General features: G+C 46.3%; 43 protein-coding genes and 1 pseudogene. 22 read left to right on the top strand and 22 right to left on the bottom strand.

The window, feature by feature from the left end; translation table 11 throughout:
* The 3 genes from QUA77_RS17230 to QUA77_RS17220 all read left to right on the top strand — a co-directional run.
* On the top strand, nucleotides 1-590 hold a 590-nt coding region (locus QUA77_RS17230), incomplete at its 5' end, for a transposase (RefSeq protein WP_333451423.1).
* 257 nt (nucleotides 591-847) lie between these two features.
* Nucleotides 848-1708, top strand: a complete 861-nt coding sequence (locus QUA77_RS17225; protein ID WP_333451421.1) for an FAD-binding domain-containing protein — start codon at nucleotides 848-850, stop codon at nucleotides 1706-1708.
* A 115-nt stretch (nucleotides 1709-1823) separates the two neighbouring features.
* Nucleotides 1824-2237: a hypothetical protein gene (locus QUA77_RS17220; protein ID WP_333039342.1), complete on the top strand. Its 414-nt coding sequence runs from the start codon at nucleotides 1824-1826 to the stop codon at nucleotides 2235-2237.
* An 81-nt stretch (nucleotides 2238-2318) separates the two neighbouring features.
* Here the strand turns inward: QUA77_RS17220 and QUA77_RS17215 are convergent, their stop codons facing one another.
* Entirely contained in the window at nucleotides 2319-2858 is a 540-nt protein-coding gene (locus tag QUA77_RS17215) for a cyclic nucleotide-binding domain-containing protein (RefSeq protein WP_333039344.1), read from the bottom strand.
* Nucleotides 2859-3066: 208 nt separating this feature from the next.
* Between QUA77_RS17215 and QUA77_RS17210 the strand changes: the two genes are divergently transcribed.
* The 8 genes from QUA77_RS17210 to QUA77_RS17175 all read left to right on the top strand — a co-directional run bounded on the left by QUA77_RS17210 (nucleotide 3067) and on the right by QUA77_RS17175 (nucleotide 15095).
* A complete protein-coding gene (locus QUA77_RS17210) occupies nucleotides 3067-3303 on the top strand; it encodes a hypothetical protein (RefSeq protein WP_333451419.1) in 237 nt (78 codons plus the stop codon).
* Between the two features lie 213 nt (nucleotides 3304-3516).
* A complete protein-coding gene (locus tag QUA77_RS17205; protein WP_333039348.1) occupies nucleotides 3517-4626 on the top strand; it encodes a hypothetical protein in 1110 nt (369 codons plus the stop codon).
* Between the two features lie 232 nt (nucleotides 4627-4858).
* A complete protein-coding gene (locus QUA77_RS17200; protein WP_333039350.1) occupies nucleotides 4859-5134 on the top strand; it encodes a hypothetical protein in 276 nt (91 codons plus the stop codon).
* A complete protein-coding gene (locus QUA77_RS17195; RefSeq protein WP_190657517.1) occupies nucleotides 5127-5468 on the top strand; it encodes a type II toxin-antitoxin system PemK/MazF family toxin in 342 nt (113 codons plus the stop codon). The genes QUA77_RS17200 and QUA77_RS17195 overlap by 8 nt, the downstream gene beginning before the upstream one ends.
* 64 nt (nucleotides 5469-5532) lie before the next feature.
* Nucleotides 5533-8652 carry an AAA family ATPase gene (locus QUA77_RS17190; RefSeq protein WP_333039353.1) on the top strand — a complete coding sequence of 1040 codons (3120 nt, stop codon included), beginning with the start codon at nucleotides 5533-5535 and terminating at the stop codon, nucleotides 8650-8652.
* 377 nt (nucleotides 8653-9029) lie between these two features.
* Entirely contained in the window at nucleotides 9030-12338 is a 3309-nt protein-coding gene (locus tag QUA77_RS17185; RefSeq protein ID WP_333451416.1) for a PAS domain S-box protein, read from the top strand.
* Between the two features lie 159 nt (nucleotides 12339-12497).
* Nucleotides 12498-14372 carry an adenylate/guanylate cyclase domain-containing protein gene (locus QUA77_RS17180; RefSeq protein ID WP_333451414.1) on the top strand — a complete coding sequence of 625 codons (1875 nt, stop codon included), beginning with the start codon at nucleotides 12498-12500 and terminating at the stop codon, nucleotides 14370-14372.
* A gap of 120 nt (nucleotides 14373-14492) precedes the next feature.
* The gene (locus tag QUA77_RS17175) at nucleotides 14493-15095 is read left to right on the top strand and encodes a Uma2 family endonuclease (protein WP_333451412.1); all 603 of its coding nucleotides are present in this window, start codon (nucleotides 14493-14495) and stop codon (nucleotides 15093-15095) included.
* Nucleotides 15096-15104: 9 nt separating this feature from the next.
* Here the strand turns inward: QUA77_RS17175 and QUA77_RS17170 are convergent.
* The 4 genes and pseudogenes from QUA77_RS17170 to QUA77_RS17155 form a co-directional block, all read right to left on the bottom strand.
* Nucleotides 15105-15254, bottom strand: a pseudogene (locus QUA77_RS17170) (YebC/PmpR family DNA-binding transcriptional regulator); the annotation flags it as partial.
* Nucleotides 15255-15436: 182 nt separating this feature from the next.
* On the bottom strand, nucleotides 15437-16753 hold the full coding sequence (locus tag QUA77_RS17165; protein ID WP_333451410.1) for a hypothetical protein: 1317 nt from the start codon (nucleotides 16751-16753) through the stop codon (nucleotides 15437-15439).
* Nucleotides 16754-16909: 156 nt separating this feature from the next.
* Nucleotides 16910-17677 carry a YebC/PmpR family DNA-binding transcriptional regulator gene (locus tag QUA77_RS17160; RefSeq protein ID WP_333451408.1) on the bottom strand — a complete coding sequence of 256 codons (768 nt, stop codon included), beginning with the start codon at nucleotides 17675-17677 and terminating at the stop codon, nucleotides 16910-16912.
* A gap of 145 nt (nucleotides 17678-17822) precedes the next feature.
* Nucleotides 17823-18461, bottom strand: coding sequence for a histidine phosphatase family protein (locus tag QUA77_RS17155; protein WP_333451406.1), 639 nt, complete (start codon nucleotides 18459-18461; stop codon nucleotides 17823-17825).
* 66 nt (nucleotides 18462-18527) lie between these two features.
* Between QUA77_RS17155 and QUA77_RS29345 the strand changes: the two genes are divergently transcribed.
* From QUA77_RS29345 to QUA77_RS17145, 3 genes are all read left to right on the top strand, one after another.
* The gene (locus QUA77_RS29345; protein ID WP_445302084.1) at nucleotides 18528-18638 is read left to right on the top strand and encodes a BrnT family toxin; all 111 of its coding nucleotides are present in this window, start codon (nucleotides 18528-18530) and stop codon (nucleotides 18636-18638) included.
* A 148-nt stretch (nucleotides 18639-18786) separates the two neighbouring features.
* Complete coding sequence (locus QUA77_RS17150; RefSeq protein ID WP_333451404.1) at nucleotides 18787-19155, top strand: hypothetical protein; 369 nt, start codon at nucleotides 18787-18789, stop codon at nucleotides 19153-19155.
* 46 nt (nucleotides 19156-19201) lie between these two features.
* Complete coding sequence (locus QUA77_RS17145; protein ID WP_333039367.1) at nucleotides 19202-19558, top strand: DUF4864 domain-containing protein; 357 nt, start codon at nucleotides 19202-19204, stop codon at nucleotides 19556-19558.
* A gap of 13 nt (nucleotides 19559-19571) precedes the next feature.
* On the opposite strand, the gene QUA77_RS17140 is transcribed toward QUA77_RS17145, so the two are convergent.
* Nucleotides 19572-20267, bottom strand: coding sequence for a class I SAM-dependent methyltransferase (locus QUA77_RS17140; RefSeq protein WP_333451402.1), 696 nt, complete (start codon nucleotides 20265-20267; stop codon nucleotides 19572-19574).
* Nucleotides 20268-20600: 333 nt separating this feature from the next.
* Between QUA77_RS17140 and QUA77_RS17135 the strand changes: the two genes are divergently transcribed.
* On the top strand, nucleotides 20601-22487 hold the full coding sequence (locus QUA77_RS17135) for a polysaccharide biosynthesis/export family protein (protein WP_333451400.1): 1887 nt from the start codon (nucleotides 20601-20603) through the stop codon (nucleotides 22485-22487).
* Nucleotides 22488-22962: 475 nt separating this feature from the next.
* On the opposite strand, the gene larE is transcribed toward QUA77_RS17135, so the two are convergent.
* From larE to fraC, 4 genes are all read right to left on the bottom strand, one after another.
* The gene (gene larE / locus QUA77_RS17130; RefSeq protein ID WP_333451398.1) at nucleotides 22963-23790 is read right to left on the bottom strand and encodes an ATP-dependent sacrificial sulfur transferase LarE; all 828 of its coding nucleotides are present in this window, start codon (nucleotides 23788-23790) and stop codon (nucleotides 22963-22965) included.
* A 357-nt stretch (nucleotides 23791-24147) separates the two neighbouring features.
* Nucleotides 24148-24921, bottom strand: a complete 774-nt coding sequence (locus QUA77_RS17125; protein WP_333039375.1) for an ABC transporter permease — start codon at nucleotides 24919-24921, stop codon at nucleotides 24148-24150.
* A gap of 254 nt (nucleotides 24922-25175) precedes the next feature.
* On the bottom strand, nucleotides 25176-26174 hold the full coding sequence (locus tag QUA77_RS17120) for a DUF5357 family protein (protein ID WP_333039378.1): 999 nt from the start codon (nucleotides 26172-26174) through the stop codon (nucleotides 25176-25178).
* A gap of 5 nt (nucleotides 26175-26179) precedes the next feature.
* Nucleotides 26180-26698: a filament integrity protein FraC gene (gene fraC / locus QUA77_RS17115; protein WP_333451396.1), complete on the bottom strand. Its 519-nt coding sequence runs from the start codon at nucleotides 26696-26698 to the stop codon at nucleotides 26180-26182.
* 227 nt (nucleotides 26699-26925) lie between these two features.
* Here fraC and QUA77_RS17110 point away from each other — a divergent pair, with 227 nt between their 5' ends.
* The 4 genes from QUA77_RS17110 to QUA77_RS17095 all read left to right on the top strand — a co-directional run bounded on the left by QUA77_RS17110 (nucleotide 26926) and on the right by QUA77_RS17095 (nucleotide 31257).
* Entirely contained in the window at nucleotides 26926-28059 is a 1134-nt protein-coding gene (locus tag QUA77_RS17110) for a cob(I)yrinic acid a,c-diamide adenosyltransferase (protein ID WP_333039380.1), read from the top strand.
* 280 nt (nucleotides 28060-28339) lie between these two features.
* On the top strand, nucleotides 28340-28516 hold the full coding sequence (locus QUA77_RS17105; RefSeq protein ID WP_333060313.1) for a hypothetical protein: 177 nt from the start codon (nucleotides 28340-28342) through the stop codon (nucleotides 28514-28516).
* 6 nt (nucleotides 28517-28522) lie between these two features.
* Nucleotides 28523-30505 (top strand): calcium-binding protein, encoded by a 1983-nt coding sequence (locus QUA77_RS17100; protein WP_333451394.1) that lies wholly within the window; start codon nucleotides 28523-28525, stop codon nucleotides 30503-30505.
* A gap of 605 nt (nucleotides 30506-31110) precedes the next feature.
* Complete coding sequence (locus QUA77_RS17095; protein ID WP_333039385.1) at nucleotides 31111-31257, top strand: DUF4926 domain-containing protein; 147 nt, start codon at nucleotides 31111-31113, stop codon at nucleotides 31255-31257.
* A gap of 353 nt (nucleotides 31258-31610) precedes the next feature.
* Here the strand turns inward: QUA77_RS17095 and QUA77_RS17090 are convergent, their stop codons facing one another.
* The 4 genes from QUA77_RS17090 to petN form a co-directional block, all read right to left on the bottom strand.
* The gene (locus QUA77_RS17090) at nucleotides 31611-31799 is read right to left on the bottom strand and encodes a CsbD family protein (RefSeq protein ID WP_333025464.1); all 189 of its coding nucleotides are present in this window, start codon (nucleotides 31797-31799) and stop codon (nucleotides 31611-31613) included.
* Nucleotides 31800-31884: 85 nt separating this feature from the next.
* The gene (locus QUA77_RS17085) at nucleotides 31885-32127 is read right to left on the bottom strand and encodes a DUF167 domain-containing protein (RefSeq protein ID WP_333451392.1); all 243 of its coding nucleotides are present in this window, start codon (nucleotides 32125-32127) and stop codon (nucleotides 31885-31887) included.
* Complete coding sequence (locus QUA77_RS17080) at nucleotides 32124-32723, bottom strand: DJ-1/PfpI family protein (RefSeq protein WP_333451390.1); 600 nt, start codon at nucleotides 32721-32723, stop codon at nucleotides 32124-32126. Before QUA77_RS17080 ends, QUA77_RS17085 begins: the two co-directional genes overlap by 4 nt.
* A gap of 92 nt (nucleotides 32724-32815) precedes the next feature.
* Nucleotides 32816-32905, bottom strand: a complete 90-nt coding sequence (petN, locus tag QUA77_RS17075; RefSeq protein WP_071883976.1) for a cytochrome b6-f complex subunit PetN — start codon at nucleotides 32903-32905, stop codon at nucleotides 32816-32818.
* Nucleotides 32906-32987: 82 nt separating this feature from the next.
* On the opposite strand from petN, the gene QUA77_RS17070 reads away from it, so the two are divergent.
* Nucleotides 32988-33467, top strand: a complete 480-nt coding sequence (locus QUA77_RS17070; RefSeq protein ID WP_333451388.1) for a hypothetical protein — start codon at nucleotides 32988-32990, stop codon at nucleotides 33465-33467.
* A gap of 154 nt (nucleotides 33468-33621) precedes the next feature.
* On the opposite strand, the gene QUA77_RS17065 is transcribed toward QUA77_RS17070, so the two are convergent.
* The 6 genes from QUA77_RS17065 to QUA77_RS17040 form a co-directional block, all read right to left on the bottom strand.
* Nucleotides 33622-34296, bottom strand: a complete 675-nt coding sequence (locus QUA77_RS17065; protein ID WP_333451386.1) for an SDR family oxidoreductase — start codon at nucleotides 34294-34296, stop codon at nucleotides 33622-33624.
* A 174-nt stretch (nucleotides 34297-34470) separates the two neighbouring features.
* On the bottom strand, nucleotides 34471-35082 hold the full coding sequence (locus tag QUA77_RS17060; protein ID WP_333039397.1) for a class I SAM-dependent methyltransferase: 612 nt from the start codon (nucleotides 35080-35082) through the stop codon (nucleotides 34471-34473).
* Nucleotides 35083-35415: 333 nt separating this feature from the next.
* Nucleotides 35416-36459, bottom strand: a complete 1044-nt coding sequence (gene bioB, locus QUA77_RS17055) for a biotin synthase BioB (protein WP_333039399.1) — start codon at nucleotides 36457-36459, stop codon at nucleotides 35416-35418.
* 17 nt (nucleotides 36460-36476) lie between these two features.
* Entirely contained in the window at nucleotides 36477-37781 is a 1305-nt protein-coding gene (gene bioA / locus QUA77_RS17050) for an adenosylmethionine--8-amino-7-oxononanoate transaminase (RefSeq protein ID WP_333451384.1), read from the bottom strand.
* A gap of 214 nt (nucleotides 37782-37995) precedes the next feature.
* On the bottom strand, nucleotides 37996-39408 hold the full coding sequence (locus QUA77_RS17045; protein WP_333451382.1) for an adenylate/guanylate cyclase domain-containing protein: 1413 nt from the start codon (nucleotides 39406-39408) through the stop codon (nucleotides 37996-37998).
* A gap of 251 nt (nucleotides 39409-39659) precedes the next feature.
* Nucleotides 39660-41129, bottom strand: coding sequence for an adenylate/guanylate cyclase domain-containing protein (locus tag QUA77_RS17040; protein WP_333451380.1), 1470 nt, complete (start codon nucleotides 41127-41129; stop codon nucleotides 39660-39662).
* Between the two features lie 304 nt (nucleotides 41130-41433).
* On the opposite strand from QUA77_RS17040, the gene QUA77_RS17035 reads away from it, so the two are divergent.
* Together QUA77_RS17035 and QUA77_RS17030 are read left to right on the top strand one after the other, a co-directional pair.
* Nucleotides 41434-42183, top strand: coding sequence for a class I SAM-dependent methyltransferase (locus tag QUA77_RS17035; protein WP_333451378.1), 750 nt, complete (start codon nucleotides 41434-41436; stop codon nucleotides 42181-42183).
* Between the two features lie 145 nt (nucleotides 42184-42328).
* Nucleotides 42329-43687, top strand: coding sequence for an FAD-binding oxidoreductase (locus QUA77_RS17030; protein ID WP_333451376.1), 1359 nt, complete (start codon nucleotides 42329-42331; stop codon nucleotides 43685-43687).
* Between the two features lie 132 nt (nucleotides 43688-43819).
* On the opposite strand, the gene QUA77_RS17025 is transcribed toward QUA77_RS17030, so the two are convergent.
* Nucleotides 43820-44203, bottom strand: a complete 384-nt coding sequence (locus QUA77_RS17025; protein ID WP_333451375.1) for a hypothetical protein — start codon at nucleotides 44201-44203, stop codon at nucleotides 43820-43822.
* Nucleotides 44204-44576: 373 nt separating this feature from the next.
* Complete coding sequence (locus tag QUA77_RS17020; RefSeq protein WP_333451373.1) at nucleotides 44577-45467, bottom strand: ABC transporter permease; 891 nt, start codon at nucleotides 45465-45467, stop codon at nucleotides 44577-44579.
* Nucleotides 45468-45703: the final 236 nt, after the last annotated feature.

The following is a 45703-nucleotide window of genomic DNA, read 5'->3' as shown; positions in this document are numbered from 1 at the left end:
TACAATCTCAGTTAAAAGGAAGCCGCAAGAGTTCACCTCGCATTCAGCGTTTAACTCGCTGTCGAAACCAAAAAGTCGATAATTACTTGCATCACGCAAGTCGATTGATAGTAGATATTTTAGCTGCCAAACAAATAGGGACGCTAGTAGTTGGCAAGAATGCACAATGGAAAACCGAGATTGGCTTGGGAAAGCAAACAAATCAAAACTTTGTCAGTATTCCTCACGCTCAACTGATTGAAATGTTGGAATACAAGGCTCGATTGGTTGGGATTAAGGTGATCGTGCAAGAGGAATCTTACACCTCTATCTCAAGTTTCCTGAATCTAGATCCGATTCCTGTGTATGGGCATACTGGCGCTGATGATGTCGTATTTAGTGGTAAGCGAATCAAAAGAGGTTTGTACAAGACATCAGTTGCTCAATTAATTAATTCCGATATTAATGCTTCTTACAACATCCTGAGAAAAGCAATCCCAAATGCGTTTAGCAATGGGATAGAGAGCTGCGTAGTTCAGCCGAGGCGGGTCAATCCGCTCAAAGTAAAAGTGAAGGGGGAGGGACTTAACGCCTCCCATGTCATGCAATAAATGACTATACTTTTACTAGCTATGATATCTATCCCTGAGTGTACTGACTTTGATGCTAATTTTGGCTGCGAACCGACGATCAATTGCTGCTGGGGCAAACTGTACGTTAGCACTGAGATATTGCACGCTCATCAATTAGCCTTTATGAACAGGCAAGATGTGAGTTACCAGGAGCGAAGGGTTTAGGGCGATCGACCCCGCAGGCCCGAACAAATAGCTTTAACATTAAGAAACAATAGCAGGTGCTTGAGAAAAGAATGAGTCAGGACATGGAGCGGGAATTTGCCAGCCGCGACGAATTAATAGCCTACGTGCGTCAACAGTTCCCCGAAGCCGCCGCCCGGGACAGCAGCGTACCCCCGATCCTAGGCGGGCGCAAAGCAGCCGAGACAGCCCTGCAACAAATTGACCCCGGCAAGTACGCCTCAACCCGCAATTTCCTCAACGGTGCGGTAACGCGGTTGTCGCCCTATTTGCGCTACGGCGTTTTGAGTCTTGCCGAAGTCCGGGATGCCGTCCTGGAGAAGGTGCGGCATCCAGAAGAGGCAGTGAAACTTGTCAACGAGTTGGGTTGGCGGGATTATTGGCAGCGACTGTACGTCGAATTGGGCAACGGGATTTGGCAAGACCGGGAACCCTACAAAACTGGTTACACTGCTAAAGATTACAGCGAAACTCTGCCACAGGATGTCGTCGAGGGCACGACGGGTTTGGTTTGCATCGACAGTTTCAGTCGCCAGTTGCGAGAAACTGGTTATTTGCACAATCACCAGCGGATGTGGACTGCCGCTTATCTCGTACACTGGCGTCGCGTGCGCTGGCAAGCCGGAGCTCGCTGGTTTTTGCAACATTTGCTAGATGGAGATCCGGCGAGCAATAATCTTTCTTGGCAGTGGGTAGCAAGCACTTTTAGTCACAAACCTTATTTTTTTAATCGGGAAAATTTGGAGCGTTACACTAAGGCGGTTTATTGTCGCGATTGTCCTTTTTATGGGCAATGCGATTTTGAGGGAACTTACGAATATTTGGAAGGGCAGTTGTTTCCTCATGGAGAAAAGGTCGATCGTAGCGGCGGTTCTAAAAGTTGGCAAGGCTCTAAAAAAGGTCGCACAACTTAAAAATTCATTGGTTGACTGTTGACTGTTGACGGTTAACTGTTGTAATTAGTTACCAAATACCTATTCCCAATTCCCCATTCCCAATTCCTTATTCCCAATTCCCCATTCCCAATTTATGAACAATCCGATTATTTGGCTGCACGGTGACTGCTTGAGTCCTGAAGGCCCGGCTTTTAAAGCGCATCCAGAGGCACCGGCAATCTGGGTTTGGGATGATGCGCTGATTGATGAATGGCAGTTAAGTCTCAAACGAATGGTGTTTATTTACGAATGTTTGCTGGAGTTGCCGGTAGTTATTCGGCGGGGCGATGTGGCTGCGGAAATTATCGCTTTTGCGATCGAATCCGGCGCGAATCAAGTGGTGACTGCGGAAAGTCCCAGTCCTCGGTTTCAGGATATTTGCCGGGAAATTAAGCGATCGCACCCAGTAGAAGTTTTGCCACCGGAAGCCTTTGTCCGCTACGATGGTTATATTGATTTGAAGCGTTTTTCTCGCTATTGGCGCGTCGCTGAAAAATATGTTTTCTAATGGGAAATTGGGAATTGGGAAAGGGTAACTAGAAATTGGTGTTAAATCCATTAAATCCTGTACACTGCTCGTTGCCGAACTTCAACTCCCCTTCAAACGCTCCAACAGCCATTGAAATCTCGATTCAGCCAAATCTGGATTTTCGACATTTTGCGGGATGGCGTCCTCGTCGTCGGGCTCTTGATATATTAAACCATCACTATCATCGCCGAAGCGTTTGACTGTACCCCGCAGTCTCGACGACAGAAATTTGGTAATCGCCCGATAAAACCGCAGGGAAAAAAGCACGTCTTGCTCTAGTTTTTCAGTTAGCAGCCGCCGGGGAATTGACAGGATGAGGCACTCTTCAATTGCCGTGACGCTAGCAGAAGGAAGCCTCCCGTCTACAAAAGACATTTCGCCTAACACTTCGCCGGAAATAATTTTTCCAATTTCTTTGCCGCCTAAAGATGATACAGCAACGCTCAAAGTTCCCTCCAGAACTATGTACAAGGCGTCTAAGGGCTTCCCTTCGGTGATCAGAGTTGTGCCGGGGAGGACTTGGGTGCGGGTGCCGTTGGCGAGCATCCAATCGATGTCGCGATCGCTCAATTCGCCTAATATGACTAGAACTTTGCTCATAAAGTCAGGTTGAGATGAGATAATTTGTATTTTTTTACTTGTTTAGTTGCGTACTGTTGTGAGATGGTCAGACCCTGAGCGAAAGCGAAGGCTAAACTTTACAAATAGAACACTAAATTTTACACAATTTTCATAAAATTCAGTAATTTTGACACGATCGACCCACAAATATTTCTCGGATCGGTGGTATTATTCTACATTAATTGTCATGGACTGTGCAGCAGCCGATCGCGTTGTATTAACTGCACTTGCTGTGGACGGCGGGGCTGCCAAAACTGTTTTGAAAGCTTGTTGTCTTCTGGTTTCGAGCTGGTGCGCCCTCAAAAACCGGGTTTTTCCGGCGTGGCTGCCAGTGCAGCGCCCCCAAGTACAGTCTTGTAGAATGCAAGCGAGGCGCGCGATCGACCCCTCAATTAAACAGGAGCAAGGGTGCAATCATCCCTAGGATTGATTTTTTGCTGATCGATCTGTAAATTAAAATTAGCCTCTAAACCAACCGTCCGTTCTTGAATCTAATCAGCTTGAGAGTTGACTATTCAACGGTAAAATGCCAATCTAGGAACAACACAACTCATATTTGTGTCTTTTTTTAGCAAAGCTCTCGACGGTCGCCCTCAAACACTTACACTTTTAACACACCCTTCATTGAGGAGTTTCTATGAATAGTCTATTTTCCAAGTCTACTTTTGCGTTAATAAATCTTGCAGCTTTAGCTGTTTGTTGCAGTACCATGTCAGCGAAAGCTGAAACTGGCAACTTGCCCGATGTCGCTACAACTGCAACAATAGCCGCTCAAAATATTGACCAAATTTCTGAGCCGACGGCAACTTCCGCAGTTAAACCCGACGCAGAAACAACGGCTAGTAATAAAAAAATTGATTCTATCAGTTGGAGCGAACTAACAGAAGCAGCAGAGCCAGCAGCCTCCGAACCGGACGCCAACTTGCAAGTATCTATTGCTGCACCCGAAAAATCGGAAGCAGCAACATCTGAAATTGCTGAGATAGAAACAGCGCCAAATACATCCATTGCTGCTGAGACTGAAAATTCGGAAGAAACCGCTAAAATTGCTGATAATGGTGTCAAAGTGCAGTCAAAAGTCGAGACTGCCAAAAAGAGCGAGCGACCTACCTCAATTGTTGCCGAGAGCAATAATCTTGAAGTAACAGCAACGAAGGAAGAAAAAGAAGTCCAAACAGCACAAGAATTGTTGAGCAATCCTGTCAGCACTTCCGCCTCAGCTTTGACAAACCAACCGAAAGTTGCTGAAAAACCTGCAACTGTCTCCGAAGCAACTGAAAAAGTGGCTCAGGGAACTCAAATCCGACCAGGCCGAGCTACCCGTTCTGGGCCCAGCTACATCGGCATTGGCGGCAATGTAGGTTTTGGCGGAGATTCAGCCTTAGGCGACGGTTCATTTGCGATTATTAGCAAAATCGGTTTGACGAACAATTTGTCGGTGAGACCGACTGTTTTGTTGCGCGACAACTTAACTCTTCTAGTTCCCGTTACCTTCGATTTTGTATCTCAAGAGACCGTCGAAGTCAGCGAGGATTTTGTGATTAGTGCTGCTCCCTATGCAGGTGCTGGCGTGATAGTTACTACCGGGGATGACGGTAATTTTGGCTTCCTGATTTCGGGGGGTGTAGATGTGCCGCTGACGACAAATTTAACAGCAACAGCGGGATTGAATATTGGTTTTGTTGACGGAGCTGACGTGGGATTGTTAGTCGGTGTCGGCTATACGTTCCCGAATCTTGTTAGGTAGTGTTGCTGTTTGAGCAAACGCAGGACAAATAAATATGTGCGGGGTTGGCTGTAGGAATACAGTCAACCCTTTTTGATGATGGAAAATCTGTTAATGCGATCCATGTAGGGTGGGCCATCAGCACAGACCGGTAATGTAGGGTGCGTCATCAACACAGAGCGGCGATATTGATTTTTGTGAAAGATATAATGATGGTGCGATCGCACTTTCTCACCCACCACCCGAAAAAACCGTGACCAAAACAGAAATCTTAGCAGCACTCAAAAATCTGACAGCAGAAGAACGCCTAGAAATCATCGAAGCAGCTTCGCGGATGATGCGCGAAGAAATAGAAGAAAAAGCCCAGCGCAAAGCCGAGAGAAAGCGGAGACTCAGAGCTGCAGCAGAAGCAGCAGTCAAAGATTATATGCCGGGAGGTGCTTTACATGATTTGTGGTCGGCTGATAGCGAACCCTATTTTGAATCCGAGGAAGAATACCTGAACGCAGGGATAAAAACTAATGCGTAGAGGCGAAATCTGGCTGGTTGCGCTTGAACCTACTGTGGGCGCCGAAATCGGCAAAACCCGTCCGGTAGTAATTGTCAGTGATGAAACCGTTGGAATTTTGCTGCTTGAAGTTATTGTTCCCATCACTGACTGGAAAGAGCGATACACCGAGAGAAATTGGATGGTTCGACTAGAACCCAGCGGCGAAAATGGCTTGGCGAAACTCTCCGCCGCCGATACTTTTCAAGTCCGTTCCGTCTCGCAACAAAGATTTGTCCGACAACTCGGAACCCTGTCCGAGACAATTATGGAAGAAATTGCAGAAGCACTGACAATTGTTCTGGATCTGGATTGAATAACTAGGCAACAGCGTACAAATAGTGTTATTTATAGATAGATTGTATGGCGCGATGGCCTAAATGATTCCTATACAACTTACACTCAAAAATTTTCTCAGCTATCGCGAAGCTGCTTTAGACTTTCGCGGCCTGCACACCGCTTGCATTTGCGGGCCTAACGGTGCTGGCAAATCCTCCCTCTTAGAAGCCCTATCCTGGGCACTTTGGGGCTGTTGCCGCAGCGATACGGAAGACGATATCATCCATATCGGCGAAACAGATGTGCGCGTTGATTTCACTTTCTCTACCGGCGGCCAAATCTACCGGGTGATTCGGAACCGCCGGCGCGGACAATCGGGAAGTTTGGAATTTCAAGTCAGCTTGAATTCTGCCGAGAGTGAGGAAAAACTTAATTTTCGCACGCTCACAGACAAAGGTCTGAGAACAACTCAGCAAAAAATCCTCGAACACATCAAACTAGATTACGATACCTTCATCAACTCGGCGTATTTGCGGCAGGGGCGAGCTGATGAATTTATGCTCAAAAAGCCGATCGAACGCAAACAAGTTTTAGCCAACCTGCTCAAACTCGACTCCTACGATACTTTATCCGAACAAGCCAAAGATACGTCCAAACAATTTAAAGCTCAAGTCGAAGTGCTCAAACAGAGTTTGCTAACCGTACAAGAGCAACTGCAACAAAAAGAGAATCTCGCCTCCGAACAAACTCAATTGCAGCAAGCAACCGATTTGCTTCAGCAGCAGCAGCAAGCCGACACAACTGAGTTACGGCAACTGCAACTCCAGCACCACAACCGTCAAACTTGGCAAAAACTCCTCGCCGGCCACCAGCAGCAGCACTACAATATCACTCAAGAATGCCGCCGCTTGCAGCAAGAACTCAGCGCAGCAAAACAGCAGCAAAATGAGCTACAAGCCCTCCTAGGACAAGAAAAGGAAATAACAGCAGGCATCGCGTATTTCCAAAGCTTGCAAGCCACAGAAGAAACTCTGGCTGGCAAATTTAAGGCAAACCAACAAGCCCAAAATCAGCGTCAGCAATTGCAAGAACAGCAACGGCAAGAACTGAGCTTTTTGCAAAGCAAAATTCAGCAGTTGCAAGCTCAATTAGAGGTTTTAGAACAAGATGAAAAAGATGTTCTGGAAATTCTCAAACAGCAGCCGGAGGTTGACAAAGGACTCGCACAGTTGCAAGCAGTTCGATCGCGCCTCAACGAACTAGAGCAACTGCAACTGCAAGTTTCGCCGCTGCTACAACAGCAGCAGCAAAAGCAACAAAAGCTCGATCGCGCCCGCGCCGGTTTAACCGCCCGCTTAGACGAAATCAACCGACAGGTGCAAGTTCAGCAGCAGCAGCGACAGCCGCAATTACAGCAGGAAATCTCGGCTATCGCCAATCAAATTTTGCAGTTGGAAAACAAGCGAGTTTATCAGCAGCGAGTCCGCGAAAAAGGTCAAGAAAGGCACGACTTTCTCGGAAACCTGCAAGCCAAAAGCCGCGACTATCAAACCAGACTCGCCGAGATCGACCAAAAACTGCAACTGCTGCGGAAACATGAAGGAGAAACCAGCGCAGGCGAAGGTAAAGCCTCTAATTTTGCGGAAAACGAGCCATCGAATTCGCCTTTAATGGTGCGAGATACAAATTTTGGCAATTGTCCTTTGTGCGATCGACCTTTAGACGAACACTACTGGAATTTGGTAGTCACAAAACACCACACCCAACAGCAGGAAATCTGGAACCAACTGTGGGTTGTGCGCGAACAGTTGGCCGTCTCCGAGCGCGAAATTCAAGTCCTCAGACATGAATACCGCGAACTAGAAGAGGAATTAGCGCCCTACCAAGAATTACGGGAACGCCGCAGCCATTTGCAAGCACAATTAGATAGCCTGAGCCAAGATGAAAACCGACTGCAAAGTATGCGTCAAGACGCGGCAGAAATAGAGCGGTTGCTACGCACCGGCGAGTATGCAGCCGATGATTTGGGCGAACTTCAGCAAATCGAACAGCAACTGCAACAGCTCAATTACAGCGATCGCAGCCACTCCCTCGCCCGCAGCGATGAAAAGCGCTTGCGGTGGGCGGAAATTAAGCAAGCTCAAATCAAAGATGCTCAGCAGAAACTGAATAAAATTAATGCTCGCCGCCCGGATTTGCAAACTCAATTAGCCACAGTACAGCAACAGTTAGAACAGCAAAAAAATAGCTCGGAAATACAGCAGCAAATTCTGTCTTTAGATAGATACATTGCGGAAGTTGGCTATAATTTGGAACAGCACGAACACGTCCGGAGCGAAATGCGCCGATCGCAGTTTTGGATCGCTCGCGCCGAAAAATTGCGATCGGCAACTGTGCAGTACCCGCAAGTGCAGCAGCGGGTTAATGAAATAGCAAATTCCATCGCAGTGCGCGATCGAGATTTGCAAGCTGTCAGCGCTCAAACTGCCGCGATGAACCAGCAATTGCAAGAACATCCCGATCCCACAGCCCGCATAAGTGCGATCGAACAGCAAATCAGTCGCCGCCGCCAGCAGCTAGACCAACATTTGGGAAGTCTCGGACGCCTCCAGCAGCAGCAGCAAAATTTGGAAAATCTGCAAGTTCAGTTAGTAGCTCAAAAAGAGCAGATGCAAGTTGCAAAACGCCAGCAGCGAGTTTATCAAGAGTTGGGTCAAGCATTTGGTAAAAACGGCATTCAAGCTTTAATGATTGAAAATGTTTTGCCTCAACTCGAAGCTGAAACAAATCAGATATTGTCGAGATTGAGCGCGAATCAATTGCACGTTCAATTTATTACTCAGCGGGCTGCTGCTTCTAAAAAAGCCACTAAATTGATTGACACCTTAGACATTTTAATTGCTGATGCACGCGGTACTCGCGCCTACGAAACTTACTCTGGCGGTGAAGCTTTTCGGATTAATTTTGCGATTCGGCTGGCGCTGGCGAGACTGCTGTCTCAGCGGGCGGGCACGGCTTTGCAAATGTTGATTATTGATGAGGGATTCGGAACTCAGGATGCTGAAGGGTGCGATCGGCTGATTGCTGCAATTAATGCGATCGCCTCCGACTTCGCCTGCATCCTCACCGTTACCCATATGCCCCACCTGAAAGAAGCTTTTCAAGCCAGGATTGAAGTAAGCAAAACCGCTCAGGGTTCTTCCCTCAGCTTGTCAATTTAAAAGGGTTGACGGGCCGGATGGAAGGAGGAGTAGAAAAAAAGTTGAAAATATCAGTATTTTCACCTTCTGTTTTCTTGCCGCATTCGGTATTTTCACCTTCTGTTTTCTGGATAATTACCAAATTCCTTCGGTGGTACTACTTTTAAACCAGGAGGCAACTGTATGCCCGTGCCCCAAACCATAATGGAATCAGTCATTGCCAATCTAAAATCTAAAATCTAAAATGGTATTAGTCGTCTCCCACGTCGGCTTTTTTGGGCTGCTGACTTTGTTAAAAAAGCTAAATTGAAAATAAAATTATACAATAAGAATGGCTCAAGCTATTTATAAATTTTTATTGTTCTGTCCCCTCCCTGGGAATTTGGATATTGCCACAGATGACAACAGACTCTTTCAACCTGTCTCTCCTAGAGCGGGCGATCGCAGCGTCGAGCAACAGCATCCTCATCGCGGATGCTCGCAAGCCTGACATACCTATTATCTACTGCAATCCTGCTTTTGAGAAACTGACCGGTTACAGTTCCGAAGAAGTTATTGGACGCAACTGCCGATTTTTGCAGGGCCCCGATACCGATCAGACCCAATTAAATAAACTCCGCCGCAGCTTGGAAGCGGGAACGGAAATTCAGGTAGTTCTCAAAAATTATCGCAAAGACAAAACTCCTTTTTGGAACGAATTAATGGTTTCCCCCATCCTAGACAATGAGGGAAAATTAACTCATTTTATCGGAGTTCAGAACGATATTAGCAAAAGAGTAGCAGCCGAAACAGCCAGGGAAGAAAGCGAAGAAAGATTGCGCGTGATCGCCAGTACGACTCCCGTTCCCATGTTAATTACACGCCTAGAAGACAGCCTTATTTTGTATGCAAATCCTGCTCTAGGTGAAAGTTTAGGTTTGAGTTACGAACAACTTATCGGACGCAAAAAAATTGCACTTTATGCCAATATCAATGACCGCCGTCAATTGATAGAATTAGTCAAACAAAATGGCTTTAGCGACCGCGAAGAAATCTGCCTCAAGAAAGCAAATGGCAGTTTTTTTTGGGTAAAAATGTCGATGCGAGCGATTAATTTTAATGGCGAAGCCGCAATTTTATCGGCATTTTATGATATTACCGATCGCCTAGAAGCAGAAACAGCACTACGGCAAAGCGAAGCGAGGTTTCAAAAACTCGTTGCCAACGTTCCGGGAATGATTTATCAATTTCAGTTAGCAGCAGACGGCACTATGTCATTCCCCTACGTCAGTTCCGGCTGCCGCGAACTCTGGGAATTAGAACCAGATGTACTGCAAAACTCAGCTATTCCCGCGATCGAAATGATTCATCCAGAGGATGCGCCAAGCTTCCAGGAATCTGTTGCTATCTCAGCTAAAACTTTAGAGCCTTGGCGGTGGGAAGGCAGATTTGTTTTTCCGGGCGATCGGATTAAGTGGGTTAGCGGGGCTTCCCGGCCAGAACCGGGCGAAAAAGGTAACATTATTTGGGACGGGTTGTTGATTGACATTAGCGATCGCAAACTTGCAGAATCAGCACTGCAGCAAAGCGAAGCCAGATTCCAAAAAATGGCCGCCAACGTGCCGGGAATGATTTATCAATACTTGCTGCATCCCGACGGTTCCGATGAATTCATTTATGTCAGTTCAGGCTGTTGGGAACTCTACGAATTAGATCCAGAAAAAGTTCAAGAAAACTCGGATTTAGTATGGTCAACGGTGCATCCAGAAGACCTAAAAGTTCTGTTAGAATCTCTCGCCATTTCCGGCCAAACTTTAAAACCGTGGATATATGAATGGCGGATCGTAACCGCATCTGGAAAACTGAAATGGATTCGCGGTATTGCCCGCCCCGAACTGCAACCGGGGGGCGATATACTGTGGGAAGGGGTGACAATCGACATCAGCGATCGCAAGCTAGCAGAAATGGCCCTCAGCGAATCAAAAATGGCCCTGCAACAAGCCAATCAAGAACTTGAAAAGCGCGTCCTAGAACGCACGGAAGCCTTGGAAACCTCCAAAAAAATGCTGTGGTCGGTAATCAATAACATCCCTCAGTTAATCGCCTGGAAAGATCGAGATTTAGTTTACTTGGGAGGCAACAAAAACTTTGCCAAAGTCGCAGGTTTCAATCACCCGAGTGAAATCGCCGGTCTCACCGACTTCGATATGCCCTGGAAGCCGGAAGAAACAGAATTTTTTCGAGCCTGCGACCGCCGCATCATGGCAACTAACACCCCAGAATATCACATCATAGAATCCAAAATGCAAGCCGACGGCACCCAGTGCTGTCTGGATACAAATAAAATACCTTTACACGACAATTCCGGCAATGTAGTCGGCATTTTGTCTACGTTTGAAGACATCACCGATAGGCTTTCCCTAGCAGCTAAAGTTCGGGCCAGCGAGGAACTATTTCGCACAATTTTTGAAGATGCGCCCATCGCTATCTACTTAGCTAATTTAGATGATAACAAGTTAGTGCGAGTTAATAAAACTTACTACGAAATGCTGGGATATACCGCCGAAGAATTGCTGAGCAAAACATTTATAGAACTTGGGCATCCCGACGATTATCCAAAAAATATCCAAGTTGCTGATTCTCTTGAGCGGGGAGAAATTACTCACTATCAAATCGAACTCCGCCAGATTACCGCTACAGGTAAAATTGTTTGGGTAAATGTGACAGCTACTTTGATTCGAGACGGCGAAGGAAAACCTATTTACAACTTAGGGATGATTGAAAATATAACGAACCGCAAAATTTCCGCCGCCGCACTCCAAGCTTCCGAATCTCAATTAAGAAAACAAGCCGCCCAATTGCAAGAAGCCTACGAACAACTACAAAACGCTCAAATCCAATTAGTTCAATCCGAAAAGATGTCGAGTCTCGGTCAGATGGTGGCTGGGATTGCCCACGAAATCAACAATCCCGCAACTTTTATTAACGGCAATATTTCTCATACATACAACTATTTTCATGATTTAATAGAACTCTTAAGTCTCTACCAGGAATGCTACCCGTCCCCAGTGCCTCAGATTGCTGAAAAAGTTAAGGATTTAGAGTTAGATTTTCTGAAGGAAGATTTGCCAAAAATGCTAAATTCCATGAGAGTAGGAGTAGAAAGAATCAGTAATATTGTGTTATCGCTGCGGAACTTTTCGCGACTGGATGAAGCAGAAATGAAGTTGGTAGACGTTCATGAAGGAATTGACAGTACACTGTTAATATTGCAGCACAGATTTCATCAGGCAAGTATAAAGAGCGGGATTGAAATTATTAAAGAATATGGAAAAATATCCAATATTTACTGTTGTGCGGGTCAGTTAAACCAGGTATTTCTCAATATTATCAGCAATGCGATCGATGCTCTAGAAAACCAACCGGAACCTCGGACGATCGTGATTCGCACCCTCATGAAAAAAGCTGGGTTGAAAAGCCACAGTAAAAACCAGCTCAGTGACTGCGATCGCATTGTAATTTGCATCGCCGACAGTGGCCCGGGAATGAGCGAAGAGGTTCGCAAGCGGCTATTTGACCCGTTCTTCACCACCAAGCCCGTAGGGGCTGGAACCGGCTTAGGATTATCCATCAGCCATCAGATTGTGGTAGAAAAACATAAGGGAAGCCTGCGTTGCATCTCAGCGCCCGGACAGGGAGCGGAATTTTGGATTGAAATCCCCTGCTGAGCGATCGTCCATTAATCTAAAAGTTTAAATATCTAACTTTTAATTCCCAATTGCCGTCGGTGCTTGAGTTATCAGGGTTTTGAATTAACCGCACTCAGAGGCCGGAACAAATCGCACTTAGCGGTGTGCTAATCTGCTGCCCTTATTCGCTAGGCAATTATGCTGAAAAAACTACCTTTATCCTGGTCTCGCTACATTCCAGCCGGGTTGACGCTGGCTTTGGGTGTCGGACTGTCGGTTTTGACATTCGCCTTGGTTTGGGACTGGGAAGACAAGCGCCGCGACTACGAAATGCACCGCCGCATTGACGATATTTCGATCGGCATCGAACGCCAGGTCAACTCCGACTTAGATACTGTTCTCGCCCTCAGCGATTACATGAAAGCCTTCAGCGCCGTCGAGCGTTCCTCTTTTGCCCGGTTTGTCGCCCGTCCCCTATCCGTCCACCCCAGCCTGCAACTCCTGGCTTGGGCCCCCCGCGTTCCCAATTCCGAGCGGCGCAACTACGAAACCAAAGCTAGAACCGAAACAGAGCCCAGCTTCGAGATTACAGAGCGCGGCCCGCGAGGAGAACTCCGCAAGGCCCTCCAGCGTTCCGAATACTTCCCGGCTTTCTACGTCGAACCACCAGCCGGAAACGAGACAGTATTAGGCTTTGACCTCGCCTCCCACCCAGAAATCCGCCTCGCGCTCGATCGAGGGCGCGATACAGGAGAAATGATTGTCACCAACTACATCGGCTTAACTCAGGGCAATTCCCCGGAACAGGGTCTTTTGGCTGTAGTTCCGATTTACGAAAACAGCAGTAAACCGACTACCCTGGAATCCCGTCGCCAACTGCTACAAGGATTTGTTCTGGGCGTATTTCGAGGCAAAGATATTTTCCAAACCTCTTTAAAAGGACGCAATACCGACTACCTCAATATTTATCTCGTTAGCGAGGCTCCAGACAAGCAAGAAGCAGGGTCGCTGTTACCGCAAACGGGGAACCCGGTTCTCAAAAATCTCCCTGCTGAGAGGCGAATTCAGCAATTTGCGGTGCAGTTCCAATCCGCCAGCCAACAAGTGCTTCCAGCATCACCCACTGCGAAACCCTCTCTCCTGCAAAACTGCCCGATTCTTGACAATCCAGGCCCGAACTATACAGCTTGCAGAAGGCGGCTGAAAATTAGCGGCCGCCAGTGGTCTATGTACGTGTCGGCAACGCCGGAAATTCGCAGGCTTCGCAAGCACTGGCGCTCTTGGGGAACTCTGACGATGGGGATGCTGTGGACTCTGATTCCGGTGACATATATGCTGACATCTTTGAGTCGCACCGCGCAAATCGAAAAGCTAGCCGGAGAAAGAATTCGCCAAGCTGAACAGTTGCAGGCTGCTTACCTACAGTTGGAACTCGAACAAGCTAAATCCGAGCAACTGCTGCTAAACGTTTTGCCGGCAGCGATCGCCCTGCGTTTGAAGGACAATGAACACAATATCGCCGAAAGTTTTGCGGAAGTAACTGTGATGTTTGCCGACATTGTGGGGTTTACAGAACTTTCGTCGAGAATTTCAGCGACGGCAGTGGTGGAAGTGCTCAACGATATTTTTTCGGCTTTTGACCACTTGGCCGATCGCCACGGTTTGGAGAAAATTAAGACTATTGGTGACGCTTACATGGTTGTCGGCGGTTTGCCTACAGCCAGAGAGGATCACGCCGAGGCGGTTGCGAACATGGCGATCGATATGCTGCACGAAATTAGGCTCCTGAGTTTAGAACATTCGGAACCTTTTAGCATTCGGATCGGGATTAGCAGTGGCCCTGTCGTTGCCGGCGTTATCGGCTTAAAAAAGTTTATTTACGACCTCTGGGGCGACACAGTAAATATTGCTTCGCGCATGGAATCCCACGGGATTACTGGCTGCATTCAAGTCACCGCCGAAACCTACGAGTTATTAAAAGATAAATATACTTTTCAGAAGCGTGGCGCTATTCAAGTTAAGGGCAAAGGATACATGGTTACTTATTTGCTGACTGGGAAAAAAGATTATTGACCTAACCCAAAAACGGATACAAGCCTCCGAATCCGCGATCGACTAAGACTTGCGATCGCCAAGCTAAAATAGTGTAAGCTCAAGCTATTCTATCACCCCTGCACCAACTGAGGAAAAACCATGACGACGCTGCTAATTCAAACCGAAAGCGTCCCACTGACGGTCAATTTCCCTGCGCTCCAATCGATGACTGTTGAACAGTTTTATGAATTCTGTCTAGTTAATCGCGATTTGAGAATTGAGCGTACAGCCAGTGGGGAAGTTATCATTATGTCACCCGCTTTTTCAGATACAGGGAATCGCAACATTAAAATTGCTCAGCAACTTGCGAACTGGGCAGAAGAAGATGGCACAGGTGAAGCGTTTGACTCCAGTGCAGGCTTTACCTTGCCGAATGGAGCAACCCGATCCCCCGATGCCTCATGGATTAAACTAGAGCGCTGGAATGCCTTAACTGAAGAACAAAAAGCCTCATTCGCACCGATTTGTCCAGACTTTGTGATTGAATTGCGGTCTGCTAGTGACACTCTCAAGGGATTGCAAAACAAGATGCAAGAATATATTGACAATGGTGTATCGCTCGGCTTTTTGCTAGATCGCAAAAATAGAAAAGTCTACATCTACCGTCCCGATCGCGAACCTGAAATCTTAGATAATCCTGAAACAGTCAGCGGCGATCCAGAGTTACCGGGATTTGTCTTGCGGATGGCCAAAATCTGGTGATTTAGATCGTTACACCATACTCAAAGACATCAATTCATCTGTCATTTCAAAATTAGCCGTCACACTTTGCACGTCGTCCAAATCTTCCAGTGCATCCATTAACTTAAGGAGCGATCGAGCTTTTTCAGGAGTGTCTATTTCCACTGTATTGCTGGGAATCCTCGAATCACTAAATCAATTAACTGTTATCGTCCCAGAGTTGTACCCCATTCGCTTGAGCCAGTTTATGAGCATTGGATTTGACATTTCCGGGCGTGAACGCACGGGGGAGTTTGTGATCTAGCTTAGACTTCAGTTTGTGCTTCAGTGGCTTCCGGTACCGCATCCTAGATAGAAGTTGGCTAGGCTTGCTTTTGAGCTTGCTTTCTTTTGCTCAAAACAGCCCGTTGAATTGTCAGCAAAATTTTCCCCTCTTGTTCATTAATTTCACCGTCAGCCTCGATGATGTCAGTGCATCGCTTTAAAAGTGGTTCGGCAAAGTCGAGTTCGAGTTGTTCGAGTAAAATATCCAACTTGGGAGGCAATTTAGACTTATTTTTCACAGCTTCAATCTCAGCTAAAGACTTGGGATTTAAATTCGCTGCTTGTAATTGGGGTAATAACTCATCCCATCGGGTGAATTTTTGGGTGGTATAGACGACATACACCAAAATCCAATCCATCACCGTTTCTTGTGCGATCGCTTTCTCTAAATATTGCTCACTTTCCGCTTGCAAGACTTCTCGTAAATCTTCGAGCTTGGTTTCGATTTTCGAGGAATCGAGATGCGCTTCATAAAACCGACAAGCACCGTATCCCAGCGCGTAAATCATTGTCGCACTGGCGCTAGCATTAATCACCGCACCCGCCAAGGGAATATTGCTGACAAGCGTAACTCCAACTTCGATCGCTAAATTGCTCCCCAAGGATAAACCGAAAATAGCGACAACTTCTTTTTGGCGATCGCTCGATTGCAAATCCTTTCCATAGGCGGCAGCTATTTGATAAACTAACTCCGCGGATAACACCGTCATTGCCGCTAAATCCATGCCAGCCAATGCCAAAGCTGCGCCCGGAACTAAACTGCTAACCAAGCCACTTCCTGCAGCTAGCAAGGCTTTTTCCACCATTAAGCGATGTGCGATTTCTTGAGGTTTCTCGTGAGGATATTGGCGCTGCAACTCTCGAACTTGCGCCTCGGCAGTCACGACATCAACTTTATTGATCGCATTAACTAACCAGTCGATTTTGAAATTTTCAGTCAGTTTTTTTAGGATAGGACTCTGGGAAATAGAACCGAGGGCTGAACCAAAAAAATTGGGAAATTGGAGTGCTGCACTTCCGGCATTCCCTACCGCATTCCCTACCGCACTCGCGGTATTAACAACAATCTCACCTCCAGCACTGCTTGCTGCATTGCCTACCGCACTAGCCGTATTAACAATCGCACTTCCGGCATTGCCTACCGCATTCCCTACCGCACTCGCCGTTGCAGAGACGGCTCCGAAAACGGAACCGAACCAATTGGATTTATCCCCTGATTCAGCCTGCACCTCCGATTTGGATCGCTCCTTGGTTTCTGCTACTTCGGTTACTGAGAGAACTTCTTGTGAGTGGGTGCTGTCTCTTTTGCTTTCGTTGTTATCTAGCATGGCTTTAATTTGGGGTGAGGTTTTCATTGCAGCTTTTTGAGCAATGCGTTGGATTTGACACTCCCCACTCGCGTACAGATAGGGATTCGTTTCCTGGTAATAGTGTAGCGCGATCGTCCCGCTGGCGATTTTTCGTCTTTTGCAGTGCCAGCAGGACGCTCCCCATCCCTCATCTTTCAACCATTAAACCATACTCAAAGACATCAATTCATCTGTCATTTCAAAATTAGCCGTCACACTTTGCACGTCGTCCAAATCTTCCAGTGCATCCATTAACTTAAGGAGCGATCGAGCTTTGTCAGGAGTATCTATTTCCACTGTATTGCTCGGAATCCAGCGATTTTCCGACTGCAAAACTGCAAAGTTTTTTTGTTTCAAAACATCAGACATTTGTTCCAAATTAGCCACGCTTGTAAATACCTCTGCACCTTCAGTATCCTCATCAATTAATATCAAATCATAAGATTCCGCAGCCGCCTCTAGCGACGCTTCAAACAATTGTTCCTCATCAATCGGGCCGCGTACAGTACAAACTCCTTTGTGGTCGAACATCCAGCCCACACAACCTGTTTCGCCCAAGTTGCCGCCATTTTTAGTAAAAGCTTCTCGCAAGTCAGCCGCGGTGCGGTTGCGATTGTCTGTCAGCGCTTCAATCAGAATAGCAACTCCGCCAACGCCGTAACCTTCGTAGCGAATAGCTTCTAAATCCGAACTTCCCCCGGCTAAGCCAGCACCTTTGGCGATCGCCCTTTCTATGTTTTCATTAGGAATACTCGCCGCCTTGGCTTTTTCTATAGCCGTCCGCAGTTGAAAATTCCCAGCGGGATCGGGAACTCCGCTGCGGGCCGCGACAATAATTTCGCGAGATATTCGAGCAAAAACTTTGCCTTTAACGGCATCAACTCTAGCTTTTTGGCGTTTAATATTCGCCCACTTACTGTGTCCAGCCATACCGATTTGAGATTTTCGATTTAAAATGTGCGATCGAGATTAAATAATAACACCGAGATTCTCACTAATCAGATTAACGTAGGGTGCACCTCGGCGCACCTTACACACATAGCATAAAATGCGATTTTTCGCACGAATCTCAACTTTAATTAAACCGGATCACGGTTTCAGAGTCAGTCAGGTGAGAAGTATCGCCATTAAGTGCGATCGACCATTCTCCCTCACCCCGTACCACTTTTACCAAACAGCACAGAGAAGCATTAATTTCCGTTTCCGCACCGCCCGCCAGCCCGATCGCAGTTCCTAAAACCGACGCACCGTGACCTACTAATAACATATCTTGGGGAAACTCTGCCGCGAGGCGTTTAGCAGTTTCCCCCGCCCTTTTAAGACAAGCTTCCCCAGTTTCGGGATAATTAGCAATACCGCCTTTGTAGGAAGCATCAATCCTGGGAAAACGCCTGCACAAAGCTTCGACGGACTCAGTTTCCGGCATTTCTGTCATCCATTCCGGATTCAGCCATTCGCACAGTCCCCACTCTAGTTTAATTGACAAATCGAGAGCTTCGGCCGCGTGATTTGCTGTTTGGACAGTTCGCAGAAAAGGAGAAGCAAAAATATGAGAAATTCCTTCACCTTTGAGGCGATTGGCGAGTTGTTGGGCTTGAATGTGACCGTCTTCGGAAAGGTGGGGATCGTAGCGGCGTTCTGCCGTAAGAAACCAGTCGGGGTTAACGAAGTCGATGCGGTTTCCGTGTCGTGCGATCCAGACTGTTTGTGGCATGAGTTGGTTTGAATTTGGCTTCTTGATGTTGTAATCTTATATCAAAGATGCTGATTTGGGATCTTTATGAAATTCGAGTGGGATGAAAACAAGGCTGCGGTAAATTTGTCCAAGCATGGGATCTCATTTGAGGAAGCCAGAATGGTTTTTGAAGATCCCCTCTACATCGATTTCTAAGCTCCGGATCGGTCTGATGAAAAAGCTCGCTATATTATTGTTCGAGAGTCCTAGCAATGTAATTTATTGATAGTATCGTAGGCAGAAAGAACAGATTTTCTTCCTATGATTAGCGCCAGAAAAGTAACAAGAGTGGAGCGATAAGTTTATGAATAAGGATGAAACAGGGATGGACGATGATCTTCGGTCGGAATATAATTTGAGGAAGTTGCGTGTAAGAAGGGTAGGATATGGAGGAAAGACCTTTGGTGGTGTAAATATTCGTTTAGAACCGGATGTTGCAGAGATGTTTCCCGATTCTGAAGCAGTAAATGAAGCTCTGCGGTTTTTGATTAGAATTACTGGAGAAATTGACACAGCCAACGAGTTTCAACCCCTCAGCGAAGAACAAACGATCGCCCAAAGTCTCGCAGCCTTGCAAGATTACCAGACAAACAAGACGGGCATTGGGCACGATCGGGTTAAGCAATGGGCAAATAGTCTAGGGCTCGATCGCGAATTGCCAGGCCCTGAGTAATTTGGACGCGCCCAGCACTAACAGCACTTTCTTATCAAAATTAATTATGCACATTACTGATAGCGATCGCGCTACCATTCGCTCAGTCGTAGAACAGCAACTGCAAGCATTTCAAAAAGACGATGCTGCTGGGGCTTTTGCCTTCGCCAGTCCCGGAATTCAGCAGCAGTTTCGCACAGCAGAAAACTTTATGCACATGGTAAAAATTGCCTATGAAGCTGTCTACCGTCCGCGCTCGGTATTATTTGAAGACCTCGCCACTGTTGAAGGAATTCCCGCTCAGCCGGTGCTGTTGCTGGACTCGGAAGGCATTCCAATCCGAGCCATTTATCTCATGGAAAAACAGTTTGATAATAGTTGGCGAATTAACGGCTGTTATTTGGTTTCCATAACAGCACAATAAGTTATGCTTACTTTTAGGCAGAGCTTTTTTTGCTAACTCGCAGCATCTTATTCCCGCCTTTTTGAAACTCATAAGGAGCCTCTTGAATTTCTACACTAAAACTTCTCTTTTTCAATTCTGCGATCGTCGGATTTAAGTGATCGGATTCCTCCCCGCTAAAACTCTGCAATAGAGGGAATACCCGGACTTCCTTCGCAACCCGACACATTTCTGTAATAGCTTCCAGATGAAATTCTTCGGAAAGCAGGTGAGAATAAGCAAATAAGAAATGGCTGCACAAAGCTAAATCGAATTGACTGTTCTCGAAAGGCAAAACTGGCAGCTCAGCATTAATATATCGGCCTTGCTGCAAGCCTGATGGAAAATCTTCTAAAAATTCCTGCATCGCCTTCATTCGCACTTCGCCTAGCTGGTACGGCGATTCAAAATTGTTCCACAGGTAGCCGTCTAAATTGGCTTTAACACCGTCAATCACAGTTTGATATGTTTCTTGGATGCGATCGCCAATTTCTACCGCAGTAAACTGATACACTGGATCGCAAGAAATTACCTTTTTACCTTGGCGAGTCATTTCGGCATTGAAACTCGCCGGGCCGCCCGCACAATCAATAATTGCTAGTTTGAGGTCACTTGATGTCAAGCTAAACATTCCTATGTATTCATCCAAGCAGCGTCCCCAGGGAATTACTTTATCCAATTTTAGTGACACTTGTCTTTGTCCTGCAGATAGAATTATTTAACATTTTACCTCAAATCAGGGTGGTTTTTTCCTATCCCCTTTCTTTGGTGGGTTGATTTGTATCGCGAGTTATGTATGAAAAATTTTGCTCAAACAAGAGCGTAATCCTGAGAACAGTTGTCGGGCTTTACACTTTCTTTACAAAAAAGGGGCAAAATAGTTAAGTGCGATCGCACAATTTTTATGCTTCCACCTGTGGATTTTGCAGCGAAGCGAGGCTACACTGGACAGCAGGGAAAATAAACTAAAATCAACTAGCTAAATTGCTCTCGTTCAATGGCAGGCTGCAACCAGGGAAGAAAGATGAAACTTACCGTTCAAACCGCTACAAGTCTGAGTTTGTCAGCACTCCTGGTGCTATTGAGTTCGCTACCCACTATAGCTCAGTTGCCTGCCGTCAGAAATCCTGCGCCCGCTAGGAACCCAAACCAACCGAGAGTACCGCCGCCGCCACCTCCGGGTTCGAGTTTGCCACCGAGCGGCAATCTTGGTTCGCTGACACAAGAAGCAGCTTATACTTTAGGCCCGGGCGATCGCATTGCTTTAGAGATATTCGGCGTCCCTGAATTCAGCAGAGAATATCAAGTGTTAGTTGACGGGACGCTCAATTTGCCAATCATTCGCAGCGTCTCAATTCAAGGGTTGACCCTGCAACAAGCTGCTAACGTGATTACCCAGCGATACGAACCCTTCATCAATGTTCCCGTTGTTACCGTGACTCTGGTCGCCGCTCGCCCCCTAAATATAGGTCTTGCCGGTGAAGTTACTCGCCCGGGTTCCTACAAGATTAATCCCACTAGAGAAGGAACCGGAGGAGGAGTAAAATTCCCGACTTTGATGGAAATGCTGCAACTTGCACAAGGGGTGACATCAGCAGGAGATATGCGAAATGTCCAAATTCGCCGTCCCCGCAGAGGCGGGCCGGCTCAAGTTACTACTGTTGATTTGCAGGATTTTTTAGACACGGGAAATTTGCGTCAAGACGTTACCATTCGAGATGGAGATACAATTTTTGTACCGACAGCAAGTGCTCTCAATACTCAAGAAGTCCGTCAAAGAGCCAGTGCTAATTTTTCCGCTGATATTACTAAACCAATTGGGGTAGTAATTGTCGGGGAAGTAAACCGGCCGGGGCCTTATACTGTATTTGCTTCGGATGTGCGATCGAGCAACCAACAAACAGAGTTGAGTTTTGTATCTATCGACCAACAGCAAGGAGCAGTTGTGGGCTTACCAACAATAACTAGAGCACTGAAAATTGCTGGTGGTATCACTACAGAAGCTGACATTCGCCGCGTGCAAATCCGCCGCCGAGTCAGAGGTGGCAATGAACAAACTATCATGGTAAATCTGTGGGATTTGCTGCAAAAAGGCGACGCAACTCAAGATATCTTGCTGCAAGAAGGAGATAGCGTAATTATCCCGACAGCAGCTACTGTAGACTTAGCTGAAGTTTCTCAAGTGGCAAATAGCAGTTTTTCTCCGAACGCGATTAGCATCAATATTGTAGGAGAAGTAATTAGGCCTGGGGCTTTGCAGGTGCGGCCTAGTACATCCCTGCACCAAGCTTTACTGACTGCAGGCAGTTTCAATCAATTGCGGGCTAAAAAAGACAAGGTAGAACTATTGCGATTGAACCCCAACGGTACTGTTTCTCGCCGCACGATCGAGGTGGATTTTGCTCAAGGGTTGAATCCTAATAATAACCCCACTCTCCGCAACAACGATGTGATTCTGGTAGCGCGATCGGGCTATGCTAGGGTAGCAGATAATATCAACAGTTTCTTGCAGCCAATAACAGGAGTAGCAACTGGGGTTAACACTGTTAGCAGCGTTTTTACTGGGTTTCAAGCAACTATCAACGCTTTTCAAAACTTATTTTTGGGAGGGGATTTCGATCGGCGAAATCAGCTCAGACAGCTTCGCGAACAACGTCAAGACAGACAAGAGCAACGTGAAGACCGGTTGCTAGAAAGAGAGCAACAACGTCAAGATAGATTGCAGCAAGCAGAAGACAGAAGACTGCAACTTGAAGACAGAAGACTGCAGCTTGAAGACAGACAGCGGCAAATAGATCTTGAGAATCGGCAAATTCAAATCCAGGAGCAGCAACTTCTGCTCGAGAATCAGCAGCAGCAAATGCAGCCACAGCAAATGCAGCCACAGCAAATTCAGCCAACTACTCCTTGATAAGACTCGGGGGTTGAAAGTTAGCCACCCTCTTTATGAATCGGCAGTTGAAACCGCTGCATAGAGTCAAACGAAGTCCAAGCAAAGGGGGAGTAAGAAATAAAGGGGGTATTAAAACCGGATTTGCTATTACAGGGCACATCCCAAATCTACGGCAAACATCCTAGGCTTTGCTGATTTACGGTATTAAACGCCAAATATGCCCGTCATATAAACCAGTATCAACAAAGCTTTTGGATTTTAAAGCTATTTTCTTCATACCGTGATTAAGCAACGCCACTTTGAGATTGCTTCACTGAGTTCATTGGGCGACAGAAATACGTTACTTTTGCGTGAGTCCTGTAATCCTAACAATTCGAGCCTTGAAAGGTATAAGTTGGTACATCAAAGGTAAAGGTTCGATTGACATTTTTCCCCTTTGTCCATGTCCCAAACTACATCAATCATGAGAATTTTTTGTATTCGTGAAAATTAATCAACCTTCTGCCTGCAACAACTGTGGCTGCAAAACCTGATTTAATTTGCCGCTGCGAAACCCCTCTAAATCCAAAGTCGCGTACACAAAACCAAACTCCTGAAACACCGCCACCAATGCAGGCAAATCCGTATTTAGCACAAACTCCTGAATCTCCTCTACGGGTAACTCAATGCGTGCCGTATCTCCGTCCGATCGCACTCGCAAATTTTTCAGTCCCAACTGCCGCAAATACCGTTCAGCGCGCCCCACTCTTTGCAACTTTCCCACGGTGATTTCTTCGCCGTAAGGAAAGCGCGAACTCAAACAAGGTTGAGCCGGTTTGTCCCACCAAGGCAAACCCAATTCTTTTGCCAATTGCCGCACTTCAAACTTAGTAATTCCTACTTCGGCTAAAGGCGATCGGGCGCCGCGTTCCTTCGCAGCCTGAATTCCGGGACGATAATCCTTTAAATCGTCAGCATTCACCCCATCAACCACATAAGGATAACCCTTTGCTAGTGCTAGGGGTTTCAAAGTATCGTGCAGTTCGCTTTTGCAGAAATAGCAGCGGTTAACCGGGTTAGAAGTGTAATTGGGATTTGCCATTTCCTGAGTTTCTACTTCGTCGTGGGCAATGCCAATTTCTGCAGCTTGAATCCGCGCATCTTCTAAATCTTCTGGCAGTAAAGACGGGGAAACTGCCGTCACTGCCAAAGCGCGATCGCCCAATACATCAAAAGCGATTTTGGCTATTAAAGTGCTGTCAATTCCACCGGAGTAGGCAATCAAAGCCCGTTCCATTTGTGCGAAAATATCTTTTAATTGTTCGAGTTTTTCCACTAACATAATTTCAATTTTTCTTACTGCTAAGCTATCGTAATCTAATTTACAGGGTGATTTCTCTTCAACATCTTTAGGACTTACGCACGATTGTTTAGAAACCGAGTTTTTTTACGAAAAGACCCGTTGTAGACCGCATATTCGGTAACAAACCCGGTTTCTGGGCCCCGAGGCCTAAGTCCCGATCTTGTGGGGAGGGCAGAAAAGCCCGCCCAAAGGTACTATTTAAATACAGAACAGCTTATTCGGGATCAATTAAAAGTTTGAGTTTTAGTCGAGATTTCTGAGCGATCGCCTCCTTGATATTTTAGCGTGATAATTTGATAGATACACTCAAACTTTTGAAAGTAGGGCAGGCGCGTTTTAAAATTCCCTACGGGAAAATATGGCGATCGCTATTGACAGCAGCAGCACCACATACAGCAAACCGTAGCCAGCATCTGTAATCAAACCTGCTAAGTAAGGAACTTGTCCGTAAACAGCATCGTTTCTCAAATTGAATCTGGCTAAATCCGGCAAAACGAGATAAAGTCCCATCATCAATTGTTCAAGGCCAGGATTTTTAGTTAACTTGCCCAAAGCCACTAAATCCCGCGTCGAATGTCCCATTAAATAAACGCCAAATGTTAGTAAAGTCGCCAGCAGGGAACTGCTAAAAACCCCAAATAAAATCCCGACACCAGCCATCAGACACAGCTCAAACCAGATAAACAGCGAAGCGATTAAAATGCTTCCCAAAGGGAAAGGAATGCGGCTCAAACTCAGAATAGCCAGATAGATAACAGTCATTGCCGCTACAAGCACCGCCAGCACCGCCGACAGCCCTAAGTGCTTGCCCAGAATTAATTCAGCCCGACTTATCGGCTTAGCAACTAACAGGTAAACAGTGCGCTTTTCTATTTCTTTGTTGACCAATCCGGTAGCCACAAAAACTGTGGCAATTAGACCGAGAAGGCTCATAGCAGCCAAACCGACATCTAAGATAATTTTCTTCTCGGTTGTCGCCGCCAATTCCGGTATCAACCGTACCGAGGCACCCATCAACAGAGCAAAAATAATAATTAAGTAAAGGATGCGATCGCGAATTACTTCCCAAAATACATTGGTCGCGACTGTCAAGATTCTTCTCAAGTTCATCTAATTATTAACCCGCTGGAAACTTTCGCAATCAATACTTTAATATAAGGAAGAAGGAAGTTCGGCAAGGAAGCAGTGTAGGGGATTTAAGGGATTTAACGGATTGGATCTTGAAGGAAGAAGTCCGAGGTTCGAGGGAAGATTCTCCCCGATCTCCTACTCTCCCCATCTGCGCCTCTCAGGTTCGGATACTCTCCCCATCTCCCCGTCTTCCCCTTTCTTCTGAAACACTTTCCTAACTGCGTGAGACAGGCTCAAACTTGACTGTCGCCCGCCGTTCCATCTTTTTTCTGTCCGGGTTGAGAGCGTTTGATGGCACCGCAGGTTACAGTCGCCCTATTGCCTATCTCGAACACCTCGCAAGATTTGGTAAACGAATATGTTTCCGGTCTAAAAACCAGCCCCAGCCAAATTGCCTCCATCTCTAACTGATAGCGGGAATCTCCTTGGACGATCGAAGTTTTGACATCCCACTTCGCATCTTCTGCGACTACCCCAGTTGTTTTTAAGGCTTGATTCCGCAGAAAAAACCGCTCGTTGTCCATATCTATTAACATTTGCTCTACCTGCGCCCACGGTTTTGTGCGGGCTTCATTTTGTAGGTATCGCTCCATTGCATTGAGGATAACAACTCCTCGGGAGCGATTAATAGTTGGCTGTTGAAATGTCACCACATAATCGCTTTGCCTCAAATCCTGGGATAAAACGCTCGGGTACTGTCGTATCCAACCTTGAATTAAAAAGTGAAAAACAAACCAACAGGAAAACAGCAGGTGAACTAGAGTAATGATCAAAAACTGAGGGCGCACCAACGACCTGATACCTTCCCGTTTTGACTCGCTATTCCAAACCTCTATTGTAGCAAGAACTACTACTGCTATAATTGGGCCGCATATCCATGCTATTTCCTTCCTATCCGACGGCAATCTTACCAGCAACCACAACCCAATTAAAATGCTTGTCACCCACGGACTCAGACTTACTCCTTTAATCACAAAAGGTTGCTGGCTGGTCAGCAAACCCATTGAAAGTGTAAAAAATAACCAGCTCATATCAAAAAGTAGAGTTCTCGTCCGCCAGTCAGTGACTGCCGCCACTGTCAGCAAAGCTAAAAAGATGCTGAGTAGTAAAGGAGTCTTCCAGTGAACAACTTTAGGCGGAATCATCGCCTTTTGGATTTTTTTATTGGTTTCCCAAAGGTTGTTCGTCAGCTTAGTGAGTTGCTGAGTGACATCAAAAAATTGCTTCATCATAAATTTCAATAGACGCTTTGCAAAAACAACACGGTTAAAATAACGATATTGCTAACAGTGTGGGCGATTAAAATTCCCCCAAACTGGGTAGTTACTTGAAAAGTTTTTTTGGGAGGACGGCGGGTGAGGGTGGGGGGTCCTAAAAACTGAGGTTTGGAAGCTTTTTTATTGCCAGAAACCATGTTTTCTATTAATTCTAATCCCTGCCATTTAGCTAGAAAGGTTACTGCTAATACTGAGAGTGCTATCATAGTTATTGGAGCGTAAACATTATCCGCACGTCCTAATAAAATATAACCGATAAGCTGTTCCCGCAATTCTTTGCTAAGAACGCTTTCAATGCCGAAGAAAACTAACCAGCCTACGCAAGTGCAAGATAGATTGAGGATGGCTGTATATTCAATGCTGGTTTTGGGGCCGAGTTTAAGTAGTTTTTGCAAAAACCACGATTCGATCGCGATCGCCAAAAACATAATTAAAATTTGCACCAAAACAGTCCGAAATGGAAAAACACTCGCAATCATAAGCCTTTAGGTATATCAGTCCGTGTTAAATTTTAATTGTACAGCACAAACGCAATAATCTTAACCGGAGGTTTGAGCACCTAATTGCGTTAGATCGCTGCTTAAAAGATTGGGGGTTAGAAGTTATCGTATAATCTGTTGAGATCCGCCAACAGAATGGAAAAATTAAACATTCAAGGCGCGCGATCGAATACCCACCCCGATACAGACTCAAACAACTGCTGATTATGGTAAGGAATGGCATTGGTATTCGGACAGCCTCATCCCGGTCGGAACGCGCCGCGGGTCAGATTCACGTGTACGACGGCGCGGGTAAAGGCAAGTCTCAGGCAGCTTTGGGAGTAGTGTTGCGGTCGATCGGGCTGGGTATCAATTCTGACTCGCCTACGCGAGTCTTGTTGCTGCGCTTTCTCAAAGGCCCCGGCCGCTCCTACGACGAAGACGGGGCAATAGAAGCCTTGCAACGGGCATTTCCCCACTTGATCGACCAAGTGCGTACCGGCAGAGCCGAATATTTTGGGGCCGAAGCAATCACCCGCTTTGATCGCGCCGAAGCTCAGCGAGGCTGGGATATAGCCAAAGGAGCGATCGCCAGCGAGCTCTATTCCGTCGTGGTACTAGACGAACTCAACCCCGTATTGGACTTGGGTTTGCTGCCAGTTGACGAAGTAGTCCAAACCCTCAAAAACAAACCAGAATATTTAGAAGTCATCGCCACAGGCCGAGCGGCCCCGGAAGCTTTGCTGGAGATTGCCGACTTACACTCAGAAATGAAGCCCCACTATCACCCCGCAGCGGCAGAGCATCATATTTCTGGTATCGAAATATACACTGGAGCGGGTAAAGGCAAGTCTACGAGCGCTTTGGGCAAAGCTTTGCAGGCAATAGGTAGGGGTATCAGTCAAGACCAATCTCACCGGGTGTTAATCGTGCAGTGGCTAAAAGGTGGCACCGGTTATACAGAAGATGCGGCGATCGCAGCTTTGCGCCAAAGCTACCCGCAGCTAGTAGACCACCAGCGGTGCGGCCGAGATGCTATAGTTTGGCGGGGGCAACAGCAAGAGCTAGACTGCATAGAAGCAGAACGCGGCTGGGAAATCGCCAAATGTGCGATCGCCAGCGGCTGGTACAAAACGATTATTCTCGACGAACTCAATCCCACAGTAGACTTAGAACTGCTGCCGGTAGAGCCGATCGTCGAAGCCCTGCTACGCAAGCCGCGGGATACAGAAATTATTATCACCGGGCGCTGCCACAAACCCCACGCTTACTTTGACTTGGCAAGCGTACACTCCGAGGTATACTGTCACAAACACTACGGCGATCGGGGCGTAGAACTAAAGCGGGGCGTAGACTTTTAAAGCCCGGAGCCATACGGAGTTCAATCCGGGCCAGAATTATTAAATGACGGCCCTGCCTGGAAAACCGGAAATTGCCACAAAGCCTTGTTACCAAGTAACAAATCTCCCTATTTCCCTTGTCTTCCCGATCACCCAGATCTGCCTTTTTTAATCTTTAATTTCCTCCCCCGGACGCGATCCCCGACCGCCAATCCAGAATGGAACATTAAGAATATGAGCCGCGTCTTATGGAGCGTGAGCACCTGAGACAGTGCACCAGGATTATTAAAGGGTGAAGACTTTGAAAATAAAAGCTTACAAGCAAAAAATCCGCGAGGGAGAAAGTCTAGACAGGGTTAACGCCAGTAGGCTAGACTTGCGGCTGGCAAACAGGTTAAACTACAGCGGAATCCAAACATTCGGTGTTCTAGGCAGTGTCTGTAGTCGCACCAGCGATGACCAACAAGTAGAGGAGTGAAGCTTTATGACAACGTTAGATGACAATCCTAATCAACTAGATTTAAACCTTCCGGGACTAGGCCCGGATACAGTATTCGCCGGAGCTGGGGCGGATTTCGTTAGAACTTCCACCCTGGGCGGCAGCTTAATATTTGGCCAAGGCGATAACGATACTCTGATTTCAGTTGGCCCGAACGATACCATATACGGCGGCGACGACGAAGATTCAATCAGATCTCAGCGCACTCCGGCTTTGCTGTTTGGCGACGCAGGCTTGGACACCATAGTCGCTGAAGCCCAGGCTACCATGGCCGGCGGTTTGGGAGAAGACTTCCTCCAAGGTACAGTTGAAGCTAACCTGATGTTTGGTAATCAGGGCGCAGATACGATGCTGGGAGGGGCCCAGAGAAGAGACTCCCTCTACGGCGGTAAGGACAATGACGCGATCGGCTTCTTCATCGCAGGCGGTGGTAACAACCTTTCTTTAGATGGTGCCTTGGGTATTGGCTTCGCTGGCAATGAAGGCAGCAACTACTTGCGGGGTGATTTGGGCGACGACTTGGTTGTAGGTATCAATGTAAGAGACACTCTCTTTGGCGGTAGAGGCAACGACACCCTAAGAGGTGTCGCCAGCAACAGCTACCTGTCGGGCGATAATGACGACGACATCTTATTTATTACCAACTCTACGCAAAGCAGCCCCTTTGATCCAAGGCCTATCACGATCGGGATTGAGAGAACCACCTTGATTGGCGGAGGCGGCAACGATTCTCTCTACGGCGCGATCGGCGAGTTTGGCAGTGGCAGAAACTTCTTTGAGGGCGGCGACGGTAACGACACGATCAACGTTTTTGCCACTTCGGATACCGCGTTGGGAGGTGCAGGCGACGACTTCATCGTGTCGGCGACGGTGTCTGCACTTTCGAGTGTAGGTGCCTCCAGTTCATTTGCAGGCTTCGCGGGTCGCAACTTGCTCGACGGCGGAGTGGGCAATGACACGATCGTTGCAGCTTTTGTGACGGATACAATGATCGGCGGTGAAGGCAACGACAGCCTGAGCGGTACCTTTACTAACGCAGCAGGTGGAGATGGCAACGATACTATCGATGCTAGCAAGGCCTTTTTTGTTGGTCAAACTGGTACTGCTTTGATTACTCTCGAAGGCGCGCTGGGCAACGATCTGTTAATTGGCTACACCAATCCTACTACTGGCAGCACCTTCACCGTCACCAACCTCATGAACGGTGGCGAGGGAAGTGACACAATCATCTTTGGCAGCCAGCGCGATCGCGTGATTGGCAACTTTGCGGGTAACGACTTCATCTCCTACGCTAGCGGCGTCACCTTTAGCGGCACAGTCGCCAACTTGATTACCGATACCTTAGGCAGCAACTTCATTATTGGTGGCAACGGCACTGATGTGGTCACTACTGGTAACGGGGATGACATCCTGTTCGGCGACTCATCCAATGCTACCGAGGCCGCCGGAGGAGCCGGGGACGATACCTTAAATGCCGGTGCCGGAAACGACACGCTGCTGGGCGGCTTTGGTAGCGACTATTTGATCGGCGGCGACGGTAACGACTCTCTCGGCGGCGGGCCTGGTGCTGACACCCTGATTGGCGGATCGGGTAATGACAACTTCTACTACAACAACTTCGGCGAGGGCGCCGTGGGTACTAACCCAGACCAAATCGGCGATTTTACGATCGGCCAAGACAAGTTTATCTTCCAAATCAATGGCTCCAACGGCTTCCCCAACTTGAGGGGAGTGCAAAATACGAATCGACTTTCTTCGCAGGCGTTCTTGGCGCTTGAGAGTGGGGTGTACGAGAGCAAGTTTGGTCCAGCCGGGGCGGGTGCATCAGATCCGTTCGTCTTTTATGAAAATTCAACTGGACGACTAGGATATGACTCTAACGGTGTTGGTACTGCTGACGGAGTAGTTACGCTGGCAATTCTGAATAGCAGACCGGGCATTACGGCTGCTGACATTACCCTAATTTAATTTGGGTAAAAGTGGGTGGGGTCGATTCTGAAACATCGCCCTACCAACTCTCAAAACTAATTGTGCTATGTTTCGAGCTGGGGATATCCATCCCTGGCTTTTTTATTGGCATGAGCATGGGGCAATTTTAGATTTTAGATTGATATCAATTCCGGTAGCATCGGAATTGTAAAATCCAGTCAACAGTCACCAATTACGGAGGCTGCAACCGGAATCGATCTAATTCATCTGCGTTAATCTGTGTTTATCTGCCTGTATCTGCGGTGAAAAAAAGAGAATGTATTAACGCAGATGACAAGGAATTGACGCTGATTCACGCAGAGGTCGAGAATAGAGATAGGAATAATTCCGATGCTAACAGATTTGATATGATTGGTAATTTTTATCGAAAATCGCCAATCTAATGAGGCATGGGGCGGGTTCACGGGTGAATTTTGCCACGCGCCAATAATCTTTAGAACTGACGCATCAGAACCAAAGAAACCGGGTTTTTCACTGCTACTTAAAGGCAGGGGTGCAATATTTCGGTAAAAACCCGGTTTCTGCCTCCAGGACTAATCTTGATAAACCCGCGCCCCACCAAGTCAAAAAGTGAGGTGAAAATAATGAAAACAATTAAAGACCTAGATATTGTTGCTTTAACTGAAGATTTAGAAGCAACCCATTTTGAAACAAAACAAATCATTAAATTATATAAAGGACAAGTAGGAACAGTCGTGATGGAATTTGATGGCAGTGCTTTTGAGGTATAATTTTCTCATCGAGAGGGCAGAACTTATGCAAGGGAAACAATTCCAGCCACAAAATTAATGCTTTTGCATTATGAATTACTAGAATCTGTAGGGGCGGTTCGCCCATGAATTTTACCACGCACCAATAATATCAAATCCGTTAGCATCCGAATAGTAAATTCGAGTTCACTGGTGACTGTTGACTGTTCACGGCGTCAACAGTTAACATCATTCCGATGTAACGGGAAATGATATAATGTTGATAAACCCACCCCAAGATATTGGTACAAATAATTTACGATCATTATAAAAAATCCCGCAAACATATCGTTGGCGGGATTTAGTAGGCAGGAAACTTGTAGGGAATACTGTTACTAAGCTCGGTCTACAATCTCTTTTGCTTTATCTTTGAGGTCTTCTTTCAGGTGAATAGCTGATGCTTCATCCTGCTTGGCTTGACCTTCTAATTTATCTTTCTGATTGCCGGTAACTTCGCTAGCAGCTTCTTGGATTTTGCCTTCAATATTCTTCGCTGTTGCTTCGACTCTATTTTCAATGCTCATAATTTTTTATTCTAACTCTACAACTATTAATATATACTTTTAAATTTGAGTCTATATCCCTCTTTAGATAGATTTGTTATTACCTTTATTTCTCTATTAAAGGTTCGATGGGAATTTCCACAAGTTTATTTCTCGAAGAAAAACCGGATTTAACGCCGATCGCAGATTTCGGCACTTTAAACTTTTTCGCCAACAGCATGATTAATTCTTGGTTTGCTTTACCATCAACGGGCGGCGACTTGAGATGTATTGTGAGGCTGCCGTCGGGTTGTTCTGCGATGCTTTGCTGTTTGGAATTCGGTTTAACTTTGACTGTGAAGATAGTCATACTTCGACTTTCTCTGAATGTTCGATCTTCGTTCCCAAAACTTTTAGGAATTCAGCCAGCCAGTTAGGATGTGCTGGCCACGCGGGGGCGGTGACTAAATTGCCATCGACTACGGCTTCGGTAACGGGAACTTCTGTATATTTGCCGCCGGCCCGGAGTACGTCGGGGCTGCAAGCGGGGTATGCGGTGCAGCGTTTGCCTTCGAGTACGCCTGCTGCAGTTAGGACTTGCAAGCCGTGACAAATAGATGCGATCGGCTTTTTGCTGTTGGCAAAGTAGCGGGTAATTTGCAGCACTTGTTCGTTGAGGCGGATGTATTCTGGGGCGCGTCCTCCGGGGATAATCAAAGCGTCGTAGTCTGCCGGGTTGATTTCGTCAAAAGTCGCGTTTAAAGTGAAGTTGTGACCGGGTTTTTCGCTGTAAGTTTGATCGCCTTCAAAGTCGTGAATAGCGGTGCGAATTTTTTGGCCGGCGGCTTTTTCGGGGCAGATGGCGTGGACAGTGTGACCTACCATTTGCAGTGCTTGGAAGGGAACCATTACTTCGTAGTCTTCTACAAAGTCGCCGACTAACATTAAGATTTTTTTGCCTGTCATGTTTCCAACTCCTGTTATTTTGATTGTATTAAATAGGATTTCAAAAAAATGCGGGGCCGTTAAAAAGCTTGCCCCGCAAGCTATTGTGGAATCTAGAAACCGTTGCGTCCCCAAATGACCATTGAAATTGAGAAGGAGAACAGAACTAGCACCGAAACCCAACCGAGTGACAAAATATCCATAGCTATTTATTGAACAAACTGTACAAAGTGACTCCAAACCTTATGATAAGTCAATTTGAGCCATTTTTGAAATGAGGGCGCTGTGAAGGATTCGTCAAATTTTAGTGCGGCTGAACGGGTAGAATCTTTGAAGGCAGGGAGTGTTGCTGCTTTTTCTTGTTTGCTTGGTTTTGGGGCGATCGCCCTTGGTAATAGCTTAATTCTGGCGGATAGGTTGGATTCTCTGGCGAGTTTGCAGGTAAGGGAAATTGACCTAAATTTTGCCTTCAGAGGGGCGATCGCACTTTTGGGCGGTTTTTTGTTCGGCGTGACTTACCGCTATGCGATTCGCCTAGATGTTAACCCGCAGCTTAAATCTGGTGCGGTGTTTGCTTTTGGGTTGGTGCGGGCTTTTGGACAATTGGATGCTGGATTGTTTTTTGAACCCGGGAAGATGCCCGCCCTACAGGATTTATTGCCGTTTGCGGTTCGCGGTGTTGAGAGTGTGATATTGTTTGCGATCGCGGGTTTGGTATTGGATTGGGCGATCGGGCGATCGTGGATTAAGCCTTTCGATTCTTGAGTGCGATCAGGTTTTACTCACATCAGGCACCATTTTTTGGAAGAGGCAAGATGCCTCTTCCACAAGAATTGAATTTTATTGTGGGGTGGGCTTCTAGCCCGCCCAAAAAATAAAATTTAGATGCGAAACAGCTTATTTTGCCCTAAACCCGCCCCTAAAGATTTAATACCTCAAATTCTGGATTGCCGTAAAGCATTTGCCTATCTACCGCCGACAAAACTTTATTGTTAGCAGCATCAGAAACTAAACACTGACAAACTAGCTGCGCTACATCCGCCCGGTGAATAGTTCCAGCAACTCGACAATCTTCTGTTAAAATTCCGTTGCCTGTGGCAGGTTCCGATTTTAGTCCGCCCGGACGAATCACTGTATAAATCATCCCGCTTTCTATCAAATGATTTTCGGCTTTTTCTTTCTCAATTAAGACCGGGCCCAAAGTTTCCAAAACTTGCGGTTGCAAAGCAGCGGCACTGTTACCGCTACCGATGGATGAAACTAAAATAAATTTTTGCACACCTGCTTTGACAGCCGCATCAATCAAGTTTTTGTTGCCCAAGTAATCGGATCTTTCTCCATCTTTTGGCAAGCCGCCAATTGTGCTTATTACGGCATGAATTGGCTCACCGCCAGCCATCGCCGCTTCCATAGCGGCAGCATCCAAAGCATCGCCAGTGACGACTTTGATGCCCATTGCTTCTAATTCGATGCTGGTTGCGGGCGATCGCAAAAGTGCAGTTACTTGCATATTTTGTGCTATCAGACATTTCGCGATTTCTAAGCCGACTCCTCGACTAGCACCCGCTAAAAAAATGTGGGATTTCTCTGTCATATTAAGTAGGATTTAATTGGTGCAGAAAGTGGTTTATTTGACTGTGGATAATTATACTACAATCTTCGGTCAATTGGTGAATGAGTTTTTTTATTTAACCGCAGAGGGCGCAGAGGGCGCAGAGGAAGAGAGAGGAATGATTCGTAATTACCTATTCCCAATTTCCAATTTACGCTAGATTTTTCTGCCCACTATTACTACCCAAGATTGAGCTTCGCGGGGTAAGCCGGGGGGGCGATAGTAGTGATTGACAATTGCAAATCCCGCTTGTTCTAAACAAGGCGCTAAAGTATGATATTCCCATCCGGCAGTATAGCGTTTTCCCGTTGGTCTCTCGTCGTATCCCTCCCAATTTCCCCGGCACATTGACATGACAATTGCACCGTTAACAACTAAGGCTTTGTGCAACTCTTGCAGCACTTTCACCATCTCGTCGCTGGGAACGTGAATCAGGGAAGCATTGGCAAAAATACCGTCAAATTCTGTCTTTGGCAAGTCGAGATTCAGAAAAGATTGCTGCCAAACTTCGCATCCCGATAACTTCTTAGCTATTTCTACAAAAGCTGGAGTTGCATCTAAGCCGACAACTGTGTGTCCTTGGCTCTTGAACGCTACTAAATCTCGTCCTGGCCCGCATCCTATATCGAGAATTTTACCGGGATTGCGGGGCATAGCAGCGGTCAGTGCCTCGCGATTTTGGGATACGTCGTGATGCCAAGTTCCTTCTCGGAAAGATTCGGCAGTTAGCTGGTATTCTGCGATCGTAATTTCTTCGCGTTTGTCCACAATTTCCCCCTCTTGTATTATTTGAGATTTGAGATTTGAGATTTGAGATTTTAGAAGGTAAACCGTAGGGACACTCCAAAAGCCCATTGGTGTCTACTTAAGGCTAAAACCCTTGATAAATATCGGTTTTACCCTAGTCTAGATCCCCCTAAATCCCCCTTAAGAAGGGGGACTTTGATCAAACTCTTGTCCCCCCCTTCTTAAGGGGGGCTAGGGGGGATCGAACCCTAATAGTCAAACAGCAGGATGGTACTAAGTTTGACGTTAAGTTGACACGCTTTGGGCACTGCCGTGTCCTACTCTATTTGATCCGATTGAAAACTGCTATAAGAGTTAAACAACCAGGGTTTTTTGTTCGGATTTGGTAACTGCTGAATCAACTTCTAAGAGAGAACCTTCGGGGGATTCGATCGCAAATCCCGCATCTCGAATCATGTCCCAATCTTGATGGGCAGCTTGTCCGGGAGTTGTCAGATAATCGCCAACAAAGATAGAATTAGCGGGGTAGAGTCCGAGAGGTTGCAGCGATCGCAAATGTACTTCTCGTCCCCCAGCAATCCGAATTTCTTGACTGGGAAGCAAAAATCGGAACAAACAGAGAATTCGCAAACATTGGCGGGGAGTTAACCTGTTCACATCTGCAAATGGCGTCCCGGGAATCGGAATGAAAAAATTAACCGGCACGCTAGTAACGCCCAACTTGCGAAGCGAAAGCGCTAAATCGATCGCATCATCATCCGATTCGCCCATCCCCAAAATTCCGCCGGAACAAGTTGTGATTCCCGCTGCTTTTACGTGTTCGACGGTTTCCACCCGATCGCCAAAAGTGTGAGTCGTGCAAATGTCCGAGTGATATGATTCGGAAGTATTGAGATTGTGATTTACGCGATCGACTCCAGCTTTAGCCAACCGATGAGTTTGTTCCTCGCTCAACAATCCCAAACAAGCGCAGATTTTCAGGTTATGATTTGCCTTCACCGTCTCGACAGCATCCAAAACGCGATCGAAAGTAGATGCGCTGGGTTGGCGGCCCGAAATCACCAAACAAAACGTACCAGCTTTTAAATCTGCTGCGCGTTGGGCCGCATCCAGAATTTTCTCCTTAGCTAAAAGCGGATATTTCTCAATTTCCGCAGTCGAAATTTTTGACTGAGAACAATAATGGCAATCTTCAGGACAAAGACCACTTTGAGCGTTTAACAAATAGTGCAGCCTGACTCGGTTTCCCCAGTAGTGGCGGCGCACCCGATAAGCTGCATTTAGTTGTTCCAGCAAAACCTCATCCGGTGCGCGCAATACGGCTAAAGATTGCTCGCGAGAGATACATTTGCCCGCCAGCGCGTCGTCAGCCAAATCGTTCCAATTGGGTAAATTCATTACTAAAATTAAAGGGGTTACAGAGTATCCAAAACCTGACGAATTATCCGATAAATCGATTCAAGTTCATCAGGAGAAATGCAGTAGGGAGGCATCAAGTAAAGCGTATTTCCCAAGGGGCGGAGCAAAAACCCCGCTTCGAGAAATTTGGCTTTCAATACAGGAGCGATGTCATTAAAATAACCGGAAACGCTTTCGGTTTTCACATCCATTGCTGCGATGGTGCCACAAGTCCGAATCCGTTCGAGTTTAGGATGATTTCTCAGCCATTGATTCAGATATTTGCGGTGCAATTTTTCCATCCCTTGATACACATTTGGGTTTTGCTCCAAAAGCTCCAAGGATGCTACACTCACCGCACAAGCTAAGGGATTTCCGGTGTAAGAATGACCGTGAAAAAAAGCTTTGTCCGATTCATCTCGCCAGAAAGCTTGATAAATATCCTCCGATGCCATTGTGACAGCAAGTGGCAAACAGCCGCCAGACAATCCTTTAGACAAACACAGGATATCCGGTGAAGTTGCAGATTTAACAGAGGCAAACAGTTCGCCCGTGCGGCCAAAACCAGTCATTACTTCATCGTAAATCAACAATACATTAAACTGGCGGGCAAGTTGTGCGAGATCCTGCAAAAACTCAGGGCGGCACATTCGCATTCCCCCGGCACCTTGCACCAAAGGTTCGATAAAAATTCCCGCATAGCCGCCCTGCTTTAACAAAAACTCCAACTTCTCTAAACTCGCCACCTCCTTGCTTTCCACCTCCTCATCGCCGTCAAAAGTCGCCGGAAAAGGAACAACATCCCCAGCAAACATTAAAGGTGCAAAAGATTCCCACCACAGCGAACTTCTGCCAGCAGACATTGCGCCCACAGTATCGCCGTGATAACCTCCCTCAAAACTAATAAAGCTAGTGCGGTTAGTTTCTCCGAGATTGCGCCAATATTGAAATGCCATTTTCAAAGCCACTTCAACAGCAGTCGAGCCGTTATCAGAAAAGAAAATCCGCGTTAAAGAAGCAGGCGTATGAGTTAGCAATTTATTAGCAAGTTTCTGGGCAGGTTCGTGAGTAAATCCCGCAAAGATTACGTGTTCTAACTTGTGGGCTTGTTCGTAAAGAGCCTCAGCGAGAACCGGATGGCTGTGCCCGTGAACAGTCACCCACCAACTAGAAATGCAGTCGAGAATTTGCCGCCCGTCTGCTAATTCCAGCACCGATCCTTTGCCGCGAATTACCTTCAGCGGCGGGCCAGCCGTTTTCATTTGCGTGAAGGGCTGCCAAATCGGTGAAGTTGAAGAATTATGTTCCTGATTCGCAGTCATTTGTACCAATCAAACTAATATTAAGTCGTCTTTTAATATAGCAACTTTAACTCAATTATAAACGTTTTATTTTTGATTCTTTCTTCTCCTCTTCCTTCGTGTCCTTAGCGTCTTCGCGTTTCGTTCAAAAAAATCTAGGTTGGTGTCGATGGGGGCTGCCTGGAAACGTCAGCCCCCATACCACGTATTCGCGGCCGATGGTTAAAATTGTCAGTTACAATTTTCTGCCTTTGAGCAAATAAGTCGTCATAGATCCTTTGCCTTTAACATTAATTTTACCGCGCTTTTCCAACAAATACTTATCGCATAGCAACTCATAAGTTGATTTGCTAACTTGAATTTTACCAGGCAGTCCCTGAGACTCCATGCGGCTTGCTGTATTCACAGCATCTCCCCACAAATCGTAAATAAACTTTTTAGTGCCGATGACACCTGCTACAACAGGCCCAGTATTAATGCCAATGCGGATATTGAGAGGTTTACCGCATTCGTCGCGGAATTTCATAATTTCTTCCTGCATTTCCAGCGCCATTTCGGCAATAGATTCGGCGTGATTTGTACAGGGAAGCGGCAAACCGCCTGCTACCATATAATTGTCGCCTATCGTCTTAATTTTTTCTAAGCCGTATTGTTCGCTCAACCTATCGAAAGATGAAAATATTTTGTTAAGTAATTCTACTAATTCTTCAGGAGACGTGCGCGAAGATATTTCGGTAAAGCCCACAATATCAGCAAACAAAACCGTAACCTCGGCAAATCCATCCGCAATATTTATCTGACCTTGTTTTAGGCGATCGGCAATCATTACTGGTAATATATTTAGTAATAAACGTTCCGACTTTTCTTGTTCGGCGCGCAATACTTCCTCCGCTTGTTTCCGCTGTGCAATTTCCTTGTAAACTCGGTGAAACATTTGATTAAATGCGACCATGAGTTCTCCTAACTCGTCATCCCGTTTGACAGACAGAGAGTAGAAATCAGGTTGTTCTCGATCTTTGCTCAAAGCATCTCCGGCAGCGATCAAGTCATCGCGCAATCTCAAAAGAGGTGAAATTACTGTCACCCCTAAAAAAAACATAGTAACAGAAGTGACAAAGGCTGATATAATGATGACTAGAACGGCAATCCGCCCGATAAATGCGTAGAGTTCCGGTTGAACGGTGGAAGCATCGTGGCGAACAATTAAGATGTAATCGCCTCCAAAATGTCGCTCCGTCCAAGCAATATCATAGCGCTTGCCATCAAACTTGTGACTGTGAACTATACGAGCTTTTTTTAGTTGCTTTAAACTGATTTCTGGCGGTTCGCCAAGTGTATATATTAGCTCACCGTTAGCTTGGTAAATAGATAGTCCTAACACTACTTGAGAATCTTTAGTAATATTTTTTACTTCTTCTTGCAAAAAAGTGCGATCGGAAATATCTTGTTGAAGCACAAACTCTAGGGAATCAACAGTCGCGCGAGATACCTGTTCCAATTGACTTAAAAGTTCATTTTCTCGCCGAAAATAAGAGGGAACTAAAATAATTCCCTCTATGACAAGAATGCTAGCAAATACCCACAAAGCTATTTGCCTAGACAAGCGAGATTTGAAAAATTTCAAAAATGATAAAATCCGCAATAACATAAAACTTACTATTTTGCAAATGGCTAATGTAGGACATAGAAAAATAAACCCGGTTTCTCGTAATAAATTTTTGGTTTGTCAACGAAGCAACCGCGCAGAAACCGGGTTCTCAAATCTCCTGTGTAATTCCTGTAATTGTCAGTAGTCAACAGCCAGCAGTTATTAACTGTTAGTTCTTGGCTGACGACTAACAACGAATGACTGATGACTTCGGACTAAGTAGCATACCCCTTAATAATATAATAAACAAATTAAACCGAAACTGCGCTGACTAGCCTGCCTGCAAGCAGATAAGTATTCATATCGCCCTTACCTTTGATGTGGATAATTCCTCTGTCTTCAAACAGATACTTATTTTGCAAGATATCGTAAGTTGATTGTGTGACTTGAATCGCGCCGGCAATCCCGTGGGATTCCATGCGGGCTGCTGTATTGACGGCATCGCCCCAGAGGTCGTAAATAAATTTTTTAGTGCCAATAACCCCCGCAATTGCAGGCCCGGTATTGATGCCGATGCGAATGTTAATTCCTGTATGATGTTTGGCATTAAATTTTGCTAATTCCTCCTGCATATCTAAAGCCATTTCCGCCATGCTTTCCGCGTGGTTGCTGCTGGGATTGGGCAAACCTCCCACTACCATGTAAGCATCTCCAATTGTTTTGATTTTTTCCAAGCCGTACTTTTCCGTTAAACCATCGAAGGCTGAAAAAATTTCGTTGAGAAACTTGAGCAATTCTTCGGGAGATATTTGTGATGAAAGCACCGTAAAGCCCACGATATCTGCAAACAAAATCGTGACTTCTGCGAAGCCGTCAGCAATACTGCTTTGACCGTCTTTGAGCTTGGCAGCAATGGATTCGGGTAAAATATTGAGCAGCAGGCGATCGCTCTTTTCCTGTTCTTTCAGCAATTCTACATTAGTTTCTTGCAATTGTGCCGTGCGTTCCCTGACGCGCTGTTCTAATTGTTTAGCATTTTGGCGCAACCTGCTGATCGATAAAGTCAATCCTGTGATGCCTAAAATTGAAAGTCCTGCTAACAGTAAAAACAGGCCCCTAAGTTCACTTTGAGTAGTTTTAGTGATGGTATCGAGAGGTTGAATAATTTCTAATATCCCCCGTACATCTCCCACTTTCCAATCATTTTTAGGACTGTCACGGTGAGTATTGTGACAGTTAACGCAGCTAGGAGTTAGAATATCGGCCTCGGCATATCGAAACGCTGGCTTCCCGCGAAAATTTTCACTTCTGAAAAATTTTTCTTTCGGATTTTTGGTCAAATAGGTAATAGCTTGCCGTTCAAAGTTGTCTCGGACTCCGCCTTCTTTTCGCCGCCAGGGAAACGGGTACTCGCTGTAGACTCGAAGTAATACTTCGGGATTTTTGTTGGTAATCTGGTTGCCCAGTTCTATTAAGAAGGTGGCCGGTACGGGAATTGCTACTTTTGTCGGGTTGTAGTCGTGGGTAAAGTTAATCGCTTTAGCAGTGTTGAGAGGATTGACAACATCCGTACTATAAAGGGTGCGGGCTTCTTTAACAGCTTGGGCATAGAGGGTGGCATTTTGGAGGGCTTGCGATTCAATTAGGGTTGAGGAAAGACGAGACATATTTGCCATCGCTACTCCTACACCTACACAAAATAAAATTGTTACCGCAAGCAGAATTCGCTTGTAAATTAATTGGCTGATGGCAGCCCGAATTCTAGAAATCAACTGGCGCATGGTATCCTCAAGCGAGAGGTTTAATCTTGATTGGAATTTATGCACTACTAACATAACACTGCTTGTTCAGAGTGTTTTGCTGGCCTCCGGGGTAAAGCAAGACTCTTTGAGTGCAACCGAGGGTTAATTATGGTTTACCGCGAGTGTTTCGCTTATCCGTAAGAATACGCATAACTTGATAGTGGTTTTCTGTTGAGTGAAGTACAGATGATCGAGTAAGGACACGGCACTACCGTGTCCCTAGTTCACGCATTTTTTGTTCTATTTCGGTTAGGATAGCAATTGTAGTCTATGGTTGGCGATCGTGAATTCTGACTCTACTGTCTCACCTACTAACAACGAAATTTTTCCGGGAGAAGTTTTCGTCAATACTGCTGATTTTGATACTGGCATTCGGCGACTTTTACCTAAGTATGACGAAATGCTGGATGTATTAGCAGGCTGCATTGCTAACACAAACCACCGCATTTTAGAACTCGGCTGCGGTACCGGGGAACTCACTGTAAAAGTTCTCAAACGCTACCCATCTGCGGAAATAGTTGCTGTCGATTACTCGTCGCGAATGCTTGATTTTGCCCGCGTCAAAATAGAGTCGGCAGGATACGCAGCCCGGTGGACTGGCATAGAAATGGATTTTGGAGAATGGGCAAACAATCCAAATTTCTCTGGCTTGGGCGATAAATTCAATGCTTGCATTTCATCTCTGGCAATTCATCATCTTGAGGATGAGATGAAGTTGAAATTGTTTCAACGCATTCGCGAAAGTTTAAATGCTGGTGGCTGTTTTTGGAATGCCGATCCTCTTTTAGCAGAATCAGCAGCAATGAAAGATATTTATCAAGCGGTGCGAGAAGATTGGGCGCTAAATCAGGGGGAAACGTTAGCACAAATTCGCGCAAATGTGGGGACGAGTGTCTCTTACGGTTATTCTAATCCCGATCGCCTAGCTACACTTTCGGCACAGTTGGAAATGCTGGGTTCATCTGGATTTGAGACTGTTGGAGTTCCTTGGAAATACTACGGGATGGCGGTGTTTGGGGGATTTGTTAATTGAAAAAAGTAGTCCTAGAGGCAGAACTTCTATATGTAGGGTGCGCGCATAAGCACCTTACTGCTTACAGAAACATTGCTGTTAGTATTTTATGTTACTAAGTTATGTTTGAGAAAATATATAATACTGCGAGTATGGAGTAAACAAAATGACTGCAAATGCGATTCAAAGTATTGACTGGGATGCTTTTTCTTCGGAACTATCGGGAATTGAAATAATTAGCGATCGCGCGCAAGTTGTCAAGCTGTCTCAAGACTATTATCACTTCAGTCCAGTTTTGCAACCTCTCTTAAGTGATAAAACAGGAGATTTAGTAGTTCGTCCCGCCAGCGAAGCCGAAGTTTTGCGGATTGCCGCAGCCTGCGTCAAATCCAAAATTTCGCTAACTGTAAGAGGTGCAGGAACGGGCAATTACGGGCAGTGCATTCCCCTCAAGGGCGGCGTCATTTTAGATACCACCAAAATGCACAGTATCCGCTGGATAAAACCGGGTTTAGCTTGCGTAGAACCGGGGGTGAAAATGTCGGTTTTCGACAAACAAGCGCGAGAAACTGGTTGGGAATTGCGGATGGTTCCTTCAACCTATCGCACCGCAACGATTGGGGGATTTATCGGCGGCGGTAGCGGGGGAATTGGTTCGATAACTTACGGGCAATTGCGCGATCGGGGAAATCTTCATGCGGTTCGAGTCGTTACAATGGAAGACGAGCCCCGCGTCATCGAATTGCGCGGCGATGAAGTGCAAAAAGTCAATCACGCTTACGGCACAAATGGGATTATTACTGAGTTAGAAATTCCCCTCGCCCCTGCTTATGCTTGGGCGGAAATCATTGTCGCTTTTGACGATTTTATGACAGCGGCAAACTTCGGTCAAGCTTTGGGCGATGCTGACGGAATTATCAAAAAACTAATTTGTGTTTGTGCTTGGCCGATTCCTGCTTATTTTGCTGCTTTCCGCGAGGAGATTCCTGAAGGTAAGCACTGCGCTTTGTTAATGGTAGCTGAATCTTGTCTGGAACCGCTGCAAGATTTGGTGCGCGAATATGGCGGCACAATTTGCTATCAAAAAAACGCGCAAGCAGCGAGCAAAGGTGCAGCAATTGCTGAATTTACTTGGAATCATACCACTCTGCACGCTCGCAGCGCTGACCCGTCTCTGACTTATTTACAGACGCTTTTTCCCCCAGATAAAGGTTTGAAATTGATTGAGGAACTGTACAATTATTATGGGGATGAGGTGATGATGCACTTGGAGTTTTTGCGGATGAATGGCAGGGCGATCGCCGCGGCTTTGCAAATAGTTCGCTACACTACGGAATCACGGCTCAATGAAATTATTCGCTATCACGAAGAGCAAGGCGCACTGATTGCTAATCCTCACACTTATATATTGGAAGATGGAGGGATGAAAAGTATTAATGTGGAACAGTTGCAGTTTAAAGAGTTGGTCGATCCTTACGGTTTGCTTAATCCGGGTAAAATGCGCGCGTGGTTGGAACGCGATTAAGGGCGAAATGATGTTATAACTCACGCAAGTAGCAAATTGAAAAAAGGTTTGTAGTTGCGCTTTAGCGTCGGCCGGCGCTGAAGCGCAACTACGAACCTAAAAAAGTCCTTACTGCCAACAAAACTTGTCAATTTAAGGGACGGGGGCGGTAATTTCTGCTGGTGCGATCGCCCCTTCTGAAGGTACAGCTTGCTTTTCCAGTAGTAGGCGCTGTTTGTTGCGAAATTCTGCGGCCGCATCGTTCAAATTTTGGCGCTGTTCGCTATTAAATTCTTCCATGCTGCGGCCGCCTCCCAAGTTGGATCTGTGAATTAAATCAAATATTCCGCTGCCGCTGCTGCGGCCGGAAAATGGGTCGGTATTGTCTTGAGTTTGAAAGTCTTGCAGCGGTTGGGCATTATTTAAACCGCTGGCTTGAGCGAAGCTTGCTTGAGGCGATAACAGAGCACAGGATGCGATCGCGCTTGCAGCAATCCCCATCATCAATTTACCGGATTTGGAAGTTTTGGTGTTCATAATTTATTAGTTGAACTTTCAAAAAAACAATTCTATCTAAACAATATTCTGACTTGCGAATAAATATTATATTACTTCGCTGGGCCTAAGGGCACGGCATTGCTCTTCCTCGTTTCCACAACCAGCCTGGAAGCATTGAAAAATCTCGCTTTGATCAGAGATCAGATCCCCCTAAATCCCCCTTAAGAAGGGGGACTTTGACCACTTCTTGTCCCCCCCTTTTTAAGGGGGGTTAGGGGGGATCTGATCTCTGATCGCCAAACAGCAGTCTCTGAGTAGGTTTGAAGTTAAGTTGACACGATCCAGGGCATTGCCGTGTCCTAGAATTGACGGTGCAGGTGAAACGATCGCCCGCAGATTTGCCGCGATCGCCCTAAGCAAACCGGCGTCTCAGCAGCGGTTGAATGCTCAGCAGCGCCACCAAATCAAACGCCAGCAATACTAACAGCGCTCCTCCAAAGGTGACATTACCCCAAGGAGCGTGCATCACGACACTTGCTAGCGACCAATCGCTGTGCAGGTACAAATAGCGGATGGGTTCGATCGCGTAACTCAGAGGATTGAGAGTCACCACAACTTGCAGCCACTCTGGCATAAATGACAGCGGCGCGAGGGCTGTGCTGGCAAATAACAGCGGCAAGTTAGTAACAAAAATTACCGCAATTAATTCTACGTGGCCGGGAAGAGCGAAGGCTAAACCCAGACTCAAGCCGGTGACGCCCAAAACTAATAGTAGGACAATCAGGGCGATCGCCCCCAGTCCGGCAATTCCGGGGAATCCCGCGCCCAAAAACGCCCCCGCTGTAACGATTGTGCCGGTTTGGATAAAGCTGAGGGTGACGATAAAAATAGCCGAAGCTAGGACGATCGAAAATCGGGAAGCCAACGGCGCGACTAACAAGCGGTTGAGAAATCCGAACTCGCGATCGAACATAATCGGCAAACCAGCATTCAGCGCCCCGGCAAATGCAGTAAAAACGATCACGCCAGCGCCGAGAAATTGTCCGTAATTCTGGCTTTCGCCGAACAAGCCGGCGGGTGCATTTTCAAACAGAGCTCCGAACAAAACCAACCACATCAGCGGCTGAATAATGCCTGCAACTAGCGTCGAGGGGCGGCGCTGCAATTGAATAAACAGGCGCTTGGTTAAGGCGAGTGTTTCTTGGATGAAGTCGGCCAGCAGGGAACTGGAAGTGTCAGCGGATGCCGTGGAGAGTGGCCGCTGCTGGTTGAGGTTGTTGGGGGATGTAACAGTACCGCTCATAATTGCTTGTTGTTGATTTTGACTGTTGTGATTATGTTTACAGGAAATATGTTGAAAGCGATTTTGGCAGGATGCTTTGATTATAGGCTATTTGGAGTTGAGAGGGCGGGGTAGCTGCTGCTATTGCTGTTCATCGAGTAGCTGGAATGAAAGGAGAAAATTAGACCTCTTGCGAAAGTCTCAGGCGATGGCTAATTTGTCTTCAAAGAAAGTTCATAATTATAAATACCAGCTAT

Origin of the sequence: Microcoleus sp. K5-D4 (assembly GCF_036704575.1) — a bacterium.
In the GTDB taxonomy this organism is placed as follows: domain Bacteria; phylum Cyanobacteriota; class Cyanobacteriia; order Cyanobacteriales; family Microcoleaceae; genus Microcoleus.
This window is presented reverse-complemented; position numbering and strand designations above follow the sequence as displayed.

What these genes read in the sequence shown, in the direction of transcription:
- QUA77_RS17225 (WP_333451421.1), top strand. Translation starts at nt 848, where the DNA reads ATGAGTCAGGACATGGAGCGGGAATTTGCCAGCCGCGACGAATTAATA.
- QUA77_RS17220 (WP_333039342.1), top strand. Translation starts at nt 1,824, where the DNA reads ATGAACAATCCGATTATTTGGCTGCACGGTGACTGCTTGAGTCCTGAA.
- QUA77_RS17215 (WP_333039344.1), bottom strand. Translation starts at nt 2,858, where the DNA reads ATGAGCAAAGTTCTAGTCATATTAGGCGAATTGAGCGATCGCGACATC.
- QUA77_RS17210 (WP_333451419.1), top strand. Translation starts at nt 3,067, where the DNA reads ATGGACTGTGCAGCAGCCGATCGCGTTGTATTAACTGCACTTGCTGTG.
- QUA77_RS17205 (WP_333039348.1), top strand. Translation starts at nt 3,517, where the DNA reads ATGAATAGTCTATTTTCCAAGTCTACTTTTGCGTTAATAAATCTTGCA.
- QUA77_RS17195 (WP_190657517.1), top strand. Translation starts at nt 5,127, where the DNA reads ATGCGTAGAGGCGAAATCTGGCTGGTTGCGCTTGAACCTACTGTGGGC.
- QUA77_RS17190 (WP_333039353.1), top strand. Translation starts at nt 5,533, where the DNA reads ATGATTCCTATACAACTTACACTCAAAAATTTTCTCAGCTATCGCGAA.
- QUA77_RS17185 (WP_333451416.1), top strand. Translation starts at nt 9,030, where the DNA reads ATGACAACAGACTCTTTCAACCTGTCTCTCCTAGAGCGGGCGATCGCA.
- QUA77_RS17180 (WP_333451414.1), top strand. Translation starts at nt 12,498, where the DNA reads ATGCTGAAAAAACTACCTTTATCCTGGTCTCGCTACATTCCAGCCGGG.
- QUA77_RS17175 (WP_333451412.1), top strand. Translation starts at nt 14,493, where the DNA reads ATGACGACGCTGCTAATTCAAACCGAAAGCGTCCCACTGACGGTCAAT.
- QUA77_RS17165 (WP_333451410.1), bottom strand. Translation starts at nt 16,753, where the DNA reads ATGAAAACCTCACCCCAAATTAAAGCCATGCTAGATAACAACGAAAGC.
- QUA77_RS17160 (WP_333451408.1), bottom strand. Translation starts at nt 17,677, where the DNA reads ATGGCTGGACACAGTAAGTGGGCGAATATTAAACGCCAAAAAGCTAGA.
- QUA77_RS17155 (WP_333451406.1), bottom strand. Translation starts at nt 18,461, where the DNA reads ATGCCACAAACAGTCTGGATCGCACGACACGGAAACCGCATCGACTTC.
- QUA77_RS29345 (WP_445302084.1), top strand. Translation starts at nt 18,528, where the DNA reads ATGAAATTCGAGTGGGATGAAAACAAGGCTGCGGTAAATTTGTCCAAG.
- QUA77_RS17150 (WP_333451404.1), top strand. Translation starts at nt 18,787, where the DNA reads ATGAATAAGGATGAAACAGGGATGGACGATGATCTTCGGTCGGAATAT.
- QUA77_RS17145 (WP_333039367.1), top strand. Translation starts at nt 19,202, where the DNA reads ATGCACATTACTGATAGCGATCGCGCTACCATTCGCTCAGTCGTAGAA.
- QUA77_RS17135 (WP_333451400.1), top strand. Translation starts at nt 20,601, where the DNA reads ATGAAACTTACCGTTCAAACCGCTACAAGTCTGAGTTTGTCAGCACTC.
- larE (WP_333451398.1), bottom strand. Translation starts at nt 23,790, where the DNA reads ATGTTAGTGGAAAAACTCGAACAATTAAAAGATATTTTCGCACAAATG.
- QUA77_RS17125 (WP_333039375.1), bottom strand. Translation starts at nt 24,921, where the DNA reads ATGAACTTGAGAAGAATCTTGACAGTCGCGACCAATGTATTTTGGGAA.
- QUA77_RS17120 (WP_333039378.1), bottom strand. Translation starts at nt 26,174, where the DNA reads ATGATGAAGCAATTTTTTGATGTCACTCAGCAACTCACTAAGCTGACG.
- fraC (WP_333451396.1), bottom strand. Translation starts at nt 26,698, where the DNA reads ATGATTGCGAGTGTTTTTCCATTTCGGACTGTTTTGGTGCAAATTTTA.
- QUA77_RS17110 (WP_333039380.1), top strand. Translation starts at nt 26,926, where the DNA reads ATGGTAAGGAATGGCATTGGTATTCGGACAGCCTCATCCCGGTCGGAA.
- QUA77_RS17100 (WP_333451394.1), top strand. Translation starts at nt 28,523, where the DNA reads ATGACAACGTTAGATGACAATCCTAATCAACTAGATTTAAACCTTCCG.
- QUA77_RS17095 (WP_333039385.1), top strand. Translation starts at nt 31,111, where the DNA reads ATGAAAACAATTAAAGACCTAGATATTGTTGCTTTAACTGAAGATTTA.
- QUA77_RS17090 (WP_333025464.1), bottom strand. Translation starts at nt 31,799, where the DNA reads ATGAGCATTGAAAATAGAGTCGAAGCAACAGCGAAGAATATTGAAGGC.
- QUA77_RS17085 (WP_333451392.1), bottom strand. Translation starts at nt 32,127, where the DNA reads ATGACTATCTTCACAGTCAAAGTTAAACCGAATTCCAAACAGCAAAGC.
- QUA77_RS17080 (WP_333451390.1), bottom strand. Translation starts at nt 32,723, where the DNA reads ATGACAGGCAAAAAAATCTTAATGTTAGTCGGCGACTTTGTAGAAGAC.
- petN (WP_071883976.1), bottom strand. Translation starts at nt 32,905, where the DNA reads ATGGATATTTTGTCACTCGGTTGGGTTTCGGTGCTAGTTCTGTTCTCC.
- QUA77_RS17065 (WP_333451386.1), bottom strand. Translation starts at nt 34,296, where the DNA reads ATGACAGAGAAATCCCACATTTTTTTAGCGGGTGCTAGTCGAGGAGTC.
- bioB (WP_333039399.1), bottom strand. Translation starts at nt 36,459, where the DNA reads ATGAATTTACCCAATTGGAACGATTTGGCTGACGACGCGCTGGCGGGC.
- bioA (WP_333451384.1), bottom strand. Translation starts at nt 37,781, where the DNA reads ATGACTGCGAATCAGGAACATAATTCTTCAACTTCACCGATTTGGCAG.
- QUA77_RS17045 (WP_333451382.1), bottom strand. Translation starts at nt 39,408, where the DNA reads ATGTTATTGCGGATTTTATCATTTTTGAAATTTTTCAAATCTCGCTTG.
- QUA77_RS17040 (WP_333451380.1), bottom strand. Translation starts at nt 41,129, where the DNA reads ATGCGCCAGTTGATTTCTAGAATTCGGGCTGCCATCAGCCAATTAATT.
- QUA77_RS17030 (WP_333451376.1), top strand. Translation starts at nt 42,329, where the DNA reads ATGACTGCAAATGCGATTCAAAGTATTGACTGGGATGCTTTTTCTTCG.
- QUA77_RS17025 (WP_333451375.1), bottom strand. Translation starts at nt 44,203, where the DNA reads ATGAACACCAAAACTTCCAAATCCGGTAAATTGATGATGGGGATTGCT.
- QUA77_RS17020 (WP_333451373.1), bottom strand. Translation starts at nt 45,467, where the DNA reads ATGAGCGGTACTGTTACATCCCCCAACAACCTCAACCAGCAGCGGCCA.